At 42.0% G+C, this 57671-nt stretch carries 58 protein-coding genes, 1 other RNA gene, 1 pseudogene and 1 other annotated feature; of the genes and pseudogenes, 54 read left to right on the forward strand and 6 right to left on the reverse strand.

The features are described from left to right. From ACTHRG_RS13570 to yajC, 11 genes and pseudogenes are all read left to right on the forward strand, one after another. A pseudogene (locus ACTHRG_RS13570) lies at nt 1-531 on the forward strand (hypothetical protein); the annotation flags it as partial. After that, nucleotides 515-1507: a phosphotransferase gene (locus ACTHRG_RS13575; RefSeq protein ID WP_440231343.1), complete on the forward strand. Its 993-nt coding sequence runs from the start codon at nt 515-517 to the stop codon at nt 1505-1507. The pseudogene ACTHRG_RS13570 and the gene ACTHRG_RS13575, both read left to right, overlap by 17 nt. Nucleotides 1508-1621: 114 nt before the next feature. Beyond that, on the forward strand, nt 1622-2365 hold the full coding sequence (locus tag ACTHRG_RS13580) for a YhcN/YlaJ family sporulation lipoprotein (protein ID WP_440231345.1): 744 nt from the start codon (nt 1622-1624) through the stop codon (nt 2363-2365). Between the two features lie 164 nt (nt 2366-2529). Beyond that, nucleotides 2530-3078, forward strand: a complete 549-nt coding sequence (locus ACTHRG_RS13585; protein ID WP_076257378.1) for an intercompartmental signaling factor BofC — start codon at nt 2530-2532, stop codon at nt 3076-3078. Nucleotides 3079-3313: 235 nt separating this feature from the next. Continuing rightward, on the forward strand, nt 3314-3877 hold the full coding sequence (locus ACTHRG_RS13590; protein ID WP_076257379.1) for a tyrosine-type recombinase/integrase: 564 nt from the start codon (nt 3314-3316) through the stop codon (nt 3875-3877). Nucleotides 3878-4038: 161 nt separating this feature from the next. Next, on the forward strand, nt 4039-4650 hold the full coding sequence (ruvA, locus tag ACTHRG_RS13595) for a Holliday junction branch migration protein RuvA (protein WP_076257380.1): 612 nt from the start codon (nt 4039-4041) through the stop codon (nt 4648-4650). Nucleotides 4651-4702: 52 nt separating this feature from the next. Then, complete coding sequence (ruvB, locus tag ACTHRG_RS13600; protein WP_335689675.1) at nt 4703-5704, forward strand: Holliday junction branch migration DNA helicase RuvB; 1002 nt, start codon at nt 4703-4705, stop codon at nt 5702-5704. Further along, complete coding sequence (locus tag ACTHRG_RS13605; protein ID WP_048011596.1) at nt 5701-5907, forward strand: DUF2905 domain-containing protein; 207 nt, start codon at nt 5701-5703, stop codon at nt 5905-5907. Before ruvB ends, ACTHRG_RS13605 begins: the two co-directional genes overlap by 4 nt. A gap of 28 nt (nt 5908-5935) precedes the next feature. Continuing rightward, the gene (gene queA, locus ACTHRG_RS13610; protein WP_440231347.1) at nt 5936-6964 is read left to right on the forward strand and encodes a tRNA preQ1(34) S-adenosylmethionine ribosyltransferase-isomerase QueA; all 1029 of its coding nucleotides are present in this window, start codon (nt 5936-5938) and stop codon (nt 6962-6964) included. 60 nt (nt 6965-7024) lie between these two features. Further along, a complete protein-coding gene (gene tgt / locus ACTHRG_RS13615; RefSeq protein ID WP_048011594.1) occupies nt 7025-8164 on the forward strand; it encodes a tRNA guanosine(34) transglycosylase Tgt in 1140 nt (379 codons plus the stop codon). Nucleotides 8165-8226: 62 nt separating this feature from the next. Next, the gene (gene yajC / locus ACTHRG_RS13620) at nt 8227-8511 is read left to right on the forward strand and encodes a preprotein translocase subunit YajC (protein ID WP_009333093.1); all 285 of its coding nucleotides are present in this window, start codon (nt 8227-8229) and stop codon (nt 8509-8511) included. Nucleotides 8512-8550: 39 nt separating this feature from the next. On the opposite strand, the gene ACTHRG_RS13625 is transcribed toward yajC, so the two are convergent. Continuing rightward, nucleotides 8551-8937 (reverse strand): TIGR04086 family membrane protein, encoded by a 387-nt coding sequence (locus ACTHRG_RS13625; protein WP_076257463.1) that lies wholly within the window; start codon nt 8935-8937, stop codon nt 8551-8553. Between the two features lie 198 nt (nt 8938-9135). Here ACTHRG_RS13625 and ACTHRG_RS13630 point away from each other — a divergent pair, with 198 nt between their 5' ends. Beyond that, nucleotides 9136-9786: a DUF421 domain-containing protein gene (locus ACTHRG_RS13630; protein ID WP_076257383.1), complete on the forward strand. Its 651-nt coding sequence runs from the start codon at nt 9136-9138 to the stop codon at nt 9784-9786. A 32-nt stretch (nt 9787-9818) separates the two neighbouring features. On the opposite strand, the gene spoVB is transcribed toward ACTHRG_RS13630, so the two are convergent. Beyond that, nucleotides 9819-11384 (reverse strand): stage V sporulation protein B, encoded by a 1566-nt coding sequence (gene spoVB, locus ACTHRG_RS13635; protein WP_440231349.1) that lies wholly within the window; start codon nt 11382-11384, stop codon nt 9819-9821. Between the two features lie 122 nt (nt 11385-11506). On the opposite strand from spoVB, the gene ACTHRG_RS13640 reads away from it, so the two are divergent. From ACTHRG_RS13640 to dtd, 8 genes are all read left to right on the forward strand, one after another. Beyond that, the gene (locus ACTHRG_RS13640; protein ID WP_440231351.1) at nt 11507-11803 is read left to right on the forward strand and encodes a post-transcriptional regulator; all 297 of its coding nucleotides are present in this window, start codon (nt 11507-11509) and stop codon (nt 11801-11803) included. A 300-nt stretch (nt 11804-12103) separates the two neighbouring features. Then, nucleotides 12104-14368, forward strand: a complete 2265-nt coding sequence (gene secDF, locus ACTHRG_RS13645; RefSeq protein WP_440231352.1) for a protein translocase subunit SecDF — start codon at nt 12104-12106, stop codon at nt 14366-14368. 134 nt (nt 14369-14502) lie between these two features. After that, a complete protein-coding gene (locus tag ACTHRG_RS13650; protein WP_440231353.1) occupies nt 14503-15405 on the forward strand; it encodes a cation diffusion facilitator family transporter in 903 nt (300 codons plus the stop codon). Nucleotides 15406-15429: 24 nt separating this feature from the next. After that, complete coding sequence (locus ACTHRG_RS13655) at nt 15430-15747, forward strand: LapA family protein (protein ID WP_440231354.1); 318 nt, start codon at nt 15430-15432, stop codon at nt 15745-15747. A gap of 160 nt (nt 15748-15907) precedes the next feature. Continuing rightward, nucleotides 15908-18268, forward strand: a complete 2361-nt coding sequence (recJ, locus tag ACTHRG_RS13660) for a single-stranded-DNA-specific exonuclease RecJ (protein WP_440231355.1) — start codon at nt 15908-15910, stop codon at nt 18266-18268. Beyond that, on the forward strand, nt 18268-18780 hold the full coding sequence (locus tag ACTHRG_RS13665; protein WP_076257390.1) for an adenine phosphoribosyltransferase: 513 nt from the start codon (nt 18268-18270) through the stop codon (nt 18778-18780). The genes recJ and ACTHRG_RS13665 overlap by 1 nt, the downstream gene beginning before the upstream one ends. 292 nt (nt 18781-19072) lie before the next feature. Further along, complete coding sequence (locus ACTHRG_RS13670; RefSeq protein ID WP_061791146.1) at nt 19073-21268, forward strand: RelA/SpoT family protein; 2196 nt, start codon at nt 19073-19075, stop codon at nt 21266-21268. 14 nt (nt 21269-21282) lie between these two features. After that, nucleotides 21283-21723 carry a D-aminoacyl-tRNA deacylase gene (gene dtd, locus ACTHRG_RS13675; RefSeq protein ID WP_076257392.1) on the forward strand — a complete coding sequence of 147 codons (441 nt, stop codon included), beginning with the start codon at nt 21283-21285 and terminating at the stop codon, nt 21721-21723. Nucleotides 21724-21772: 49 nt separating this feature from the next. Here dtd and ACTHRG_RS13680 read toward each other — a convergent pair whose 3' ends face one another. Further along, nucleotides 21773-23518 carry an SH3 domain-containing protein gene (locus ACTHRG_RS13680; protein ID WP_440231356.1) on the reverse strand — a complete coding sequence of 582 codons (1746 nt, stop codon included), beginning with the start codon at nt 23516-23518 and terminating at the stop codon, nt 21773-21775. 228 nt (nt 23519-23746) lie between these two features. Here ACTHRG_RS13680 and ACTHRG_RS13685 point away from each other — a divergent pair, with 228 nt between their 5' ends. The 5 genes from ACTHRG_RS13685 to ACTHRG_RS13705 all read left to right on the forward strand — a co-directional run bounded on the left by ACTHRG_RS13685 (nt 23747) and on the right by ACTHRG_RS13705 (nt 28846). Beyond that, nucleotides 23747-23923 (forward strand): hypothetical protein, encoded by a 177-nt coding sequence (locus tag ACTHRG_RS13685; protein ID WP_048010351.1) that lies wholly within the window; start codon nt 23747-23749, stop codon nt 23921-23923. Between the two features lie 114 nt (nt 23924-24037). Further along, nucleotides 24038-24277, forward strand: a binding site (T-box leader). Between the two features lie 96 nt (nt 24278-24373). Next, complete coding sequence (hisS, locus tag ACTHRG_RS13690) at nt 24374-25648, forward strand: histidine--tRNA ligase (protein WP_440231357.1); 1275 nt, start codon at nt 24374-24376, stop codon at nt 25646-25648. A 25-nt stretch (nt 25649-25673) separates the two neighbouring features. Continuing rightward, nucleotides 25674-27449 carry an aspartate--tRNA ligase gene (aspS, locus tag ACTHRG_RS13695; RefSeq protein ID WP_440231358.1) on the forward strand — a complete coding sequence of 592 codons (1776 nt, stop codon included), beginning with the start codon at nt 25674-25676 and terminating at the stop codon, nt 27447-27449. Between the two features lie 187 nt (nt 27450-27636). Further along, nucleotides 27637-27823, forward strand: a non-coding RNA gene (gene ssrS, locus ACTHRG_RS13700) — 6S RNA. Nucleotides 27824-28084: 261 nt separating this feature from the next. Further along, entirely contained in the window at nt 28085-28846 is a 762-nt protein-coding gene (locus ACTHRG_RS13705; protein ID WP_440231359.1) for a tRNA threonylcarbamoyladenosine dehydratase, read from the forward strand. Nucleotides 28847-28907: 61 nt separating this feature from the next. Here the strand turns inward: ACTHRG_RS13705 and ACTHRG_RS13710 are convergent, their stop codons facing one another. Continuing rightward, nucleotides 28908-29426, reverse strand: coding sequence for a hypothetical protein (locus ACTHRG_RS13710; protein WP_440231360.1), 519 nt, complete (start codon nt 29424-29426; stop codon nt 28908-28910). Nucleotides 29427-29603: 177 nt separating this feature from the next. On the opposite strand from ACTHRG_RS13710, the gene ACTHRG_RS13715 reads away from it, so the two are divergent. Both ACTHRG_RS13715 and ACTHRG_RS13720 read left to right on the forward strand, forming a co-directional pair. Next, complete coding sequence (locus ACTHRG_RS13715) at nt 29604-30545, forward strand: ABC transporter ATP-binding protein (RefSeq protein ID WP_440231361.1); 942 nt, start codon at nt 29604-29606, stop codon at nt 30543-30545. Next, a complete protein-coding gene (locus ACTHRG_RS13720; protein WP_440231362.1) occupies nt 30523-31482 on the forward strand; it encodes an ABC transporter permease in 960 nt (319 codons plus the stop codon). The genes ACTHRG_RS13715 and ACTHRG_RS13720 overlap by 23 nt, the downstream gene beginning before the upstream one ends. 42 nt (nt 31483-31524) lie before the next feature. Here ACTHRG_RS13720 and ACTHRG_RS13725 read toward each other — a convergent pair whose 3' ends face one another. Then, the gene (locus ACTHRG_RS13725; RefSeq protein ID WP_440231363.1) at nt 31525-32790 is read right to left on the reverse strand and encodes a replication-associated recombination protein A; all 1266 of its coding nucleotides are present in this window, start codon (nt 32788-32790) and stop codon (nt 31525-31527) included. A 252-nt stretch (nt 32791-33042) separates the two neighbouring features. Here ACTHRG_RS13725 and ACTHRG_RS13730 point away from each other — a divergent pair, with 252 nt between their 5' ends. The 24 genes from ACTHRG_RS13730 (at nt 33043) to ACTHRG_RS13845 (ending at nt 55097) form a co-directional block, all read left to right on the forward strand. After that, nucleotides 33043-33729, forward strand: a complete 687-nt coding sequence (locus ACTHRG_RS13730) for a YczE/YyaS/YitT family protein (protein WP_076257399.1) — start codon at nt 33043-33045, stop codon at nt 33727-33729. Then, complete coding sequence (gene cymR, locus ACTHRG_RS13735; RefSeq protein ID WP_076257400.1) at nt 33729-34148, forward strand: cysteine metabolism transcriptional regulator CymR; 420 nt, start codon at nt 33729-33731, stop codon at nt 34146-34148. The genes ACTHRG_RS13730 and cymR overlap by 1 nt, the downstream gene beginning before the upstream one ends. Nucleotides 34149-34216: 68 nt before the next feature. After that, nucleotides 34217-35359, forward strand: a complete 1143-nt coding sequence (locus tag ACTHRG_RS13740) for a cysteine desulfurase family protein (protein ID WP_440231364.1) — start codon at nt 34217-34219, stop codon at nt 35357-35359. A 60-nt stretch (nt 35360-35419) separates the two neighbouring features. Further along, a complete protein-coding gene (gene mnmA, locus ACTHRG_RS13745) occupies nt 35420-36535 on the forward strand; it encodes a tRNA 2-thiouridine(34) synthase MnmA (protein WP_440231365.1) in 1116 nt (371 codons plus the stop codon). A gap of 115 nt (nt 36536-36650) precedes the next feature. Then, complete coding sequence (locus tag ACTHRG_RS13750) at nt 36651-37316, forward strand: tetratricopeptide repeat protein (RefSeq protein WP_440231366.1); 666 nt, start codon at nt 36651-36653, stop codon at nt 37314-37316. A 25-nt stretch (nt 37317-37341) separates the two neighbouring features. Beyond that, entirely contained in the window at nt 37342-39768 is a 2427-nt protein-coding gene (gene recD2 / locus ACTHRG_RS13755; protein ID WP_440231367.1) for an SF1B family DNA helicase RecD2, read from the forward strand. A 98-nt stretch (nt 39769-39866) separates the two neighbouring features. After that, on the forward strand, nt 39867-40016 hold the full coding sequence (locus ACTHRG_RS13760) for a hypothetical protein (protein WP_175609063.1): 150 nt from the start codon (nt 39867-39869) through the stop codon (nt 40014-40016). 121 nt (nt 40017-40137) lie between these two features. Continuing rightward, nucleotides 40138-40608 carry a PRC-barrel domain-containing protein gene (locus ACTHRG_RS13765; protein ID WP_076257405.1) on the forward strand — a complete coding sequence of 157 codons (471 nt, stop codon included), beginning with the start codon at nt 40138-40140 and terminating at the stop codon, nt 40606-40608. A 15-nt stretch (nt 40609-40623) separates the two neighbouring features. Continuing rightward, entirely contained in the window at nt 40624-40815 is a 192-nt protein-coding gene (locus ACTHRG_RS13770) for a hypothetical protein (RefSeq protein ID WP_035331236.1), read from the forward strand. A gap of 26 nt (nt 40816-40841) precedes the next feature. Then, the gene (locus ACTHRG_RS13775; protein WP_076257406.1) at nt 40842-40976 is read left to right on the forward strand and encodes a YrzQ family protein; all 135 of its coding nucleotides are present in this window, start codon (nt 40842-40844) and stop codon (nt 40974-40976) included. A gap of 121 nt (nt 40977-41097) precedes the next feature. Beyond that, nucleotides 41098-42186, forward strand: a complete 1089-nt coding sequence (locus ACTHRG_RS13780; protein ID WP_440231368.1) for an AI-2E family transporter — start codon at nt 41098-41100, stop codon at nt 42184-42186. A 367-nt stretch (nt 42187-42553) separates the two neighbouring features. After that, on the forward strand, nt 42554-45187 hold the full coding sequence (gene alaS, locus ACTHRG_RS13785; RefSeq protein ID WP_440231369.1) for an alanine--tRNA ligase: 2634 nt from the start codon (nt 42554-42556) through the stop codon (nt 45185-45187). 42 nt (nt 45188-45229) lie between these two features. Further along, nucleotides 45230-45373 (forward strand): hypothetical protein, encoded by a 144-nt coding sequence (locus tag ACTHRG_RS13790; protein ID WP_175609064.1) that lies wholly within the window; start codon nt 45230-45232, stop codon nt 45371-45373. 53 nt (nt 45374-45426) lie between these two features. Next, nucleotides 45427-45693 carry an IreB family regulatory phosphoprotein gene (locus ACTHRG_RS13795; RefSeq protein WP_009333061.1) on the forward strand — a complete coding sequence of 89 codons (267 nt, stop codon included), beginning with the start codon at nt 45427-45429 and terminating at the stop codon, nt 45691-45693. Between the two features lie 2 nt (nt 45694-45695). Then, complete coding sequence (ruvX, locus tag ACTHRG_RS13800; RefSeq protein ID WP_048010335.1) at nt 45696-46112, forward strand: Holliday junction resolvase RuvX; 417 nt, start codon at nt 45696-45698, stop codon at nt 46110-46112. Nucleotides 46113-46126: 14 nt separating this feature from the next. Beyond that, complete coding sequence (locus tag ACTHRG_RS13805; protein ID WP_076257409.1) at nt 46127-46411, forward strand: DUF1292 domain-containing protein; 285 nt, start codon at nt 46127-46129, stop codon at nt 46409-46411. 261 nt (nt 46412-46672) lie between these two features. Then, the gene (gene mltG, locus ACTHRG_RS13810) at nt 46673-47806 is read left to right on the forward strand and encodes an endolytic transglycosylase MltG (RefSeq protein WP_440231370.1); all 1134 of its coding nucleotides are present in this window, start codon (nt 46673-46675) and stop codon (nt 47804-47806) included. A 317-nt stretch (nt 47807-48123) separates the two neighbouring features. Next, nucleotides 48124-48759 (forward strand): O-methyltransferase, encoded by a 636-nt coding sequence (locus ACTHRG_RS13815; RefSeq protein ID WP_440231391.1) that lies wholly within the window; start codon nt 48124-48126, stop codon nt 48757-48759. Nucleotides 48760-48764: 5 nt separating this feature from the next. After that, the gene (locus ACTHRG_RS13820; protein WP_440231371.1) at nt 48765-49694 is read left to right on the forward strand and encodes a peptidase U32 family protein; all 930 of its coding nucleotides are present in this window, start codon (nt 48765-48767) and stop codon (nt 49692-49694) included. A gap of 35 nt (nt 49695-49729) precedes the next feature. Continuing rightward, nucleotides 49730-50998, forward strand: coding sequence for a peptidase U32 family protein (locus ACTHRG_RS13825; RefSeq protein WP_440231372.1), 1269 nt, complete (start codon nt 49730-49732; stop codon nt 50996-50998). 3 nt (nt 50999-51001) lie between these two features. Then, a complete protein-coding gene (gene udk, locus ACTHRG_RS13830) occupies nt 51002-51637 on the forward strand; it encodes a uridine kinase (protein ID WP_048010331.1) in 636 nt (211 codons plus the stop codon). A gap of 251 nt (nt 51638-51888) precedes the next feature. Beyond that, nucleotides 51889-52365, forward strand: coding sequence for a transcription elongation factor GreA (gene greA, locus ACTHRG_RS13835; protein WP_009333053.1), 477 nt, complete (start codon nt 51889-51891; stop codon nt 52363-52365). 57 nt (nt 52366-52422) lie between these two features. After that, nucleotides 52423-54216 (forward strand): peptidoglycan D,D-transpeptidase FtsI family protein, encoded by a 1794-nt coding sequence (locus ACTHRG_RS13840; protein ID WP_440231373.1) that lies wholly within the window; start codon nt 52423-52425, stop codon nt 54214-54216. 224 nt (nt 54217-54440) lie between these two features. Continuing rightward, the gene (locus ACTHRG_RS13845) at nt 54441-55097 is read left to right on the forward strand and encodes a YrrS family protein (protein ID WP_440231374.1); all 657 of its coding nucleotides are present in this window, start codon (nt 54441-54443) and stop codon (nt 55095-55097) included. A 23-nt stretch (nt 55098-55120) separates the two neighbouring features. Here the strand turns inward: ACTHRG_RS13845 and ACTHRG_RS13850 are convergent, their stop codons facing one another. Beyond that, nucleotides 55121-55327, reverse strand: a complete 207-nt coding sequence (locus tag ACTHRG_RS13850; protein ID WP_440231376.1) for a YrzA family protein — start codon at nt 55325-55327, stop codon at nt 55121-55123. Between the two features lie 214 nt (nt 55328-55541). On the opposite strand from ACTHRG_RS13850, the gene mtnN reads away from it, so the two are divergent. The 3 genes from mtnN to ACTHRG_RS13865 all read left to right on the forward strand — a co-directional run bounded on the left by mtnN (nt 55542) and on the right by ACTHRG_RS13865 (nt 57137). Continuing rightward, the gene (gene mtnN / locus ACTHRG_RS13855; protein ID WP_440231377.1) at nt 55542-56246 is read left to right on the forward strand and encodes a 5'-methylthioadenosine/S-adenosylhomocysteine nucleosidase; all 705 of its coding nucleotides are present in this window, start codon (nt 55542-55544) and stop codon (nt 56244-56246) included. A 116-nt stretch (nt 56247-56362) separates the two neighbouring features. Next, nucleotides 56363-56623, forward strand: a complete 261-nt coding sequence (locus ACTHRG_RS13860) for a YrhC family protein (RefSeq protein ID WP_335689643.1) — start codon at nt 56363-56365, stop codon at nt 56621-56623. Between the two features lie 319 nt (nt 56624-56942). After that, nucleotides 56943-57137, forward strand: a complete 195-nt coding sequence (locus tag ACTHRG_RS13865) for a YrzI family small protein (RefSeq protein WP_286148028.1) — start codon at nt 56943-56945, stop codon at nt 57135-57137. Nucleotides 57138-57671: the final 534 nt, after the last annotated feature.

Raw genomic sequence — 57671 nt, forward strand, 5'->3', positions numbered from 1 at the left:
CCGCAGATGCCGCACCAGATGCCGCAGGTACAGGGAGCAATGATGCCGCAGATGCCGCACCAGATGCCGCAGGTACAAGGGGCGATGATGCCGCAGATGCCGCACCAAATGCCGCAGGTACAGGGGGCAATGATGCCGCAGATGCCGCACCAGATGCCGCAGGTACAAGGGGGAATGATGCCGCAAATGCCGCACCAGATGCCACCGGGTGTGATGGGAGCAGAAGATATGGGAATGCAAATGCCGCATCAGATGCCACAGGTGCAGGGAATGGAAGAATCCCCAGGCATGTCTCAAAAGCCATTGATGCCTGGCTCGGTGATGGGAGCTTCCGATGATTGCGGGTGTGGAGGACCTCAATTTGCTCCTGGAGGCTACGGACCAGGACCAGGATTTGGTCCAGGGCAGGGATATGGTCCGGGATTCGGCTATGGTCCGGGACCAGGTTTCGGTCAGGGTTTTGGCCCAATGGGCGGAGCGGCTTTCGGAATGCCAAGAAACATAGACGAAAGCAGTGAATACGACGGTTAATAATGGAGGAGACGATTTAGTTCAAAATCGTCTCCTCTCCTATTTGCAGGATCAGCTGCCATTTAAAATTGTAGAATTAAAGCCAATTCGAAAGAAGGTTTATTTGCTTAGGACGCAGGAAAGGTCCTTTATACTAAAAGGGTTTTCATCCTATCACCGTTTAAAGCTTCAGGAAGCATTCACCTCTTCATTAATGAAAGAAGGATTTTCAAAAACATATATTTTTTACGAAGTTGCCAAAGAACCGCCTTTGTTTTTTGATAGGACTTATTATGGCTGTATGGAGTATTTACCGCCTTCGAAAGAAGTTTTTACTTATTACCTGAAGAAAGATCGTTTAGAAGGGCTGGAGCTGCTGAAGAAATTCCATGTTACTACAGAGAAGCTGGTCAGCCGCTATCAAACGGTTGTGCCGGCATACAGGCAGGCTGACAAGTGGAGAGAAAGAGCAACCCTTTTCCTTAATAATCTCCCTGTAGTAAGATATTTTGTCCAAAAAGAAATTATTAATGAGCTATTAGCCTGGGCAGATTGGTCCTTAAAAGGCTTGGAAGACGAAGCCTGGCTTTTTCAGTCGGGGAAGCAGGTCATTCTGCACGGTGATGTAGCACATCATAATTTTCTCAGAGCAAAAGATCGATCATTATATTTGCTCGATTTTGACCTGGTAGCAATAGGGGCTCCTCATTCCGATTATCTGCAGTATGCAAATCGCATCCTTCCTTATATGAATTGGTCCTTTGAAGATTTGAGAAAATATCCAATCTTAAAATCCAATCTTGAAGAAAAGGGCTTTCTTCATGCTTTGGCATTTCCAACTGATATATTCAGGGAATGGAATCGTGTAATTAGGGATAGATCGTATCTTGATTCTGTGAAAATTCGCCCTGTTCTGGACTTAACTGTAGGGCAGTTTGCTGAAAGACAGCGTTTTATTAAAGCTCTTAAATATGCTGCCAATGACAAAAACAAATAATGCTCATTAAAAAAATGGACGTAAATGGACAGAATGAAAGCCTCTCTCCGCTCACAAGCTAAATAAGAGCAGAAATGCTCAGGGCTTGTAATATTAGCGAGGGGGGTTTTTCGCTTGCACAAGAAACTGCTTGCAGTGCCGATGGCTGCCATCTTATCAATGGGATTGACAGGATGCGGAACGAACGAAGATGCAGGTGTTGAACGGAACAATGAAATTGGTCAGCCCATGGGATATTACTCGAATGAGAATCATGGAAACCGCGGCGGCAATGCCCGGGTGGAAGATGGAACAGATAATGATGGGCCTCTGACAGAAATGATGGATCATACGCTTGGAGGCGAGGTGAAAAGTACCCGCTATAACCAGGTGGACAATAATGGCCGGAGAGTCCGGAACGAAAATACCGGAAACCCTACTATTCCTATTGCAGACAGAGATCGCAGCTTTTTCATGAAAGATAATCGTTTTAGCCATAGCGATGCAAATTATCACGGGCATCTGGATGATAATACGCGCCAAGCTAAAAATTCCTATTATCAGGCTTATGAAGGTGAGCTTGCTGAAAAAATCGGCGACGTTGCAGCATCTGTTCCAAATGTTGAAGACGTCAGGTCAGTTACCTATGGAAGCAATGTTTTGATTGCTGTAGATCTGACTGATTACGATAAGGAAGAAGAAACGAAAGAAGCGATTCATGAAGCTGTCGAGCCATATCTGCGAGGAAGATCTGCAAAGGTTGTAACAGACGAAGGAACATTCAGCCGTTTAAGAAACATTGATAATAATCTTCGTGATGGGGGCCCAAGAGAGCAAATTGATTGGGATTTAAAAAACTTATTTCGCAGGGAAAAATAACGAATTAGCATTAGGGGCAAAGGCAGCTGAGCTTTGCCCCTTTTTACATATAAAATTATTTCAGGATAAACATGAAAATTTTGGCCACACTAATCATAAAGATCTGGGAAAAACAGGCTCAGGCAGATAGTGAAGAAGTTACTATTTAATCGAGGTGATCGATCATGAGAACCGTATGGGGCTTGCTGGCAGTAGGAGCTGCTTCCTTTTATCTCTTCTTCCAGATGGACGCATTCATTTTTTTATCTAACGGTACTTCTTTATATGCTAAGGCAGCAGAAGAACAAATTGAAGGTCCGCTTAAGATGGAGGTCATTTTGGAAAGGGAGTATCTGGATGGGGAAGTGAGTCAGGAAACGATAGAGGAAACCATATGGACCCTTGAAGATTTCTGGGCTAAATATGATCAATGGCAGCTTGTTGATATGGATATAGATTATATAGTATTCCGAAGAAAAGTGGATGATATATCACCATTATTAAAAGCAAATGGGTACTTCGGTGTAACAGAGGATGGAACCCTGACCATTTTCAATGGAAAGCCGCAAAAAACGAATATTATTCAGTCATTCTTTCAAATTGATTTAGGAAAATTAGAAAGCACAAAATGTGAAGAATTAAAAAAAGGCATACCTATTGTTTCAAAAGATCGATATGTGGAAGTTCTGGAAACCTTTAAAAGCTATACTGCCGGTGAAAAGCAGGCGAATTGAAAAAGCGGTGAAACATGCAAGGGAACATACTTCTCTTGCATGTTTCTGTTTTTAAAACGGTAAGATAATCTTCTTTTAAACGTTGAAAATTGTCTGGCTCAGCCCCTTCCCCCTCAAGGAATCAAGGGTAAATAAAGCGCCTTTTTATTTCGTATAAACGTCATCCGATCATTGTAATGTTACTTATTTTTTGATAGCTTATACTTATGTAACATTAGTTGCAGGAGGGAATCTTGTGGAATATGTTGATCCTATTAAGGACATCAAAAGCATAAATAAAATTAAAGAGATATTAAGGCAGCAGTCACAGCGTGATCTTTTGCTTTTTGTATTAGGGATTAATACGGGCATAAGGGTCAGTGATTTGCTATCTCTGAAAATCAGTGATGTTTGGGATGGGACCGAGATAAAAGAGTTTATTTATTTAACCAATATAAATAACGATGAAAATAAAGCATTTTACTTAAATAACAGCGTGAAAAAAGAACTGAAAAAGTATTTTACTCAGCATGATTTCTCTGAATGTGATTATCTCTTTAAATCGAAAAAGAATAATCAGCCCATCACCCGCCAGCAAGCCTACCGGATCATTAATAATGCTGCAAAGGAAGCTGGAATTCCTGGAAAGATCGGCACACATACACTTCGAAAAACATTTGGCTATCATGCATATAGAAAAGGGATTGCCATTTCAATTATTATGTCCATCTATAATCACCATTCTTCCGCTGAAACTTTGCGTTATCTCGGTATTGAAAGAGGCGGGAAGCAATTGATAAAAGTCGATGTTAATTTATAGAATGAGTTTAATGCATTAGGTGAAACAAAGTATCTTGTGTATATTAAGGATTTTTGTCAACAGGCAATATATCTATCCCCAGCCTGTTCAGCATTTTATTCTTCGTGCCAAAATAGTTTATGGTACAATGAGGTACAGTTGAATCAGAGGAGAGAAAGGCATTGTTTGAATTTGTAAGAGGCAGGCTCGATTTTATCGGACCTGAATATGTAGTTGTTGAAAACAATGGAATTGGATACCAGATATTAACGCCTAATCCATTTAGCTATACACCGGAGTACGGCCAGGAAGTCAGGATATTTACATATCATTATGTACGGGAAGATATCATGGCATTGTACGGCTTTCAGACTCGTGAGGAGAAGACGCTGTTTACCAGACTTCTCAATGTTACCGGCATTGGGCCGAAGGGAGCTCTTGCAATTCTTGCTTCTGGTGAACCTGAACAGGTGGTGCAGGCGATTGAAAATGAAGATGAAGCATTTCTCGTTAAGTTTCCTGGAGTCGGAAAGAAAACAGCCAGACAAATGATTCTTGATCTGAAAGGGAAGCTTCCGGACATTGTACCTGACTTTTTCCCTAATCTGTTTTCAGCGGAAAAACTTCAGGCTGAAAGCGGGCCTGCGGGAGATTTGGAAGAAGCCTTGCTTGCATTAAAAGCACTGGGATATTCGGATAAGGAACTGAAAAAGATTACACCGGAATTGAAAAAGGAAAAGCTTACAACGGACCAATACATAAAGAAGGCTCTGCAAAAGCTTTTAAAACTATAATTTATTGGAAAAGGCCGTTTCGTTTTATGCTGAATTAAGAAGGTGATTAAGTATGGAAGAGCGGATAATATCCGGTGAAGCTGATCTTCAGGATCTTTCATTTGAACAGAGTCTGCGCCCGCAGACATTAAAGCAGTATATTGGTCAGGATAAAGTAAAGGAGAACCTCGAGATCTTTATTAAAGCTGCAAGAATTCGCGAGGAGACCTTGGATCATGTCCTTCTATATGGGCCGCCGGGTTTGGGTAAGACCACTCTGGCTGCTATTATTGCCAATGAAATGGGTGTAAATATCAGAACTACTGCAGGCCCTGCAATTGAAAGACCAGGTGATTTGGCTGCGATCCTGACTGCATTGGAACCGGGGGACGTCCTGTTTATTGATGAAATTCATCGCTTGCCGCGGTCTATAGAAGAAGTTCTTTATCCGGCAATGGAAGACTTCTGTCTGGATATTGTTATCGGCAAAGGGCCAAGTGCCAGATCAGTAAGGCTGGATTTGCCGCCTTTTACACTGGTTGGCGCGACAACGAGGGCAGGGTCGCTATCGGCTCCGTTAAGAGACCGGTTTGGCGTGCTAAGCAGGCTTGAATACTATACAGAAGAGCAGCTGACGAATATTGTTGTCCGTACAGCTGAGGTGCTGGATACAGGCATAGATCAAAAAGCAGCCATTGAAGTGGCGAGAAGGTCAAGAGGCACGCCCAGAATTGCAAACAGGCTCCTCCGGAGAGTCAGGGATTTCGCCCAGGTCAAAGCAGATGGCCAAATTGATGAAACACTGGCCAAGGAGGCTCTTGAGCTTTTGCAGGTTGACCGTTTAGGCCTTGATCATATTGACCATAAATTATTAAGAGGGATAATCGAAAAATTCCGCGGCGGACCTGTAGGTCTTGAAACCATTGCAGCGACCATTGGGGAAGAAGCGCATACGATTGAAGATGTTTATGAACCCTATTTATTGCAGATTGGGTTTCTTCAGCGGACACCAAGAGGAAGAATTGTAACAGACCTGGTGTACCGCCATTTTCAAATGGAGGTGCCTGCTGATTGAGCGGCATATCAAAGTGGCTGATGGTCATTGGTGCGATCATTTTTGCCATAGGATTTATAAGCCAGTTTATTAATATTGGCAAGCTGCCTGGAGATATAGTGATCAGGAAAGGCAATACGACTTTTTATTTTCCAGTCGTTACGTCGATTTTGCTGAGCATTATTCTATCTGCCATCTTTTATTTTATTGGCAGGTTCCGGTAGTCTATATGAATAACAGAAGGGTGACATCATGAAAGTAGATTGGTTTGATTTTCATTTGCCTGAAGAATTAATTGCACAGACGCCTTTGGCTGATCGGACAAGCAGCAGGCTGATGGTCCTTGATAAGAAAACCGGGGATATTCAGCATAGTGTTTTTAAAAATATTAAGAATTACCTTCAAGCGGGAGATTGTCTTGTATTAAATGACACAAAGGTGCTTCCTGCGAGGCTGTTTGGAGAAAAGACGGGCACTGGTGCGAAAATAGAGGTGCTTCTTCTCAAACAGCTTGAAGGGGACTCCTGGGAAACACTGGTTAAACCAGCCAAAAGAGTAAAAGAAGGAACTGTGATAACTTTCGGAGACGGCAAATTGACTGCTGTCTGCACTGGAACCTCAGATCATGGCGGCAGAGTACTTGAGTTCAGGTACGACGGGATATTCTATGAGGTGCTTGAACAATTGGGAGAAATGCCTTTGCCTCCTTATATTAAAGAGCAGCTTGATGATCGGGACCGTTATCAGACTGTGTTTGCCCGTGAGCGCGGTTCTGCTGCAGCTCCGACAGCAGGCCTGCATTTTACTGAACAGCTTCTTGAAGAAATAAAAGAAATGGGTGTGCATATTGCTTTTATTACTCTGCATGTCGGTCTTGGAACCTTCAGGCCTGTTAGTGTGGAGGATTTAAATGAGCATGAAATGCATGCTGAATTTTACCAGGTAACTGAAGGAACTGCACGGCTTTTAAATGAAGTGCGTGAACAGGGAGGAAGAATCATCAGTGTGGGGACTACTTCCACGAGGACTTTAGAAACCATTGCTTCTGCGCATAACGGCCGTTTTGAGGAAGCAAGCGGCTGGACTGATATTTTCATTTACCCTGGCTATGATTTTAAAGCGATTGATGGCATGATTTCGAATTTTCACCTGCCTAAATCAACTTTAATTATGCTTGTGAGTGCACTGGCAGGCCGTGAGAATGTTCTGAATGCCTATAATCAGGCAGTTGAAGAGCGCTACCGGTTCTTCAGCTTTGGAGATGCTATGCTCATTTTGTAATATTATTCTGCCTTTCCCTGGCAGGAATAATGTGCTTTTAAATGGAAGGAGAACTGCAACTTGACTGCAATTCGTTATGAATTAATTAAAACATGTAAGCAAACAGGTGCCCGTCTGGGACGGGTGCATACGCCGCATGGTTCTTTTGAAACCCCTGTGTTCATGCCCGTTGGAACACTCGCTACAGTAAAAACCATGTCCCCGGAAGAATTGGTGGAAATGGGAGCGGGCATCATTCTGAGCAATACTTATCATCTCTGGCTCCGGCCGGGTCAGGAAATCGTGGAAGAAGCAGGCGGCCTTCATAAATTTATGAATTGGGACAGGGCCATTCTGACCGATTCCGGCGGGTTTCAGGTGTTCAGCCTGAGTGAATTCCGCAAAATTGAAGAAGAAGGCGTGCATTTCAGGAACCACTTGAATGGTGACAAACTGTTTTTGTCTCCTGAAAAAGCAATGGATATTCAAAATTCACTTGGATCTGATATTATGATGGCTTTTGACGAGTGCCCGCCTTATCCAGCTTCTTTTGAATATATGAAGAAGTCAGTTGAAAGGACTTCCCGATGGGCTGAGCGCTGCTTAAAAGCTCACAAGCGCCCGAATGACCAGGGACTCTTTGGTATTATACAGGGCGGGGAATATGAGGAGCTGCGCAAACAGAGTGCGAGAGACTTAACATCTCTTGATTTCCCGGGGTATGCTGTGGGCGGATTATCGGTAGGCGAGCCTAAGGATGTTATGAATCGTGTGCTTGAATTCACAACACCGCTAATGCCGTCTGATAAGCCAAGATATCTTATGGGAGTGGGATCCCCGGATTCTTTGATTGATGGTTCGATTAGAGGAATCGATATGTTTGACTGTGTTCTTCCTACCAGGATTGCGAGGAACGGAACATTGATGACAAGTAATGGCCGGCTGGTTGTTAAAAATGCAAAATTTGCAAGAGATTTTGGCCCTATAGATGAAAATTGCGATTGCTACACATGCCGAAACTACAGCCGTGCTTATATCAGGCATTTGATCCGCTGTGATGAAACCTTTGGAATCAGGCTTACAACTTACCATAATCTTTATTTTCTGTTAAAATTAATGGAGCAGGTAAGACAGGCTATCAGGGAAGATCGTTTGGGAGACTTTAGAGAAGAGTTTTTCGAACGGTATGGATTTAATAAGCCTAACGCGAAGAACTTTTAATCATATAAATTAGGGGCAGCTTTTTCCTTGAATCGGGCTGATCTTTGAAAGGGGGGAAAACTATGGAGCTTTTAGGAACATTAGGACCATTATTGCTGATGTTTGTTTTATTCTATTTCCTGTTAATTCGTCCGCAGCAGAAACGCCAAAAGGCAGTTCAGCAAATGCAAAGTGATTTGAAAAAGGGAGATAAGGTTGTTACAATCGGCGGCCTTCATGGATTCGTTGATGCTATCGACGAAGACAAAGTGGTTATTAAATGTGGTGACGGAAGCCGTCTTACATACGATCGTGCAGCGATCCGCGAAGTAACGCAGGCAACTGGCGATGCATTAGCAAAATCTTAATATCAAAAAAGAAGGTCCTGATCTGCAGGACCTTCTTTTTTATGCAGTTCTTTTGGTGTTGAGATTTACACCCAATATACCGCCCATCATGGCTGTAAGTGTGAAACAGGTGTGGTATATCATTTGCTCCATATTAAATAAACTGTCATGTCCCAAATATTGAAAAAGAAAAATAACGATTGAGTAAACAAGGCCGGTTAAGCCACCGAGCAGCCAGCCTTTTTGCTTTCCTTTGCCTCCGGAAATGAACCCGCCTGCAAAAAGAGAAATGAATGAAACAGCAGTAATAATATACTGTAAGGATGACTCCTGCAGTGATGTAAATCTCAGGAGCAGTGAAAAAATAAGACTGCCGGCAACGGCAATGGCAAAAATCGCAATAATACCATAAAGTACAGCGCTTCCAAAGTTCTTTGATTCTTCTATATGGACCCTCTCCCTTCTTAATAAGTGAACAGGAACGGCTTTCGACCCTTGAGGCAACCAGCCTTTTCCTTAGTACAAGCATATTCAGACAATGAAAAAATAGAATCGAAATTGTTCAAAGAAAAAACCTCCTATACTCATAAAAGTTCAAATATGCGGAAGAATAGAAAGGATTGCATCAAAAGGAGTGCTGTTGAAGTGGAAGAATATCTAATCATCGTTGTAAGAACCTTATTTCTGTATGCAGTCATTCTTCTCATTTTTAGACTAATGGGCAAAAGGGAAATTGGTGAACTCAGCATCCTGGACCTGGTCGTCTATATCATGATTGCTGAACTTGCAGTTGTCGCGATTGAAACTCCGGATTCAAATATTTTAAAAAATGTGCTTCCTATGCTCCTTTTGATGGTTGTACAAATTGTGTTGGCCATATTCTCTCTGAAGAGCAAAACATTCAGGGACATAGTTGATGGAAAGCCGACCATCATTATTAATAAAGGAAAAATAGATGAAAATGCCATGAGGAAGCAGCGCTACAACTTTGATGACCTGCTTCTGCAGTTAAGAGAAAAAGATATTGCCAAAATCTCCGATGTGGAATTTGCTATCCTTGAATCCTCCGGTACGCTGTCAGTGTTTGAAAGAAAAGACAGTAAAGAGGGAGGGATAACGATCCCTTTAATTATAGATGGCACGATTCAGAAAACTAATCTGGAAACGATAAATAAAAGTGACTTTTGGCTGCGTCAGGAACTTCGAAAAGAGGGGTATAAAGAGATATCCAAGATTTCATTCTGCAGTTATGAAAATGGCCAATTTTATGTGGACCTGCTTGATGAAAGAAAATAAAAACAAGGCCAGCTCAGCTGACCTGTGAAGCATTATTTAAAGGCAAGCCTGGATATTATTTTGCCGATCCCCGGAATACGAATTAAGTCATTCTTTCTAATCAGCTTTAAGATTAATAAAAGGATGATATAGACAATTGTGATAACTGCGGATATCAGAATAACCCTTAAGGCTGTATTCATATCAGAGGCAAGGATGTCTCTTAGCATCCAGAACCCTAAGCCTCCTGATACAATCATTGCTATAAACGTTTTTAGATAATCCCTTACGAAAAAAGTAAAAGAAATAGCTTTCAGAACGGTTGCAAAGTGAAGCATTGTCACCAGGACTGTGCCTGTCAATATCCCCATCGCAACTCCATTAATCCCAAATGCCGGCTGGCTGGCAAGGAGAAAGATAACCGCCGTCTTTACAACAGCTCCAATCAAGCTGTTGATCATGGCAGCACGCGCAAGATTCAATGCCTGTAAAGTTGCCTGAAGAGGTCCCTGATAATAATAAAACAAGAAAAAGGGCGCCATCAGTTTAATAAAATGTGATCCGCTTGAGGAGCCATACATCACTTCCATTAATTGATCGGAAAGGACGTAGAGAACCACCACTGCAAGGCCCCCGGTAATAAATGCAAATCGAAGTGCCTGCTGAAGCCGGTATTCGATCAGACGCATATTATTTTGGGAATTTGCCTCGCTTATAGCCGGAACAAGAGAAGTTGACAGAGAATAAGTAATAAACGATGGCAGCATCAGAAGAGGCATGGCAAAGCCCGTAAGAGCCCCGTACTGCTTTGTAGCCGCCGCTGCCGCCACACCTGCAAGTGCCAGACTCTGCGCTACCACAATCGGTTCAAAAAACCACGCGACAGAACCGATCATTCTGCTTCCTGTCGTTGGAAGGGCAACGGTCATCAATTCATTAAATGTACTTTTCCCGGAAGACACATATTTAAAAAATTGCTTCCTGACTCTGAATTTCTTTTTAAGCTTAAATGTGGTCATTAAATAAAGCAGTGATGCAAGCTCCCCGATGACTGCTGCCAGCATGGCGCCCGCAGCAGCATATTCAATTCCATAGGGCAGAAATGCCTTAGTCATTAAAGCGATCAGACTGATTCGGACTATCTGCTCAATCATCTGGGAATAGGCAGCAGGCTTCATGTTTTGCCTGCCCTGGAAATAACCCCGAATGACAGAGGAAATGGCGATGATCGGCACAATTGGAGCGATTGCCATCAAAGGCAAATGGGTCCGGTTATCAGTAAAGAGTGTCTCTGATAATAATGGAGCGAGCAAAATTAAAGCGGGAGTGAAAACAATAGAAAGCGAGATGGTAGTTGCCAAGGACACAATTAATATTTTTTTAATTTTTGCTGTATCTCCTCTTGCCTCTGCCTCGGCCACATTTTTAGAAATAGCAACCGGCAGTCCAATCTGTGTGATGGTGACGACAAGAATCATGGTGGGAAAGGCCATCATATAAAGGCCAACACCTTCTTCTCCAATATATCGGGCGATGACAATTCTGTTAATAAAGCCAAGGACCCTGGTCACCAGGCCTGCAGCGAGCAGGATCATGGTACCTTTAAGAAATTTGGACATTCAACTCCCTGCCTTCTCAAAATGGGTAATATCATATACAATTATCTATATGCAAGATAGAGGACAAAGCATGACAAGCTATCATAATTTCCATGTTATTAATGGCGGGGAGGCGGCTGAAAATGAAAATCGGCCATGAATATGATTATTTTCGCACTACGGTAAAGCCTGCATTGGAAAGCAAACTGGATGAATTTCGGCTTCTGGGATATAAAAAGGTGTCTGAACAGGAGCTCTGGGGATATCTGACAAAGAAAAAGTGGAAAAAACCAAAAGAAAATGTCAGGCTATTTGAAATTGTGGAAGAAATAATGGAAGTAAAGGTGAGTGAATACATTCATTATGCTACCATCGGTGCTTTTAAAGAAGCTGAATTTGATTTAGATAACGAAGAAGAAAGAAAAAAACTATTAAAATAGCCAGGTGTTTCCAATTTTTTCATGGTTTAACATGATATAAGAGAAATTGACAGGTTTTACAATCTGTTTCATAATGAAAAGCGGAGTAATCGGCCTTTTTCATGTAATAGGTTATACATAGAATGAAAGCTAAGGACGAGTAGTAACAGTTTCAAACAGTAGTCTTAATTTACGGGAAGGCTTATTAGATAGTAATGCAGCCTTCACGTGCAGGAATGTGTGGTAAATAATGCATCACGCCGCTGATGCAGTGCCTGTTATATCAAGTAGCGGGCGATAGTTAAGGAGGATTTATTCAGAATGGTAAAGCGCAGCCGTATCGTTGCTTTTTTCCTGATTGTTTTATTATTGGGAAGTTTGGCTGGGGCAACGACAAACAACATCTTAAAAAATATTAAGCTTGGCCTTGATTTGCAGGGCGGATTTGAGGTTCTCTATCAGGTAACGCCAAAAGATGGGCAGAAGGTGACTAAAGAAGTCCTAGCAAGTACTGCCGAAGCGCTCGACAGGCGAATCAATGTACTTGGAGTCAGTGAGCCGAATATCCAGATTGAGGGAGATAAGCGGGTCCGTGTTCAGCTTGCCGGTGTAACAGATCAGAATAAAGCAAGGGAAATTCTGTCCACAGAAGCTAATCTCTCATTTAGAGATGTTAATGATCAGTTGATGATGGATGGTTCAGATCTTGCTGAAAATGGTGCAAAGCAGACATTTGATGAAAATGGAAAGCCAAGTGTTTCATTGAAGCTGAAAAGTGCCGGTAAATTTAAAGATGTAACCCAAAAAATTGTCAATATGGGAGCGCCAAATAACCTGCTTGTCATTTGGCTTGATTTTGAAGAAGGCCAGGATTCCTTCCAGGCTGAGTCAGCAAAAAAAGACCCAAAATACTTATCTGCTCCACAGGTAAGCCAAATCTTTAATCAGGATACCGTTTCCATTGTTGGGAACTTTACAATTGAAGAAGCACAGACGCTGGCGGATTTATTGAATGCAGGATCCCTTCCTGTACAGCTCGATGAAGTTTATTCAACATCAGTAGGTGCTAAATTCGGTGAACAGGCAATGGAAACGACTATTCTTGCCGGAATAATAGGAGTATTGATTATCTTTATCTACATGATTGCGGTATATCGTTTCCCTGGATTTATTGCAACTCTTACTTTATCGTTTTATATTTATCTGATTTTACTTGTTTTTGACTGGATGAATGGCGTATTGACGCTGCCTGGTATTGCTGCGCTCATTCTGGGGGTTGGTATGGCGGTTGATGCGAATATCATTACCTATGAGAGAATCAGGGAAGAAATGAAAGTGGGCAGAACAATCAAATCTGCTTTCCAGGCTGGGGAGAAAAATTCACTTTCCACCATCTTTGATGCAAATATCACAACTATTCTTGCAGCAGCCGTATTATTCATGTATGGGACAAGTTCTGTAAAGGGATTTGCTACCATGCTTATCATAAGCATTCTGGCCAGCTTTATTACTGCTGTATACGGTACAAGGCTGCTTATGTGGCTTTGGGTCCATAGTAAAGCACTTGATAAAAAACCAGGCTGGTTTGGAGTTAAGAAAAGTGAGATCAAAAATATTGCTGAAAACTATGATACCCTTGATTTGCCGACCAAATTTGATAAATTTGATTTTGTAGGGAACCGCAAGAAGTTTTTCATCCTTTCTGCTGTTTTAATTACTGCAGGAATAATTGTTCTTTCTATATTCCGTTTAAATCTTGGAATCGATTTTGTCAGCGGTACCCGGATCGAGCAGCAGGCAAGTGAATCCTTAACAAAAGAAAAATTCCAAGCTGAATTATCAGCTCTTGGAATCGAGACAGATGATATTGTCATCTCAGGTGATAATAAGGAAATTGGTGTTGCTAGATTTAAAGATGTTTTAACAAAAGACGAAATAGCAGAAGTTAAAACTCAATTTCATGAAAAATTCGGTCAAGATCCGAATGTCAGCACAGTTTCACCAACTGTAGGAAAAGAACTTGCTAAAAATGCACTGAAAGCTCTTGCGATAGCCTCTGTAGGCATTATCATCTATGTATCCATTCGCTTTGAGATCAAGATGGCCATTCCGGCAGTACTGGCACTTCTGCATGATGCCTTCTTTATTATCGCAGTATTCAGCTTTACACGCCTGGAAGTGGATATTACCTTCATTGCAGCAATTCTTACAGTGGTCGGTTACTCAATAAATGATACAATTGTAACGTTTGACCGGATGCGTGAGAATATGCAGAAAAAGAAAAAACTCAAGTCATTTGAAGATATTGCGGATGTTGTAAACAAGAGTCTTCGCCAAACGCTTGGCCGCTCTGTAAATACTGTTTTAACGGTTGTGTTTACAGTCGTTGCGCTGCTTGTGTTTGGAAGTGAATCAATCAGGAACTTCTCGTTTGCACTTCTTATTGGTTTAATCGCAGGTACTTATTCTTCCATTTTCCTTGCTGCACAGATTTGGGCAGTATGGAAAGGCAAGGAACTGAAAGAAAAAGGTGTTATTCATACTGTTAAAGAAAAACGCAAGGTCAGTGACGAACCACAAGTGTAATAATTACAAAAAACTCAGGCGAGTGCCTGAGTTTTTTTATTAAATCTGGATGCTGTCTATTTTACAAATTTGGTTAATGATTCCGGGAAATAGGATAAACTAATAGCAAGATTAGGGAGGAAGGAAGTATCGCTTTGGAAAATAACGATCGTTTTAAGAAAGCTGAGTTTGCAGCTATAATTGGCATCGTGGGCAATATTATTCTTGCCGCCCTTAAATGGGGAATTGGCGTTTATTCAGGAAGTAAAGCGCTGGTGGCGGATGCGGTCCATTCAGCTTCAGATGTTGCCGGATCCTTTGCTGTTTATTTGGGTCTGAGGGCTGCGAAACAGCCGCCGGATGAAGATCATCCATACGGTCATGGCAAAGCTGAATTGATAGCGGCCATAATTGTTGCCGTCCTGCTGTTCCTGGTGGGAATTGAAATCGGCAAATCATCATTTGAATCATTCTTTTCACCAATTGAACCTCCAAAAGCAATTGCAATAGCTGCAGTAGTGGTTTCCATCATTGTGAAAGAAGCTATGTTTCGGTACAAGTATAATTTGGGAAAGAAACTAAACAGTGATGCTTTAATTGTAAATGCTTATGAACACCGTTCAGATGTTTATTCATCAATTGCAGCTTTAATAGGTATTGGCTGTGCGATTATTGGCGGAAGAATGGGGATCGAATGGCTTGAGTATGCAGATCCTGTTGCTGGCCTCATTGTGTCCCTCATGATTCTCCAAATGGCTTGGCGGCTTGGGAAAGAATCCATTCACAGCACACTTGATCATGTGCTTCATGAAGAAGATACTCTTGAAATGCGCAAAACGGCTGAATCCGTCGATCATGTTAAAAGGATCGATGAATTGCATGCCAGGGAACACGGACACTATGTAATTGTTGATATAAAAGTGTCGGTGGATCCGAATATGACTGTTGAGGATGGCCACCGGGTCGGCAAAGAAGTAAAACGCAAGCTGCTCCAATTGGAAAATGTGCAAAATGTCTTTGTGCACATTAATCCTTACAGCAAAGAACATTTAAATTAGAGAATATATCAGGGAGAGGATAGCATGAAATTTCAATGGACTTTATTATTTGGTTTTTTATTTGCGCTGATCGTGGCTGTTTTTGCAGTGATCAATGTCGATAATGTAACGGTTAACTACTTGTTTGGGGAAAGTCAGTGGCCGCTGATTCTAGTGATTTTAGGATCTGTTCTTATGGGTGGGCTAATTGTAGGTTCTGTCGGCATTGTCCGCATTTACTCACTTCAAAGGCAAGTGAAATTACTAAAAAGGGAAAATGAAAAGCTTAAAGCAGGAAATTCTGTAAAAGATAATGCTGATAAGGAAGAACTTGAAAAAGAGCTGGATAGGGATATACATTGAATGAACAGGCTTGAGCTTTTGCTCAAGTTTTTTCTTTTGGTCTCAAGAAGTGACCTGCAGCATCTGCTTTTCTTTCCAGAATTGTATGGATTAACCCGATTTTAACTTATTGAAACGCACCTTCCCCTCTTGTATAATTAATAAGCTGAGGGGTGAACGTATGTTACATTCAAGAACGCGATGGATTGTTCGGCAAACAGAGGAGGATAAAGTACAGCGGCTTTCAAAGGAACTGAATATTTCTCCTCTTGCAGCATCGCTGTTAATTAATCGCGGAATGGATACCGTTGATTCAGCACGGTATTTTCTGATGGATAATGAGCAGGAATTTCATGATCCTTTTTTAATGACAGATATGGCAATTGCTGTTTCCAGAATAAAAGAAGCTATTGAAAAACAGGAACCTATTTTAATATTTGGTGATTATGATGCGGATGGTGTGACCAGCACTTCTGTCATGATGATGGCGCTTAGAGATCTCGGTGCTGATGTCCAATTCTACATACCGAATCGTTTTACGGAAGGCTATGGGCCAAATATTCCGGCATTTGAACATGCAGCCGAAATTGGCATCCGTTTAATTATTACTGTAGATACTGGAATCTCTGCTGTAAATGAAGCACAAGCTGCAAAAGAGCTTGGATTAGATTTGATCATTACAGATCACCATGAGCCCGGCCCTGAGCTTCCTGAAGCATTGGCCATTGTGCATCCTAAGCATCCGGAGAGCAGATACCCATTCCGGGAACTTGCCGGTGTTGGAGTTGCATTTAAGCTTGCACATGCGCTTTATGGTGAAATGCCTGAACACCTTTTGGAAATAGCTGCGATCGGAACAATTGCTGATCTTGTTTCTTTAACAGGAGAAAACAGACTTATTGCCAAGCGCGGGATTCAAAAGCTGAAATCAACTAAAAATACAGGCTTGAATGCTTTGTTTAAAGCCGCACGAATCGAGCTTCCATCCATTAGTGAGGAAACGATCGGCTTTACAATCGGCCCTCGCCTCAATGCAGCAGGCAGGCTTGAAAGCGCGGATCCTGCTGTGGATTTGCTTCTGACAAATGATCCTTATGAAGCACAAGCCATTGCCGAAGAAATTGAAATGCTGAATAAAGAGAGGCAATCTATAGTCAATGACATTGCAGAGCAAGCGGTTCAAGAGGTTGAAACAAATTTCCCAATCAGTGAGAATTCAGTTATTGTTGTCGGGAAAGAAGGCTGGAACGCCGGGGTAATCGGAATAGTAGCTTCGAAGCTTGTCGAAAAGTTTTACCGCCCGGCCATTGTCCTTAGTTATGACAGTGAAAAAGGGCTCGCGAAGGGCTCAGCAAGAAGTATAGAAGGTTTTGATCTGTTCAAGAATCTTTCTGAATGCCGGGATATCCTGCCTCACTTTGGAGGGCACCCCATGGCAGCGGGTATGACTTTATCCATTGATTCGGTTGATGATCTGAGAAGCAGACTGAATACTCTTGTAAATGAACAGCTGAGTGAGGAAGATTTTATTCCTGTAACCTCTATTGATGGGGTTTTCCATTTAAAAGATATCAATCTTTCTTCTATTGCAGAGATGCAGCTGCTTGCTCCATTCGGGATGGGGAATGCGAAACCGAAAGTAATGATAAAAGATGCTAATATTGCAGCTATGAGAAAGATCGGATCTGAACAGAACCATATTAAAGTCACAATCGAGAGTGATGGATCTTCACTTGATGGCATCGGTTTTGGGCTTGGGCATTTGCATGAGCATATTTCACCATACTCCAAGCTGTCCGTTATTGGTGAATTATCCATTAATGAATGGAATAATATTAAAAAACCGCAAATTTTCCTGCAGGATATGGCAGTAAACTCCTGGCAGCTCTTTGATATCCGGAGTTTAAAACGGCTTGAAAGGCTCCAAAGTGTCATTCCTGAGGCAAACACAACCTGGTTATTTTTTAATGAGGAACATATTTCAAAATATAAAACATTTGCAGGGGAAAACATGGTGAAAATAACATCTGCAGAAGACGCAGAAGCCATAAAAATAGAAGGCTCAAATGTTGTTCTGGCTGATTTGCCGCCTTCAAAGGAAATTCTTGCACATGTTTTCTCAGGGAAAAAACCTGCCAGAATATATGCTCATTTTTATAAAGAAGACAGTGACTTTTTCAGCACATTACCAACAAGAGACCATTTTAAATGGTACTTTGCCCTGATTGCTAAAAAAGGTTCTATTGATATCAGGCGTCACGGGAATGATATAGCGAAGCATAAAGGATGGAGCAGAGAGACAGTAGATTTTATGTCTCAAGTGTTTTTTGAATTGGAATTTGTTAAAATAATAAATGGTGTCATTTCGTTAAACAATACATCCACTAAACGTGATTTAGCTGATTCACGAACTTATCAGCTTAAACAGGCACAATACACTCTTGAGAGCGATTTGCTCTATTCATCCTTTCAGCAGCTCAAAGACTGGTTTGATGAAGTTATGCAAGGGGCTGTAAAACTTGAGGAGGCAAAGGAAAAATAATGGACTTAAAACAGTATATAACAATTGTAGAAGATTGGCCGAAGCCAGGCATTAAATTTAAAGATATTACAACTCTTATGGACAATGGTGAAGCATATAAATATGCTACTGACCAAATTGTTGAATATGCCCGCGAAAAGAAGATTGACCTGGTTGTCGGCCCTGAAGCCCGCGGATTCATCATCGGCTGCCCTGTGGCTTATTCTTTAGGTGTAGGCTTTGCCCCAGTCCGAAAGGAAGGTAAACTTCCACGTGAAACAGTCAAGGTTAATTATGGCCTTGAATATGGCAAAGATGTTTTAACCATTCATAGGGATGCCATCAAACCGGGGCAAAGAGTCCTGATTACTGATGACCTCCTTGCAACAGGCGGAACAATCGATGCAACTATCCAGCTGGTTGAAGAACTTGGCGGAGTGGTGGCTGGAATTGCATTCCTTATCGAGTTAACATACCTTGACGGGCGTAAAAAGCTCGACGATTACGACATTCTGACATTAATGCAATATTAATTTCCTTATACAAAGAGAGCGCCAGTCGAAATGGTGCTCTTTTTAATTGATTTAAAAATAGTATTTAAAGGGTTTCCAAATCCATTTATGGAAAAACAATAAAGGAATTAGGACAAAAAACGACAAAATTTTTGTTATTCCCATAAAAATAACAGTCTATCCCTTTACATCTTCACTTTTTTTTTCGATAATAGTAGCAATATTAATTTTTTTAATAACTTGTTATTAATGATCAATTTAAAAATTATTCATTATGCAACTGCATAAAATTCAGGGAGATAAAGGTGATTCCATGGCGAACGATCAAGTTCTGACCGCCGAGCAAGTCATCAACAGGGCAAAGGAATATTTAAACGATGAGCATGCAGAGCTTGTTAAAAAGGCATACGAGTTTGCCAAGCATGCCCACCGTGAACAATATAGAAAATCCGGTGAACCATACATCATCCATCCGATCCAGGTAGCAGGCATCCTTGCTGATCTGGAGATGGATCCATCTACGGTTGCAGCCGGCTTTCTTCACGATGTGGTTGAAGACACCGAAGTCTCATTGGAGAATATCGAAGAAGCCTTCAATTCAGAAGTGGCCATGCTTGTCGATGGTGTAACGAAGCTGGGGAAAATTAAATATAAATCTCAGGAAGAGCAGCAGGCTGAAAACCACCGGAAAATGTTTGTGGCTATGGCCCAGGACATCCGTGTAATCTTGATAAAGCTTGCTGACCGCCTTCATAATATGCGGACACTTAAGCATCTGCCGGCTGAAAAGCAGCGCCGCATTTCAAATGAAACACTTGAAATTTTTGCTCCTCTTGCCCATAGGCTTGGAATCTCCAAGATTAAGTGGGAGCTTGAAGATACAGCCTTGAGGTACCTAAATCCGCAGCAGTATTACCGGATTGTAAACCTGATGAAGAAAAAAAGGGCGGAGCGGGAAGAGTATTTAGATGATGTAATCAATGTTATGAGGAGCAGAATGTCAGAGGTCTCAATTAAATCAGAAATCTCGGGACGCCCTAAGCATATTTACAGCATCTACCGTAAAATGGCCCTTCAAAATAAGCAATTCAATGAGATATATGATTTGCTGGCTGTACGCATTGTTGTGAACAGCATTAAGGATTGCTATGCGGTTCTCGGGATTATTCATACTTGCTGGAAGCCAATGCCCGGCCGTTTCAAAGATTATATTGCCATGCCTAAACAAAATATGTACCAGTCGCTTCATACTACGGTTATCGGACCAAAGGGCGACCCTTTGGAAGTCCAGATCCGGACCATGGATATGCACAGAATTGCCGAGTTTGGTATTGCTGCACATTGGGCTTATAAAGAAGGAAAAAGAGTGAATGAAGGCTCTTCTTTCGAGGAGAAGCTGACATGGTTCCGTGAAATCCTGGAATTCCAGGATGATGCAGCCAATGCTGAAGAATTCATGGAATCATTGAAAATTGATTTGTTTTCCGATATGGTGTTTGTTTTTACTCCTAAAGGGGACGTCATCGAGCTTCCTTCCGGATCAGTCCCAATTGATTTTGCTTACCGGATACATTCTGAAATAGGAAACAAGACAATCGGCGCCAAAGTGAATGGAAAAATGGTAACCCTGGATTATAAGCTGAAAACCGGAGATATCATTGAAATTCTGACATCCAAGCATTCCTATGGGCCAAGTAAGGACTGGCTGAAGCTGGCTCAGACTTCACAGGCAAAAAATAGAATTCGGACGTTCTTCAAAAAGCAAAGAAAAGAAGAAAATGTGGAAAAAGGGAAAGAGCTTGTTGAGCGGGAAATCCGCAATATGGATTTCGAGCTGAAGGAAATCCTGACACCTGATAATGTCAAAAGGATTGCAGAGAAATTCAACTTTGCTACTGAGGAAGATATGTATGCTGCTGTTGGCTATAATGGTGTAACAGCCCTTCAGGTTGCCAACAGGCTTACAGAAAAATGGCGCAAGAAGCGCGACCTTGAACAAACCTCCGATATTACAAATGCTGTTTCGGAACTAAAGACATTTACTTCAGCTAAAAAACGCGAATCCGGTGTCCGGGTTTCCGGCATTGATAACCTGCTCATTCGCCTTTCCCGCTGCTGTAATCCTGTCCCTGGAGATGAAATCGTCGGGTTTATTACAAAGGGCAGAGGTGTCTCTGTACACCGTGATGATTGCCCTAATATCGAAACGGATGATGCAAAACAAAGACTCATCCCGGTAGAGTGGGAAACAGCATTAAATGACCGGAAAGAATATAATGTTGAAATAGAAATTACCGGTTATGACCGCAGAGGTTTATTGAACGAGGTTCTTCAGGCTGTTAATGAAACGAAAACCAACATTTCAGCCGTATCAGGCCGTTCAGACCGAAACAAATCAGCAACGATCAATATGTCCATTGCTATACACAATGTAAGCCACCTGCAAAGGGTTGTAGAGCGGATAAAGCAAATCCCTGATATTTACGCGGTAAGAAGGATTATGAACTAAAGGGAGCAGATAGAATGCGTGTTGTAGTGCAGCGAAGCAAAGAAGCCAGCGTAACGGTGGACGGAGAAACCGTTGGAAGCATCAAAAAGGGGTTTGTTTTGCTCGTTGGAGTCACCCACGAAGATAAAGAAGAGGACGCAGCTTTTCTGGCTGATAAGATTGCCAATCTTCGCGTCTTTGAAGATGATGCCGGCAAAATGAATCTATCACTGCTCGATCAGAAAGGTGAAATTCTTTCGGTTTCACAATTTACACTGTATGGAGATTGCCGAAAGGGCAGACGGCCCAATTTCATGGATGCGGCCAAGCCTGCGCATGCCGTGAAAATCTATGATGCTTTCAACCGGTTTCTGGAAGCTAAAGGCCTGAAAGTCGAAACAGGTGAATTCGGCGCCATGATGGATGTTCAGTTAACCAACGATGGACCTGTTACCTTAATCTTAGAAAGCAAATAAAAAACGCAAAAAGCCCTGGCATCTCAATTTGAGTGCCGGGGCTTTTTTGCTAATTCTTAAAATAGCGGGCAAGTCCCTGATAAATTCCTGCTGCTGCTGATTGCTGATACTGTGCAGAAGCAATCAGGGCTTCTTCTGCCGGATTGCTTAGATATCCAAGTTCAATCAGAACGGCATTGCGCTTGTTCTCCCTGATTACATGATAATCTCCGACTCTATATCCCCGATCTCTCAGGTTTGTCATCGCTGTTACATTGGAGTGGATATTGGCAGCGATTTCCTTTTGGAAAGGATGATAGTAATAGGTAGTCGCTCCTCGAGCAGTCCGGTCCGGCGTGCTGTCATAATGAATGCTGATAAAAGCATCTGCATTATGATGATGTGAAATGCCTACTCTCGAAGGCAGCGGCAAATAGGTATCCCCGCTCCTGGTCAGAATGACATTAGCACCTGCAGCCCTTAATTTTTCGGCAAGCACTTGAGCAGTCCTGATAGTAATGTCCTTTTCACGTGTCCCTCGTGCTCCCGTTGTACCATTATCACGGCCTCCATGACCGGGATCGATGACAATAGTTTTATTGTTCAGGTGCTTTTCTGCTCCCGGCTTTGTTACTGCAGGTGCAGATCCTTCAACTGAAACGATCCAGCCTGCTACAAAACCCTTTCCGCCGTTTGGCAGGCGAATTTCATACCAATCATTATTCAGGCTCCTTATTTCAAATCTGTCTCCTTTATTTCCCCTATGGACGACAGCTGACTGGGTACTCGCTTTTTTTCTAATATTTGATCCGTTATGTAAGATAATTGCAGTACTTCCGCTTACATTTTGCTGAGATGAGCCGGAATTCTTTTCGGCTGTTATGTCTATGAACCAGCTTGCCGCCCATCCATAAGAACCAGACTGAAATTCAATCTTTACCCAATTATCAGCTTCTTCAAGAATGGTAAATGCTTGGCCTTTGGCAACTGAACCAATTGGTTTTCCATTTAACGATGCTTTGTTTCTTACAGTTAAAGAGGTTGCTGTTACAGTGCCGGTTTTTCCGGATGGCGCCTGTTTTGGTTTGCTTTCTGATTGTGAGGATGGAACCGTAATATATTGGCTGCTGATCCATCCTGTATTTCCGGAGAAAGAGATTTCTGTCCAGCTGTTATTTTGAGAAAGAACCGCAACTGTCTCACCCGAATTAAGTTTGCCGATGATGTCACTTTGAAGAGAAGCCTTGTTTCTCACATTTAGAGAGTTAGCCGTGATTGTCCCGGTTTGGCTGCTGCCGGATGAACTTTTCTTTCGTGTGCTGCTGAATTTGACAAATTCACTTGCCACCCATCCATCTCCATATGGAGTTTGAATCTTAACCCAGCTTCCTTCTGTGCTCTTGATCTTATAGGCTGTTCCTTTTTTGATAGTCCCCAGAACGCCGTAACTTGTACCAGGACCCTTTCTCACCCTAAGGCCATCTGTTGTGATAACTGCTTGGGAATTTTCACCTGCTGTTTTTTCTCCTGTCTGATTTGAAGTCAAATTGGAAACAAGCCAGCTTGCGATATAGCCATTTTCTCCCTGGAAATTAATTTTAATCCATTCTCCTTCACGGGAAAGGATGTTAAATTGATCTCCATTTTGGGCTTGTCCCAGAATAGGGTAACTTAAACCTGGTCCTTGACGGACGTTAAGATTGCTGGTGGTGATTGTTACAGAACTGTTTTCAGCATTAACCTGTGTTTCCGTCTGTGTTATGCCGGCAAAAAGCATAAGGCATATCACGAGAATAAGTGGCTTTCTTTTCTTCAACAGGCCGCCTCCTTTCATAATTAAAATCCTTATTAAAAGAAAAACAGACAAGGTGCCGGCAGTCAAGAGAACTTTGGTCCTAAAATACTTCTCCATCTTGTGCAATTTCCCTTTTAATATCGGAATATAAGCTATCATTTTTAGCTGGGAAATTAATTTGTCCCTTATGAAACATTTCAACTGAAAATGGCAAGAATAGAACAGACTACATAAAAAAGGGTGAGCACAATGAGATTTGGAGAAAAAGGAATGTCTGCACAATCTGGTGAAAATCAGCTGTTTGGGGTGGATTTTCATGATTTTATACAAAAAGAACAGAACTCGAATATGATTGAACTCGCGTCAGAGTTTGGACTATCTCTCAGGGATGTAAGAAAACTGAAAAAAAGGCTGGAAAGATCATAGCATGTTTTTAGTCTTGACATTGAAGGAAATGCTCCGTATTATAATATAAATAAAATGACAAAACAATTAAATGTCTAGCTGCAGCGCCGGACCAAGGCGTTACTGCTTTTCGATAATAAACCATTGATGGAGAAGAGTAGTTAAACCCCACATGAAAAGAGAGAGAATGCCGCCCGGCTGAAAGCATTCTCACATGATGATTTAACGAAAGAACACTTCGTAGGTTTCTCTCTGAAAAGGATTCATCTTTAGTAGGAGCTGAACGTTAACAGGCGTTAACTGTAAAAGAGGAAGTCTATTTATAGGCTTCAACTAGGGTGGCACCACGGGAAAAACCAGACTCTCGTCCCTTGTATTTAATATACAAGGAGGCGGGGGTTTTTTTATTTTTGCGACTGCAAATCTAAAATTTTTTACATACTTATCATTTTGCATTAGGGGGTAATTTTCATGTCAATTCGAATACCGAGGGGAACACAGGACATCCTGCCGGGAGAAGTTGAGAAATGGCAATTGATTGAAGAAAAGGCAAGGGAACTTTGTGAGAAGTTTCAATATCGTGAAATTAGAACACCAATATTCGAACATACAGAATTATTTCTTCGCAGTGTTGGAGATACAACGGATATTGTTCAAAAAGAGATGTACACATTTGAAGACCGCGGCGGCCGCAGTCTGACCCTTCGTCCTGAAGGAACAGCTTCAACTGTAAGATCATTTGTTGAGCATAAAATGCATGGCGATGCAAGCCAGCCTGTAAAGCTTTATTATATGGGGCCTATGTTCCGTTATGAACGGCCACAGGCAGGACGTTTCCGCCAGTTTGTCCAATTCGGCGTCGAAGCGATCGGCAGTGCTGATCCGGCAATTGATGCAGAAGTAATTGCACTGGCAATGTCACTTTATAAAAGCATGGGTCTGCAAAAGCTTAAGTTGATTGTGAACAGTCTTGGAGACAAAGAAAGCCGAACTGCACACAGAGAAGCCCTGGTCAACCACTTTAAGCCGCGGATCGGTGAGTTTTGTGAGGATTGCCAGAACCGTCTTGAGAAAAATCCAATGCGCATCCTGGACTGTAAACAAGACCGTGAACATGAACTTATGAAATCTGCTCCATCCATTTTAGATTATTTAAACGATTATTCAAAAGCCTATTTCGAGAAGGTTCAAAAGTACTTAAAGAACCTGGATATTGACTTTACGGTCGATCCAAATCTTGTTCGCGGCCTGGATTACTACAATCATACAGCCTTTGAAATTATGAGTGATTCCGAAGGTTTCGGAGCTATTACTACTCTTTGCGGCGGTGGACGATACAATGGCCTCACTGAGGAAATCGGCGGTCCTGAAGCGCCGGGAATTGGGTTTGCTTTAAGTATTGAGCGATTCATTGCTGCTCTTGAAGCGGAAAAGGTCGATCTGCCTCTTGCTAAGAGCATTGATTGCTACCTTGTATCCCTTGGAGAGGAAGCAAAGGATTATACAGTCGGCCTTCTTCAAAAACTCCGGATGGCAGGATATTCTGCTGAAAGAGATTATCTTGACAGAAAAATTAAAGCGCAGTTCAAAGCGGCAGACCGGTCAAATGCGAAATTTGTTGCTGTCCTGGGCGAAGATGAACTTAAAGCGAATAAAATTAATGTGAAATCGATGGAATCAGGGGAGCAGACAGAGGTTGAACTTGATTCGTTTATAGAGAAATTCACAGCACTTTATCAATCATAAACTTGTGTTTACAGGAGGAATTAGTATGTTTGGGCGAACGTATTTTTGCGGGGAAGTAACGGAAAAAGCTATAGGAGAAAAAGTAAGCTTAAAGGGTTGGGTGCAAAAGCGCCGGGATTTGGGCGGCCTGATCTTTGTGGATCTTCGTGACCGCACTGGCATTGTCCAGGTTGTATTTAATCCGGAAGTTTCGCCGGAAGCTCTTGCAGCGGCTGAAAAAATCCGCAATGAATTTGTACTTGATATAGAGGGAGAAGTAATTGCGCGCGAAGAAGGCACCATCAATGAGAACTTGAAAACGGGGCGGATTGAGATTAAAGCAGAGAAAGTGACGATTATCAATGAAGCAAAAACACCTCCTTTTGTAATTGATGATAAAACGGATGTTTCCGAAGATGTCCGCTTAAAATACCGTTATCTGGATTTGAGACGCCCAGTTATGTTTGATACCTTTAAAATGCGTCATCAAGTAACAAAAGCAATGAGAGATTTTCTTAACAGCGAAGGGTTTCTTGATGTAGAAACACCGATCTTAACGAAGAGCACCCCGGAAGGAGCCCGTGATTATTTAGTTCCAAGCCGTGTGCATCCGGGTGAATTCTATGCTCTTCCGCAATCGCCTCAAATCTTTAAGCAGTTATTAATGGTAGGCGGATTTGAACGCTATTACCAAATTGCACGCTGCTTCCGTGATGAAGACCTGCGGGCAGACCGCCAGCCTGAATTTACTCAGGTCGACATCGAAATGAGTTTTATGAGCCAGGAAGAAATCATCGGCCTGATGGAAAACATGATGGAAAAGATCATGAAAGAAGTAAAAGGCCTGGATGTCCAGCTTCCATTCCCGCGCATGACCTATCAGGAGGCAATGGACCGTTTTGGTTCTGATAAGCCGGATACACGCTTTGCGATGGAATTAACGGATCTGTCGGAAATAGTGAAAGAGTCAAGCTTCAAGGTGTTTGCCGGAGCAGTAGCTTCCGGGGGCCAGGTTAAGGCCATTAATGTGAAAAATGGCGCAGGAAAGTATTCTCGAAAAGATATTGATGCTCTAACAGAGTTTGCAGCTGTATATGGTGCAAAAGGGCTTGCGTGGTTAAAAGCTGAAGAGGACGGCTTAAAAGGCCCGATTGCCAAGTTTGTGACTGAGGAAGAGCAAAAATCATTCTATTCCGCTTTATCGGTAGAATCAGGAGACTTGCTCCTGTTTGTTGCTGATAAGAAGAATGTTGTAGCTGATGCACTTGGCGCTCTGCGATTAAAGCTTGGAAAAGAGCTTGAGCTGATTGATCAAAGCAAATTTAATTTCCTTTGGGTTACAGACTGGCCGCTTCTGGAGTACGATGAGGAAGAAGGACGCTATTATGCAGCCCATCATCCATTTACAATGCCTGCCAGAGAAGATTTAGATCTTCTTGAAAAGGATCCTGCTGGGGTCCGTGCACAAGCATATGACCTTGTGTTAAATGGCTACGAGCTTGGCGGCGGTTCATTGCGTATTTTCGAAAGAGATGTTCAGGAGAAAATGTTCAGTGTGCTCGGATTCTCAAAAGAGGAAGCTGTAGAACAGTTTGGATTCCTGCTTGAAGCATTTGAATACGGCACTCCTCCGCATGGCGGTATTGCCCTGGGATTGGACAGACTCGTAATGCTATTGGCCGGCAGAACAAACCTGAGGGATACAATTGCATTCCCTAAAACAGCAAGTGCGAGCTGTGTGCTTACAGAAGCTCCCGGGGAAGTCAGCCAATCACAGCTTAATGATTTGCATTTAGCACTTAATTTGAAAAAAAGTGAGTAATTTCCTATTTAATGGTTAATTAGCTGAAAAAAATCATTTTTCAGAAAGTTAAACCGGGAAGTTACTCCCGACTTTTAGGGGAACTTTCTTATCTAAAGGAATAAAATGGATATATTTGTCCATATCACCTCCATTTCACCAGCTTGAAAAAGACGAAATCGTATGATATGATCATATCAATAAATAAAGAGTCCTGATGTGTTCGTTGTAAAACCTGAAATTTTGACCAACATTATTCCTTCGGGAGTCCGGAGTTTTTCAGCAGCGTAAATGCCTCTGGATGAGGACTTACAAACGCAGGAAACAGGACACCCACCTGCTGAGTGCGGGTTCAAAACGAGGGCATCAACAGCGACGGCACGATTGGGACTCTTTAGTACATACGGATATTAAAATCCATGCCAGCTGGCATGGGTTTTTTTGTTTGTCCTCTTCAATATAGTCGCTGATAATAAGGTAGGGTTTAAATAAGATAACGCAGTGAACACTATCGAAGAGAAGTTTTGATCTAAGCTTAAATGTTAATATCATTAATCCCATAGAACTACTTGCTTTAATATTCAAGTATGATATATTCATTATCGGGTATAAGATAAAACATGCTTATTAAATAACATCTGATGGAGTTGATATATATGCTTCACCAATTTTCCAGAAATGAATTGGCTATTGGCAAAGAAGGCCTCGAAAAAATGAAAAATAGTACCGTTGCAGTACTGGGCATCGGAGGAGTTGGTTCCTTTGCAGCGGAAGCATTGGCGCGTTCCGGTGTTGGCCGGCTTGTACTGGTTGATAAAGACGATGTTGATATTACAAATGTGAACAGACAGGTCATCGCTTTATTATCTACTGTCGGGAAACCAAAGGTGGATTTAATGAAAGACAGAATCAAGGATATCAATCCTGACTGTGAAGTTATTGCTTTGAAAATGTTTTATACGGAAGAAACTTATGAGCAATTCTTTGATTATGGTCTGGACTTTGTAGTTGATGCTTCCGATACAATTGCCTATAAAATTCATCTAATAAAAGAATGCTTGAATAGAGGAATTCCAATGATCTCAAGCATGGGTGCTGCAAATAAGATGGATCCAACCAGGTTCCAGATTGCTGATATCTTTAAAACTCATACTGACCCGATTGCTAAGGTTATCCGCACGCGCCTGAGAAAAGAAGGAATCAGAAAAGGTGTTCCGGTAGTATTTTCCGATGAAAGCCCGATCGTTATCCGTGAAGATGTCCGAAAAAAAGTTGGAAAAGATGATGCTGAAATCAGAAAGGCCAAAATGCCGCCATCTTCTAACGCATTTGTTCCCTCTGTTGCTGGTTTAATCATGGCCAGCTATGTAACTAGAGAACTTTTAAGCGATATAAAAATTGCACGTGTAAATGACTGAAAAGAGACCGGCCTTCTGCAGGCCGGTCTTTGCGTATTTAAATGTACTTAAATCCCTTCAGTTAATGAACAGCTCTTTTCTCTTTTATGCTGTCATTCTTCAGCAGCTGGTCTGCTTCTTTCAGGATGCTTGCCATTTCCTCATATTGCAAAAGCTGATTTTTATTTTCCGATTCTTTTTCCTGCAACCTTTTAATTAACTGCTCATTTTGAAGTTTTAAGTGCACTTGTTCTTCGTGCAGACGTTTATTTTCCTTAATTTGTTCCGGATCAGGCTGAGTTTTTGCGAAGTTTTTTAAGAAGTGTATGACTTGAGCCAAGTTGGCGGGCAGAACAGTACCAGAAGTTTCATGGGTTTGAATGCCTGCAGTATTCCTTGGGTTTTCTTCAGATACATAACTTTCCCTTTTTGTTATAACCATGTTCCAGCGATATTGGCAGGCTGAAACTGTCCGGCCCAGCTCTGTACTTGCCTTTTTAAAGGCTGATGCTTTTGAGTCGCCATTTGATGTGTATTCAAGTACTGTCTCTTCGAGTAATTGATCCTCTTCCGGCTTCCATAAGTCTTTCCGTTCATTCATTTCTTTGATCACCTCGAAAATACGATTGTTAGACTTATCGTCACCCTAATAGATGAAAATATTCCATTCTCAAGCGGAGAAAGGTAAAATAGCAAGGAGCAAATCTAATTTTGATCCCAGCCTTAAATACGTCTGCAAAACGGACAATACATTACTAGCTGGGAGGAGGATGAAAACATGGATACTCTTGTAGAGATACAGGAAGTTACAAAAGTGATAAAAGGAAGAACGATTATTGATTCTGTCAGCTTTGACGTGAAAAAGGGAGAGGTATTCGGTTTCCTTGGCCCAAACGGTGCAGGGAAAACCACCACTATCCGAATGCTGGTGGGCTTGATCGGCATTACTTCTGGAGACATAAAAATTCTTGGAAGCAGCATTAAAGCAGATTTTGAAAAGGCGGTTTCCCATATTGGAGCCATTGTAGAAAATCCTGAGATGTATAAGTTTTTGTCAGGTTATCAGAATCTTATCCATTATGCACGAATGTCAAAAGGTGTGACAAAGGAGAAGATTGATGAGACTGTCGAGCTGGTAGGCCTGACAGAACGGATTCATGATAAAGTGAGGACATACTCACTTGGAATGAGGCAGAGACTTGGTCTGGCGCAGTGTCTTTTGCATGATCCCAAAATCCTTGTTCTGGATGAGCCTACGAATGGACTTGATCCGGCAGGCATCAGGGAGATTCGGGATCATCTGAGGATGCTTGCGAGAGACAGAGAAATGGCTGTTATTGTTTCCAGCCATTTATTATCGGAAATGGAAATGATGTGCGACAGAATCGGCATTATTCAAAACGGGAAATTGATTGATGTTCAGCACATCAGTGATTTTGTACAGGGTAAAGAAAAAGTTTATGAAGTGGAAGTGGATGACCCTGACAAAGCGCAAAGAATGTTAATGGATATATACCCTGAATTGCCTATACAGGTCACTGAAAACAGCGTGCTCCTTCCGCTCGTCCGTGAAGGCATACCTGAGATGGTAAAGGAGTTTGTCCGGGCAGATATTAAAATATTCTCTGTCCGAGAAGTAACCAAAACATTGGAAGATCGCTTCCTGGAAGTTACTGAGTACAAGGGAGGTGCCGAACATGCTCGGGCTGATTCAAAATGAATGGATGAAGATTTTTAGGCGTCCGGGGACTTATGTCATGATTGGACTGCTTTTAATCATGACGACTGTTGCAGGTGCCTTTATAAAATATCAGGAAAGCGGGGGAACGGTGCCGGATAATACGGAATGGAAAAGGGGTTTGCAGACTCAAAACGAAAGCTATCAAAAACAGCTTGAAGAGATGGGAGAAACGGTTCCCAGAGATATGAAGGAACAGTATCAGAGGGAGATTGCCCTTAATGAATACCGAATTCAGCATGATATTTCACCGAATGAGGAATACTCTTTCTGGGGATTTGTATCCGATACCTCACAGCTGATTGAATTTGCCGGCCTGTTTACCATCATCATTGCCGGAGGGATTGTGGCAAGTGAGTTTAGCTGGGGAACCATCAAACTTCTTTTGATTAGGCCTATCAAAAGAGTGAAAATCCTCGGAGCAAAGTATATTACCGTGATTTTGTTCGGTCTGATGCTGCTGGCCGTCCTCTTCGGATATTCAGCACTTCTGGGCGGTCTACTCTTTGGATTCCCTGAAAAAGCAATTCCTTATTTATATTATTACAATGGTACTGTGGAAGAGCAAAGCATGGGACTTCATCTGATAGCTTATTATGGCCTTAAATCCATTAACATGCTTATGCTTGCAACCATGGCTTTTATGATTTCCGCAGTTTTCAGGAATAGCTCTCTGGCAATCGGACTTTCGCTGTTTCTGATGTTTATGGGAGGCCAAGTCACAAGGCTGATTGCCATGAAGTATGATTGGGCAAAGTACAGCCTTTTTGCCAATACAGATCTTCTTCAATATTTCGAAGGAGTGCCAATGGTTCAGGGAATGACACTTGGATTTTCGATCATGATTATTCTTATCTACTTCCTGCTTTTCCAGGTGCTTGCATTTTATGTATTTAATAAAAGAGATGTTTCTGCTTAGAAGTAAATAAGAAAAGGTCTGGCATCGCTGCCAGACCTTTTGCTATTTAAGGAGTTTTTCATAAATCGATGCTAATGCCTGTTCAAATTTGCCTGTTTTCTTAGGCTGATAGTATACCTTGTTTTTTATTCTGTCCGGCAAGTACTGCTGTTTGACCCAGCCTGTTTCATAATCGTGAGGGTACAGATAGCCGATGCCTCTGCCAAGCTCTTTTGCTCCTTTGTAGTGGGCGTCCTTCAAATGATCGGGGACTTCACCGCTTTTGCCTGCACGAATGTCTGCAATTGCAGAATCCAAAGCTTTGTATGCAGAATTGGATTTTGGAGATAAGCAAAGCTCTATGACCGCATTTGCAAGCGGTATCCTTGCTTCAGGAAATCCAATTCTCTCGGCTGTTTCGACGGCTGCGAGAGTCCTGGCTCCGGCTTGGGGTGATGCCAGGCCGATATCTTCATAGGCAATAACCAGCAGTCTTCTGCTTATACTCTGCAGATCGCCTGCTTCAATTAATCTGCCCAAATAGTGAAGTGCAGCATTTACGTCGCTTCCGCGGATAGACTTTTGAAAGCCTGATAATACATCGTAATGGGCGTCCCCGTCTTTATCGTGTGTAAAGCTTTTGCGCTGAATGCATTCCTCGGCAATGGACAAGTCAATCTTAATGATGCCTTCTTCATCCTCTTTTGTTGAAAGCACAGCCAGTTCCAAGGCATTAAGCGAGCTTCTGACATCGCCATTTGAAGCCGTGGCCAGATGAGTTAGAGCTTCATCGGTAACAGCGGTTTGTTTATTGCCGATGCCCCGTTCCTTATCCTGCAAGGCTCTTGCCAGTGCTTTTTTAATTTCATCTGCAGACAGCGGCTTCAGTTCAAAAATTTGACACCGGCTTCTGATCGCAGGGTTTATTGCATGATATGGGTTGCTGGTTGTGGCGCCAATTAAAGTGATGCTGCCATTTTCCAGATAGGGGAGCAGAAAATCCTGTTTGCCTTTATCAAGCCTATGGACTTCATCCAGCAGCAGAATGACCTTACCCGACATTTTTGCCTCTGCCGCTACCACTTCCATATCTTTTTTATTATTAGTCACTGCATTTAAAGTGCGGAAAGCATATTGGGTGCTTCCAGCAATGGCACTTGCAATCGACGTCTTGCCTATACCTGGAGGCCCATACAGAATCATCGATGAGAGCTGCTTAGCCTGCACCATGCGATAAATAATTTTTCCTTCTGAAACAAGATGTTCCTGGCCGATGATTTCATCTATCGTTCTCGGCCTCATCCGGAATGCAAGAGGTTTAATGTTCAAAGTTATCACTCCAGCCTTTTGCCGGCAGTTTGCAGTCTGCCTATCAATTTTCAGCAAAGCTTCCGCTTTCTATTTAAGATACCATAACATTTCCTGCTGTGAAATCAATTAAACCGCCATTGCCAGCGTCCGGGAGTCAATCCCTCGCGCCCCTTTTCTCCCTAAAATATGCTATAATGTCAAAAGTCTATAATCTTACTAAGGATTAAAACTTAATATATTTTTGCAGGTCATGCGGGGAGCGTTGGGGACATGTTATTGAAAAATAAAGGGCAAATCGGTCCCAGGTTTTTGGTGTATCTAACAGGACTGCTTGTCATGAGCCTGGGTATTGTTTTGTTAATAGTAGCTGATATTGGGGCAACTCCCTGGGATGTTCTGCATGTTGGGCTGTACTACCAGCTTGGACTGACAATAGGCAGCTGGTCCATCATTGTCGGGATTTTCATATTAGCTGCTGCAGCACTGATTTCAAAGGAATTTCCACAGGCCGGTGCATTCTTGAATATGATACTGATTGGTCTGTTTATTGACGCATATTTGCTTTTGCCGTTTATGCAGACACCAAATGGGCTTGCGGGGAAAATAGCCATGTTTGGTTCTGGCATAGTTGTTTATTGCTATGGGATGGGGCTATATATTTCGGCTCAGCTCGGAGCCGGGCCGAGGGATAGCCTGATGATTGCATTGACAGCAAAAACCGGCTGGAAGATTAGAAATGTCAGAGCCTTAATGGAAATTGCTGTGCTGACAGTTGGATGGCAGCTGGGAGGACCTGTTTTTTGGGGAACCATTGTGCTCAGTTTGGCAGTCGGTCCAATTGTCGGAGCAGCTTTGCCGCAGTGCCAGGCTTTAACTGACCGATTTTTGGCAAAGCTTAAAGAAAAGGATATTTATGCGAATCAAATGCTTAAAGAAAAGGATAGAGGTGCAAGCTGATGAAAATATCTACTAAAGGCCGTTATGGTTTAACTATAATGATTGAATTAGCTAAAAAGCATGGAGAAGGTCCCACTTCGTTAAAATCGATTGCCCAGACGAATGATCTGTCCGAGCACTATCTGGAGCAGCTTATTGCTCCACTTCGAAACGCCGGTCTTGTTAAAAGCATCCGCGGTGCATACGGCGGATATATCTTAGGCAAAGAGCCGACAAAAATTACCGCTGGGGATATCATCAGAGTTCTGGAAGGACCGATTAGTCCAGTGGAAGGAATTGAAGACGAGGAGCCTGCAAAGAGAGAACTGTGGATGCGAATTCGTGATGCTGTGAAAGATGTGCTTGATAACACAACGCTTGAAGATCTTGCCAGCCATACAGATAACGGAGAATCGGATGCTTATATGTTTTATATTTAGGCCTTAATCAGAGAATAATTTTTGTGGAAAATACAAGCAGCAGGACGAAATAAAGTAGGTGAACTAATTTGGAAAGAATATACCTTGATCATGCAGCGACTTCACCAATGCATCCGGTAGTGATTGATCGGATGACTGAAGTCATGAAATCTGAATATGGAAATCCCTCAAGCATCCATTATTTCGGGAGGAGTGCACGTCATATTGTCGATGAAGCAAGATCTGCTTTAGCAAACAGTATTGGTGCAAAAGCCAATGATATTATTTTTACAGGCGGAGGAACAGAAGCTGATAATCATGCGATTTTTGGAACGGCTGAATCCTGCCGCCATAGGGGCAAACACATTATCACAACTCAAATTGAACATCATGCGGTTTTGCATGCATGTGAGGAGCTTGAAAGACAGGATTTTGAGGTAACGTATTTGCCTGTTGATCCAAATGGGCGTGTTTCTGTAAAGGACGTAGAAGATGCTTTGCGGGAGGATACCATACTTGTAACGATCATGTACGGAAATAATGAAATAGGGACTCTTCAGCCGATTAAGGAAATAGGCGGGTTATTGGCAGAGCATCCTGCGAAATTCCATACCGATGCTGTTCAGGCTTATGGACTTGAAAAAATTGATGTGCAGGAATTGAGAGTGGATTTGCTATCCGTCTCCGCCCATAAAATCAATGGCCCAAAAGGGATCGGCTTTTTATATGCCCATCCTGATGTGAAGCTTTCTTCACGGCTATTTGGCGGTGAACAAGAAAGGAAGCGCCGGGCAGGAACGGAAAATGTTCCATCTATTGCAGGCTTCCAGGAGGCTGTCCGGATCACTCAGAAGGAGATGGAAGCTAAGCGGGAAGAACTGCATTCTTTTAAGATGCTGTTCATGGATAAACTGAAGCAGGAAGATGCTGTTTTTGAACTGAACGGATTGCTTGATTATTCCCTTCCTCATGTTTTAAACTTAAGCTTTCCCGGGACGAATGTTGAAGCCATGCTGGTTAATCTTGATTTGGCTGGTATAGCAGCATCAAGCGGGTCGGCCTGTACTGCAGGCTCCATCGATCCATCCCATGTACTTGTCAGCATGTTTGGAAAAGGATCAGAAAAACTGCAAAATTCCATCCGTTTCAGCTTCGGCCTTTTTAATACAAAAGAACAAGTCGAACAAGCAGCAGAACAAACAGCTAAAATCGTGAAACGGCTGGCTAAATAGATTAAGATATTGGAAACATGCAAGTCTAAGCGTGGTTTCTGAAGATTTGAGGTGAAATAGATGAATAAAGATCCAAAGGATACCCGGGTAGTGGTTGGTATGTCCGGAGGTGTTGATTCTTCTGTGGCGGCCCTGCTTTTGAAAGAACAGGGTTACGATGTAATCGGCATCTTCATGAAAAACTGGGATGATACAGACGAAAATGGTGTTTGTACCGCTACAGAGGACTACAATGATGTCATCCGAGTATGCAACCAAATCGGCATCCCATATTACGCAGTCAACTTCGAAAAGCAATATTGGGATAAAGTATTTACCTACTTTCTTGAAGAATACAAGGCAGGGCGGACGCCTAATCCTGATGTTATGTGCAATAAAGAAATTAAATTTAAGGCATTCCTTGAACATGCTATGAACCTTGGCGCCGACTATCTGGCGACAGGACACTATGCACGTGTGGAATTCAGAGATGGCGAATATAAAATGCTGAGAGGTCTTGATGATAATAAGGACCAAACCTATTTCCTGAACCAGTTGACACAGGATCAGCTTGAGAAAGTGATGTTCCCGATTGGCGATATTGAAAAATCAAAAGTTCGTGAACTGGCAAAGGAAGCCGGTCTGGCAACTGCAGCAAAGAAAGACAGTACAGGCATCTGCTTTATTGGTGAACGCAACTTCAAGGAGTTCCTTGGGAATTACCTTCCGGCGCAGCCCGGAAACATGGAAACCATGGACGGAAAAGTTGTCGGCAAGCATGATGGCCTTATGTACTATACCATCGGGCAGCGGCATGGACTTGGCATTGGCGGTGCAGGTGAACCCTGGTTTGCCATCGGTAAAGACCTGAAGAGAAATGTCTTGTATGTTGGACAAGGCTTCCACAATGAAATGCTCTATTCAGACTCCATTATTGCTGTTAATAGCAGCTGGGTAACAAATTCAGAACAGCCGCAGGAATTTGAATGTACGGCTAAGTTTCGATATCGTCAGGCTGACAGCAGGGTAAAGGTTCAAATACTTGAAGATGGCAAGGTCAAAGTTGTTTTTGAGGAGCCAATTCGGGCTGTTACCCCTGGTCAGGCGGTTGTCTTTTATAATGGAGACGAGTGCCTTGGCGGAGGAACAATTGATGAAATATTCAAGGATGGCAAAAAGCTGGATTATGTCGGTTAAGAAAAGACGGACCCCGATTCTTATCAAAGGATCGGGGTTTTATTACGGGAATAGAAGACAGCGGAAAAGGTGAATTCAATTATGCTATACTTTGATTTGAATGGAGTGATGAATTATGGATAAAAACCAAATGGGTATTCAATATATGCAAGAAGGAAAATGGGAAGAAGCAGCGAAGGTCTTTATGGAAGCAATTGAAGAGAATCCTTCAGATCCTGTTTCATATATTAACTTTGGAAATGTGCTATCTGCAGTTGGAGAAAATGAAAAAGCGCTGAAGTTATATGAGAAAGCAATAGGTCTTGATGAAAATGCCGGTGCTGCTTACTACAGTGCGGGAAATTTATATTATGAATTACAGCAGTTTGATGAGGCTAAAAAGATGTTTGAAACAGCATTGCAAAAAGGCCTGGATACCGCAGATAATTTCTTCATGCTTGGCATGTCCCTAATAGCCCTTGACCAGGGCAGACTGGCTTTGCCTTATTTGCAGCGAAGCGCGGAGTTAAATGAAAATGACGCCGAAGCACATTTCCAATATGGATTATGTCTGGCACAGCTGGATTACATTGATGAAGCGATCGGGCAAATGAAAAAGTGCATTGAAATTGAGCCGGAGCATGCAGATGCTTATTACAATCTTGGAGTAGCATATGGATTTAAGGAAGACGAAAATAGAGCACTTGCTTACTTTAATAAAGCACTGGAAATTCAGCCGGACCATATGCTTGCGGGCTATGGAAAAAAGCTGATTGAAAAGGGCGGCAGCGAATTGAATTAAGTTGTTTTCAGGGGAGGGAATAGAAATGGAAAAACAGGATTCCATGGATCTTTTTGCCGAACAGGGGAAGTTCATAAAGGGCAGACATCTGGTCACAATCTTTCATAATGAGCAAAACTTATATACGGTTGTGCGCATTAGGGTTGATGAAACGAATGACTCTTATGATGAAAAAGAAGCGGTCATCACTGGCTATCTGCCAAAGATGCATGAGCATGAAACCTATATTTTTTATGGTGAATTCAAAGACCATCCTAAGTTCGGCATCCAATTCCATGCCAGCCATTACAGGAAAGATCTTCCCCAGACGAAACAAGGAGTAGCCAATTATTTATCAAGTGAATTATTTAAAGGGATTGGCAAGAAAACAGCCGAGCAAATCGTGGAGACACTTGGAGAAGATGCGATTACTCGTATTCTAAATCAGCCGTCCCTGCTCGATAGTGTTCCCAAGCTGTCACCTGAAAAAGCTAAATTGCTTTACGATACGCTGATGGAACACCAGGGCCTTGAGCAAGCCATGATCGCTCTTAATCAATATGGGTTTGGCCCGCAGCTTTCCATGAGGATTTATCAGGTATATAAAGAAATGACAATTGAAGTCGTTCAAAATAACCCTTATAAGCTTGTTGAGGATATAGAAGGGGTCGGATTTGGCCGTGCTGACGAGCTGGGGTATCAAATTGGCATATCAGGCAATCATCCTGACCGTATAAAAGCTGCCTGCCTCTACATACTGGAAACGGAGAGTATGCAGGCAGGACATGTTTATATTGAAGCAAAGCCTCTTTTGCAAAGTGTGAAGAAGCTGCTGGAAGAAAATAAGCGTGATTCGATTGAATTCAGGGATATATCCAATGAACTGATTAAGCTTGAAGAGGAAGGGAAGATCATGGCTGAAGGCCAAAAAATTTTCCTTCCATCTCTTTATTATTCCGAAAAGGGACTAGTTACCAATATTAAGCGGATCCTAAAGCAAACCCAGTATGATGAACAGTTTCCGGAGTCAGAATTTCTTTTGGCCCTTGGAAATTTGGAGGAGCGCCTGGGTGTCCAATATGCCCCAACCCAAAAGGAAGCCATTCAAACAGCTCTTATGTCGCCTATGCTGATATTGACCGGCGGGCCGGGGACAGGAAAAACAACCGTTATTAAGGGGATTGTTGAGTTATATGCCGAGCTGCATGGCTGCTCCCTGGAAGCGAAAGATTATAAAAAGGAAGAGCCCTTTCCCTTCCTGCTGGCAGCCCCTACAGGAAGGGCTGCAAAACGGATGGCAGAATCAACAGGGCTGCCCGCTGTAACGATTCACCGTCTTCTTGGCTGGAATGGGTCTGAAGGATTTGACCGGCACGAGGAGAGTCCGTTAGAAGGCAGGATTTTAATTGTAGATGAGACATCAATGGTTGATGTTTGGCTTGCAAATCAGCTTTTCAAGGCTCTTCCTGAAAATATGCAAGTGATACTGGTTGGTGATGAAGACCAGCTGCCTTCAGTGGGTCCCGGCCAGGTTTTGAAGGATCTTTTGCGCTCAGAACGCATTCCAACTGTCCGTTTAACAGATATATACAGGCAGGCTGAAGGGTCTTCAATTATTGAACTGGCACATGAAATGAAAAAAGGCAAGCTTCCTGCGAACATCACTGCGCAGCAATCGGACCGTTCATTTATCAAATGCCAGCCGGGCCAAATTGCTGATGTTGTTGAAAAGGTTGTCCTTAATGCCAAAAAGAAAGGTTATTCATCAAAAGATATTCAGGTGCTTGCCCCAATGTACCGCGGACCTGCAGGCATCGACAGACTAAACGAAATACTGCAGGAAATACTGAATCCAAATCCCGATGGATCGAGGAAAGAGCTGTCCTTTGGTGATGTGAAATACAGAATTGGCGATAAGGTCCTTCAACTTGTCAACCAGCCTGAGAACAATGTTTTTAACGGGGATATGGGTGAAATTATATCTATTTTTTACGCAAAGGAAAATACGGAAAAACAGGATATGATTGTCGTATCCTTCGATGGTGCGGAAGCTACATATACAAGACAGGATTTGAACCAGATCACTCATGCCTACTGCTGCTCTGTCCATAAATCGCAGGGAAGTGAATTTCCGATTGTCATTATGCCTGTTGTTAAAAGCTATTACAGGATGCTGAGAAGAAATCTCCTTTATACCGCCATTACCCGCAGCAGACAATTTTTGATATTGTGCGGCGAAGAAGATGCATTAAAAATAGGTGTGGAACGTGCGGATGAACAGGCCCGCCTGACCACTCTTTCTGAAAAGCTGAGAGATGCAATCCTATTTAATGATGAAACAGGGCTTGAGGATACAGCTGAGTCTTCACTTACGGAAACACTTTCTCTCGAAGAAAGGCTTCTCCAAGCCGATCCAATGATTGGAATGGGAAATATAACACCGTATGATTTTTTGGAAAAGGAATATAGCTAAGAAGAGCAGTCTACAATAAAAGACTGTTCTTTTTGTATATCTAAACAGTAGACATGCAATTTGGCGGTTTAATCTAAATATATAAAGGAGAGATAAGTGTGGAAAAGAAAAGCAGAACTTCTCTTCTCAATCTCCATGGAGTAAAACGCCGCAAACAGCCGCGGCAGGACTATGAGTTTTCAGAGGAACTGTCAGACGGCGGGGAGCGCAGCGAGCGTTTTAATAAGCCAAGGTACAGCAGAAAGTAGGCTTATGCAGGCTTTCTAATCCGTTCTTAACAATACTTTTTGGCACCCATGGCAATGGTTTTCCGTTATGTTTTTTTCGGGACAGTGAAAACTATAAATGTTCGGGAAGGCGGGATTCTCTTTGCGGACATTTTCTTTATTAAAAGGCCTGCCGGTGTTTGAGTTGAAAACCGGCAATAAAGCAGGCGATATCTGTGATTTATCCATTTCAGGAACCGGAAAAGTTCAGGGATTACTGCTGCGAAAGGGCGCATTTCTGAAAAAAAACTATATCATCAATATTGAAGACGTGGCATCTTTCGGGTGGGATGGAGTGATGATTGAAGATACCTCTGTTCTGCAGGCAATTCCTAAACATGAGGATTATACATGTGAGACCCATAATCGGTTAACCGGCAAAATGATTATGAGCCGGGAAGGAGAACGGCTGGGTTTGCTTGAGGATGTATACTTTAAGGAAGAATTGGGCACGATTGTAGGGTACGAACTGTCGGATGGCTTCTTTTCAGATGTGCTGGAAGGAAAACGTGTCATAAAAACCGATGACCCGCCTGCAATTGGAAAAGACGCCATAATTGTAAATGTAAAATAGTGAGGTGTCTTTTTCGTGCTGAAATGTCCAAATTGCCAGAGCAAAGATATTGGTAAAATCGGGATTAACCAATATTATTGCTGGAATTGCTTTATTGAACTTTCCTTGTCCAAAGGGATCATTAACACCCATCAAGTAGAGGAAGATGGTACGCTCAGTTCCCTTGATGATTTATTTGAAGAAGAAGAGCGCCGGTTTCTTTCGTAAGAATTAACGGAAGAGGTGAGCCAGTTTTGAACAAAATATTAACCTCTGCAATGATGCTTGGGGCAGGCATGGCTGCTTATAATTATGCCCAAAAGAATAATATGATATCAGGCCGAAAAATGAAACGCATCCAGAAAAGAATAACCAAATCTTTATTTTAAATGATCAAGGCTGGTTCTTAAAAAAGGGCCAGCTTTTTTTCGCACCTCCATGCTATTCATAATGAGTAAGATGCATAATTCCCATGGAAGCTATCACAATAAATACAAGGAGGGGGCCATATTGAATATTCATATGAAATGGTACTACCGGCTTGGATTTCTGCTTCTCTTGTTTATTGTGATTTTAGTTTTCCTAAAGCTCCAGGCATTATGGATGCCCGTTCTGGAAATTGTATTTGCCGTATTCATTCCTTTTGTCATTGGGGCATTTATTACTTATCTTCTTCACCCGATCGTGGAAAAATTGCATGAAACGGGCCTTCACAGGGGGCTTGCCGTTTTTATTATATATTTTTTGTTCTTCGGGGGAATTGGCCTTATCTTTTATAAAGGGATTCCGGCTTTTATTCATCAATTGCGTGATCTGGCGGAAAATGCACCTCATTTTGCAAATCAGTACCGCGGGTGGATCGATACGATTCAGAGTAAAACATCAACATGGCCAGATGGCCTGCAGACCAGGATTGATGAGGTTATTGCAGCTATAGAGCAGCGGTTAAATAATCTTTTATCAAAAGTAATCACATTTTTTCTGAATGTACTGAACTATGCTTTGATTATCGCAGTTATTCCCTTCATCTCTTTTTATCTTCTTAAAGATTTTTCGATTATGAAAAGAGCTGCCTGGTACTTGACTCCAAGAAAATGGAGGAAGGAAGGCGTGTTAATCTTAAGAGATGTAGACAAGTCACTCGGAAGCTATATCAGGGGGCAGCTTCTGGTATGTGCAGCCATTGGGGCCATTTCTTCTCTGCTATTTTGGGTTTTTGATATGCGTTATCCTCTTTTGCTGGGTACTATAATAGGTGTTACCAATGTAATTCCTTATTTTGGCCCAATTATCGGAGCGATTCCGGCTGTCATCATTGCTTCAGCTTTATCGGTTAAAATGGTCGTAATAACAATTGGGATTATTATTGTTCTTCAATTCCTTGAGGGGAATATCCTATCACCCCTGATTGTTGGAAAAAGTCTTCATATGCACCCTCTTCTCATTATGCTCGCACTGCTGGCCGGCGGAGAAGCTGGAGGGATATTGGGCTTGATTATTGCAGTTCCGATTTTAGCTGTCATTAAAGTAAGTATCATACATGCAAAAAAACACTTTTCAAAAAATAAACAGCCAAAAATCAGCGGAACCTCATCATGATGTTGACAACAATAAAGGAAAATCGCTATAATTCGTCTATAAAGTATATATTAAACATTTTGACGGAATGAGTATGTTATAGACCATCTGCGTGAATGCATTGCTGCATTCATAAAAGAGAGGGAGTTCCATGGCTGAAAGAACTTCCAGATGAAGGATAACAGAAAGCTAATCCTGAGTGCAGCTAATCCCTGCCGTATTTACGCGTTAAGGATCTGAGAGATGGGAGATTGCCTATGAACCGGCATTATTCATTTAACTTCCATAATCAGGGTGGTACCGCGAGTAAGCTCTCGTCCCTGTCCAGGGATGAGGGCTTTTTTTGTTGTTTTTAAAAGTTTTTACATATTTTAGGAGGTTGGTTAGAATGAAACAATTATCAGGTGCTGAAATACGCCGAATGTTCCTGGATTTCTTTAAAGAGAAAGGGCACGCTGTTGAACCGAGCGCATCCCTCGTTCCTCACGAGGATCCTTCCCTGCTCTGGATTAACAGTGGTGTCGCCACTCTGAAAAAATATTTTGACGGCCGTGTCATCCCAGAGAACCCAAGGATTACAAATGCCCAAAAATCCATCCGTACCAACGATATCGAAAATGTCGGCAAAACAGCAAGACACCATACTTTTTTTGAGATGCTGGGCAATTTCTCAATTGGTGATTACTTTAAAGAAGAAGCCATCGTCTGGGCTTGGGAGTTTTTGACTGATAAAAAATGGATTGGCTTTGCTGAAGAAAAGCTTTCTGTTACGATTCATCCTGAAGATGATGAAGCTTTTAACATCTGGCGGGAAAAAGTAGGAGTGCCGGAAGAGAGGATTATCCGCCTGGAAGGAAACTTCTGGGACATCGGAGAAGGCCCAAGTGGTCCCAATACAGAGATCTTCTATGACCGCGGTCCTGAATATGGAAATGACCCAGAAGATCCTGAACTATATCCCGGCGGTGAAAACGATCGCTATTTAGAAGTCTGGAATCTTGTGTTTTCTGAATTCAACCATAATCCTGATGGCACTTATACGCCGCTGCCTAAGAAAAATATTGATACCGGGATGGGGCTTGAGCGGATGGCGTCTGTCGTTCAAAATGTTCCTACCAACTTTGATACAGACTTATTTATGCCAATTATCCGGGGAACAGAAGAAATTTCAGGCCGGAAATATGGAGCATCAAAGGAAACGGATGTTGCATTTAAAGTTATTGCAGACCATATCCGCACAGTGGCATTTGCAGTGGGTGACGGTGCGCTGCCTTCTAATGAAGGACGGGGCTATGTATTGAGAAGATTGCTTCGCCGTGCTGTCAGATATGCTAAACAAATTAATATAAACGAGCCATTCATGTATGAATTGGTGCCAGTGGCAGGAGAAATTATGCATGACTTTTACCCGGAAGTAAAAGAAAAAACAGAATTTATCCAAAAGGTCATCAAAAACGAAGAAGAACGTTTCCATGAAACACTTCATGAAGGTCTTGCCATTCTTTCATCTGTTATCAAGAAAGAAAAGGAAAAAGACAGCGATACGATTCAGGGTGAAGACGTTTTCCGTCTTTATGATACGTACGGATTCCCGGTTGAGTTAACAGAGGAATATGCTGAAGAAGAAGGTATGAAAGTGGATCATGCCGGATTTGAAAAGGAAATGGAAGGACAGCGTGAGCGTGCACGTTCAGCACGTCAGGATGTAGATTCCATGCAGGTCCAGGGCGGTGTATTAGGAGAGCTGAAAACCGAAAGCAAGTTTGTCGGATATGATAAGCTTCAGACAGAAGCCAGAATAGCTGCAATTGTGAAGGATGGGCAATTAATTGAAGAAGCTCATGCTGGTGATGAGATTCAGCTGATCTTGAATGAGACACCATTTTACGCAGAGAGCGGCGGACAGATTGCTGACCAGGGAACTCTTGAAGCAGAAGGATTAAAGGTTTCAATTAAGGATGTTCAAAAAGCTCCGAATGGACAAAACCTTCATAGAGCTGTCATTGAAAAAGGAACGCTGAAGGCTGAAGCATCTGTACTGGCTGCGGTAAATGAGCAAATCCGTTCAAAGGTAATTAAAAATCATACTGCAACTCACTTGCTTCATCAAGCTTTAAAGGATGTTTTGGGAGGACATGTTAACCAGGCTGGTTCTTTAGTAGGGCCGGATCGCCTGCGTTTTGACTTCTCTCATTTTGGGCAAATTACTTCTGAAGAGCTTGAGAAAATTGAAGCGATTGTCAACGAACAAATTTGGCAAAGCCTTGAAGTTGAAATCAACTACAAGGACATTGAAGAGGCAAAGGCAATGGGGGCTATGGCTTTATTTGGTGAGAAATATGGCAAGATTGTCCGGGTTGTTCAGGTTGGTGATTACAGTCTTGAGCTTTGCGGCGGATGCCATGTTTCGAATACTGCTTCCATCGGATTGTTCAAGATCCAATCGGAAAGCGGAATTGGCGCTGGAACTCGCAGAATAGAAGCAGTAACTGGCGAATCTGCATACAAGCTAATGAATGACCAGATTACTGTATTAAAAGAAGCTTCAGGCAAATTAAAGACCAATCCAAAAGATTTGTCTTCAAGAATTGATGTGCTGCTTGGAGAAATGAAGCAGCTGCAGCGTGAAAACGAATCTTTAGCAGCAAAATTGGGCAATATTGAAGCAGGGAGCCTGGTATCAAAGGCAAAAGAAGTCAATGGCATTACCGTTCTTGCTGAGAAGGTCCAGGCATCAGACATGAATAACCTGCGCAATATGGCTGACGATTTAAAACAAAAACTCGGATCTGCAGTTGTTGTATTAGGCAGTGTAAACGAGGGAAAAGTGAATATTATTGCCGGGGTGACAGATGATCTGATCAAAAAAGGCTTCCATGCGGGCAAAGCGGTCAAAGAAGTTGCTGCAAAATGCGGCGGCGGAGGCGGAGGCCGTCCGGACATGGCTCAGGCTGGCGGAAAAGACCCGGAAAAACTTGAAAGTGCTCTGCAATTTGTAGAAGAATGGGTTAAATCCGTTTGATATCCCAGTAAAGTAGTGTAAAATGGAGGTAACCAAGAGAGATTGTTCATCATCAGGAAGAAACAGCTTGTTCTTCACCATGTTTTCCTGTCAGGAACAAGATCATTTATTGATCGCTCTGTTTATTCAGGCGGCAGGCCAAACAGTTATGAAGAGGGGGACAAGCTGGTAATGATCCGGATTTAATCCGGCAAATATAAGCTATCCTATCCTTCATACAGAAAAGCGAGGTGTAAGATATGAGCTCATTTGACAAAACAATGAGGTTTAACTTTCCTGAAGAACCAATCGAACAGGATGTGAATGAAGTTCTGTTTCAAGTTTATGGTGCCCTCCAGGAAAAAGGGTATAATCCTATAAATCAAATTGTCGGTTATCTGCTGTCCGGGGATCCGGCTTACATTCCCCGCCATAAGGATGCACGCAATATCATCCGTAAACTTGAACGGGATGAGATCATCGAAGAATTGGTTAAATCATACTTAAAACAGCAGCGTGAGGGGTAAACATGCGGACTATGGGACTGGATGTCGGCTCTAAGACAGTCGGCGTCGCTCTAAGCGATGCGTTCGGATGGACAGCGCAGGGCTTGGAAACCATCAAAATCAACGAGGAAGAAAAAGAGTTTGGTTTTGAAAGAATTGGTGAAATAATAAAAGAGCATGAAGTCAGTAAGATTGTTGTCGGCTTGCCTAAAAATATGAATGGAACCATTGGCCCACGCGGTGAAGCCAGCCAGTTCTTTGCTTCAGAGCTGGAGAAGCTTTTTGGCCTTCCGGTCGTATTATGGGACGAGCGTCTCTCAACAATGGCAGCTGAAAGAGTTTTGCTTGAAGCAGATGTCAGCCGCAAGAAACGGAAAAAAGTCATTGATAAAATGGCAGCCGTCATGATTTTACAAGGCTTTTTAAATAGCCAAATTTAATGAGGTGAACAGAAATGAACCATGGAGATAACAACATTACTGTAATTGACGAAGAAGGCAACGAGCAGCTTTGCGAAGTATTGTTCACGTTTGATTCGGAAGAATTCGGCAAGTCATATGTCCTTTATTATCCAATTGGGGCAGATGAAAATGATGATGAAGAAATTGAAATTCACGCTTCAGCATTCAGCCCAAGCGAAGACAGCAAGGACGGCGAACTGCAGCCGATCGAGACAGAAGAGGAATGGGATTTAATTGAAGAAATGCTAAACACATTCCTTGAAGAGCAGGAAGATTAATAAAACTGGCCCCCGGGCCAGTTTTTTATTTGCTTCTTTTTTCGGCTGGATCGGAATAAACCGAAGGTGCAATATGTGGGAAAAAATGGCGAATCTTTTTGGTTTTTGTAATATCCTGCGACTTACAAAAGAAAATATAGTATAATAAGCCCGTGATGTCTCAGAAACAAAAAGAAAATACGATTTTTTAGGCCAGTTGGCAAGAAAACATGCTAGTTCATTTCCAAAGAAGCCAACGTCTTTTTAACGGGGGGATATGTGATGTCGGCAGACGATCATAAAGAGAAAAAAGAAATAATGCGCGAAAAAATGATTGAGCGGCAAGGCGAAGCAAAAGTAGTCCGTAAAATTGTACTGATAGTTGCAATCATATTATTAATCTCAGCTGCTGCAGTGCTCGGCGGGGGATATTTTTATATTAATTCAGCTTTAAAGCCTGTTGATCCCGATAATAATAAGCCGAGAAAAGTAGAGATACCAATCGGGTCATCTGTGACGGGAATCGGCACTGTTCTTGAAGAAAATGGAATTATCAGGGATGCACGTGTTTTTAAATATTATGTGAAATTTAAAAATGAAGCTGGATTTATGGCAGGAGAATATGAGTTGAAGCCTTCCATGAATATGGAGGAGATTCTGGATAGCTTGAAAACAGGTAAGGTAATGGAAGAAGTTGCATTCAAGATCACCATTCCAGAGGGAAAACAGCTTGAGCAGATTGCAGGGATCATTGCAGAAAAAACTGATAAAAAACCAGAAGATGTGTTGAAAAAACTTAATGAAAAAGCTTTTATTAAATCTTTAATGGCAGAATATCCTGAATTGCTGACAAATGAAATCCTGGCTGAAAATATTAAATATCCTCTTGAGGGTTACTTATTCCCGGCAACCTATCCTTTTTACAAAGAAGATCAGACTATAGAGGAAATTGTTAAAGTTATGCTTGATAAAACGGCTTCAGTTATTAAAAAGTATAGCGGTGATATGGAGAAGCAGGAATACACTCCGCACAAATTATTGACAATGGCATCGCTCATAGAGGAAGAAGCAACGGCGAAAGTAGACCGTAATCAGATTGCGAGTGTTTTCTACAACCGGATAGACACAGGAATGCCTTTGCAGACAGATCCAACTGTCCTGTATGCACATGGTGAACATAAATCAAGGGTCCTATATAAAGACTTAGAGATCGACTCACCATACAACACATATAAGTACCCTGGACTGACGCCCGGACCGATTGCAAATGCCGGGGTTTCCTCAATTGAAGCAGCATTGGTGCCTGCAGAAACAGATTACCTTTATTTCCTGGCCACATCAACGGGAGAAGTGCTTTTCTCAAAGACACTGGATGAGCATAATCAAAAAAAAGCACAGCATATATCGAATAATTAAATTAGTGAAAGGGGAATGTGCAGATATAGCATTCCCCTTTTACTTATGGTAAAATAGATCAGGTGTTTTATATAAGCTTCGCGATAGCGTAAATCACGGACAAGCATGGATATTGGCTCACATAAGCCGGAATGCCGCATAGCGCATCTCCACATCCTTTCTGTGAACGCTATTTTTTCATGTCTAAATAGCAAAGCTGAGGCGATTGCTTTTCAGGGAATGCAGACTAAGCCATGGCAGTGTCTGCATGACTGCGAGGGCATCTGAAGCCGCAGCTTGACAATAAAATTCCATCTGATCGAGGTGATGCCAGCTTGATGAACGATAAGCTGCATGCATATATAGAGGAAATAATACCTGAAAGATCCCAGTTGCTGGACAAAATGGAGCAGTACGCCAAGGAGCACAATGTTCCAATTATGGAGCTGGCAGGAATCGAAGCGATGCTTCAGCTTTTGCGCATTCAAAAACCGAAAATGATACTTGAAGTAGGCACGGCAATCGGCTATTCAGCACTCAGAATGGCGTTCGCAGTTCCTGAATCGAAAATTGTTACGATTGAACGCGATGCTGAACGTTACCAGCTTGCCGAAAAGTATATAGAAGAAGCCGGGAAAAAGGAGCAAATCATCATCATTAAGGGAGATGCCCTGGAAGTCGTGGAAGACGTTGAAAAGCACGGACCCTATGATGCTATATTTATTGATGCAGCAAAAGGCCAATATCAGCGGTTCTTTGAAATCTATTCACGATTTCTCTCAGATGGCGGCGTGATTATTACAGACAATGTCCTTTTCAAAGGCCTTGTATGTGAAGCAGATATTGAAAATAAACGTATCCGGAATATGGTAAGAAAAATTGATGTGTTTAATAAATGGTTAATGAGTCATCCTGAATATCATACAGTTATTTTGCCTGTTGGGGATGGCGTGGCAATTAGTAAAATGAGGTGATTATAATGAAAAAACCTGAACTGTTGGCAACGCCAACAAGTGTTGAAGATATCGGGCCCCTTGTGTCTGCAGGTGCAGATGCCTTTGTTGTAGGAGAACAGCGATATGGACTGAGACTTGCAGGGGAATTCACGAGGGAAGATGTGAAAGAAGCGGTTGAACTTGCACACAAGCATGGGAAAAAAGTGTATGTGGCGATGAACGCTTTATTTCATAATGATAAAGTGCCTGAACTTGAAGGTTACATCAGTTTCCTGAAAGAAATAAATGCTGATGCAATTATATTTGGAGATCCTGCTGTATTAATGGCCGCCCGCTCGGCTGCGCCGGACATGAAGCTCCATTGGAATACAGAAACTACTGCAACAAACTGGTATACATGCAACTACTGGGGCAGAAAAGGTGCAAAACGCGCAGTCCTTGCAAGAGAGATTAATATGGATGCCATCATTGAAATAAAAGAGAATGCCGAGGTGGAAATTGAAGTGCAGGTTCATGGCATGACTGCCATGTTCCAATCAAAGCGCTCCCTGCTGGGCAATTATTATGAATACCAGGGGAAAGCCCTGGAAGTTGAAAACCGCAAACAGGAAAAAAATATGTTCCTTCACGATAAGGAACGGGAAAATAAATACCCGATTTTTGAAGATGACAATGGCACTCATATCATGAGTCCTAATGACATCTGCATTATAGATGAACTGCAGGAAATGATTGAAGCAGGCATTGATTCATTTAAAATTGACGGGATATTAAAAACTCCTGAGTATATTGTTGAAGTGACTAAACTCTATAGAAAAGCTATTGATCTATGTGTCGAAGATCCGGACCAATACGATGACATAAAAGACGGTCTTCTCACTGAAGTTGAAGAAATTCAGCCGGCGAATCGTCCGCTTGATACCGGATTCTTCTTTAAGGAAACTGTCTACTAAATTGACTATATTAAAAAGAAAGAGGAGGAAGCTCTATGGCAGCGGTAAAAGAAAAAATTTCCGAAATTGTCAACGGCAAACGGGTTATTGTAAAAAAGCCTGAATTGCTTGCTCCGGCTGGAAACCTTGAAAAGCTGAAGATTGCCGTTCACTATGGTGCCGACGCTGTGTTTATCGGCGGTCAGGAATACGGCCTTCGTTCAAACGCAGGCAACTTCACTTTTGAAGAGATGAAAGAAGGCGTCGAATTCGCCAAAAAATACGGAGCGAAGATTTATGTTACAACCAATATTTTTGCTCATAACGAAAATATTGAGGGTCTTGAGGATTATTTGCTGGGACTTAAAGAAGCAGGAGTTGCAGGAATCATTGTGGCAGATCCGCTCATCATTGAAACCTGCCGCCGTGTTGCACCGGAGATAGAAGTTCATTTAAGCACACAGCAATCCCTCTCCAACTGGAAGGCAGTCGAGTTCTGGAAGGAAGAAGGATTGGAACGTGTGGTCCTTGCGCGTGAAACAAGTGCGGAGGAAATCAAAGAAATGAAGGAGAAGGTTGATATTGAAATTGAAACCTTCATTCATGGGGCGATGTGTATAGCATACTCCGGGCGCTGCACACTCAGCAACCATATGACTGCACGTGATTCCAACAGGGGTGGCTGCTGCCAGTCCTGCCGCTGGGATTATGATTTATATCAGCTTGAAGGAGAAAATGAAGTTCCTTTATACACCGAAGGAGATGCTCCATTTGCGATGAGTCCTAAAGATCTTAAGCTGATTGAATCCATTCCGCGTATGATTGAATTGGGAATTGACAGTTTAAAAATTGAAGGACGCATGAAATCCATCCATTACATTGCAACAGTAGTAAGCGTGTACCGCAAAGTGATTGATGCCTATTGTGCAGATCCGGACAACTTCCAGATTAAGCAGGAATGGCTTGAAGAGCTTGATAAATGTGCAAACCGCGAAACAGCGACCGCTTTCTTTGAAGGGGTTCCTGGGTATAAAGAGCAAATGTTTGGAAATCATAGCAAAAAGACGAATATCGATTTCGTCGGGCTTGTGCTGGATTACAATCCGGAAACACAAATTGTTACCCTTCAGCAGAGAAACAAATTTATGCCTGGAGAGGAAGTAGAATTCTTCGGCCCTGAAATTGAAAACTTTACACAAGTCATCGATAAAATATGGGATGAAAAAGGCAATGAGCTGGATGCAGCGCGCCATCCGCTTCAAATTGTTCAATTTAAAGTTGATAAGCCGGTATACCCTGACAACATGATGCGAAAGGAGCTCTAATCAATGAAACGCAAACCCGTTGTAATTGGGGTGGCCGGCGGTTCCGGCTCAGGAAAAACGAGCGTAACTAAAGCGATTTATGACCGATTCAAAGGGCACTCAATCCTTATGATCGAACAGGATTATTATTATAAGGATCAGACTCATCTCCCCTTCGAGGAAAGACTGAAGACAAATTATGACCATCCGCTTGCATTTGACAACGACCTGCTTATTGAACATATTGAAAGCCTGCTGAAATATGAGCCGATAAAAAAGCCTGTATATGATTATGCCATGCATACAAGGTCTGAAGAAGTAATTGAAGTCGAACCAAAGGATGTTATCATCTTAGAGGGCATTCTGATTCTTGAGGATGAAAGGCTCCGTAATCTGATGGACATGAAATTATATGTAGATACAGATGCAGACCTTCGGATCATCCGCCGCTTATTCAGGGATATAAAAGAGCGGGGACGCACCATGGATTCAGTCATTGAACAATATGTAAATGTTGTACGGCCAATGCATAATCAATTTATTGAGCCGACGAAAAGATATGCTGACATCATTATTCCCGAAGGCGGGCATAATTACGTTGCCATTGATTTAATGGTCACAAAAATTCAAACAATTCTTGAACAAAAGTCATTTTTATGAAACAATAGCATTGAAAATGTTCTATAGGACTTATCCTTTTACCGAGTGGCTTTTTTAGATCTATTGCTTGTCCCGGTTCAATATAACCGTCAGCTAAATCTTTCAGAGCCGGTCAATATAAAAAGATGATCTGCGCGCCCTTTAACAAAGGACGCGCTCCTGTTCATTTTCTTGATAATATGATAAAAAGAAGTACATACATTATAGAACACATCCTTTAAAAGGATGTGTAATTCGAAGGAGTGAAGGTTTTGGCTACAGAAAAGGTTTTCCCAATGACACAGGCAGGTAAAGAAAAACTTGAGCAGGAACTTGAATACTTAAAATCGGTTAAACGCAAAGAAGTAGTTGAACGTATAAAAATCGCAAGAAGCTTCGGAGATCTTTCCGAGAACTCGGAATATGATTCAGCAAAAGAAGAGCAGGCATTTGTTGAGGGCCGGATTACCACTCTTGAAAATATGATCCGCAATGCAAAAATCATTCAAGAAGAAGAAATGGCTGGAGATATCGTTGGACTTGGCCGTTCCGTTACGTTCGTGGAGCTTCCGGATGGAGACGAAGAAACTTACACTATTGTAGGAAGTGCCGAGGCGGATCCTTTTGAAGGTAAAATCTCAAACGATTCACCAATTGCCAAGAGCCTGATTGGACGTACAGTCGGAGACGAAGTTACCGTTCAGACTCCTGGAGGAGAAATGAACGTTCGCATTGTTTCCATTAAATAAGAATAGCTGGTTTGAAATCAGAAAACCTCGTCAAGACTTTTGACGAGGTGTTTTTTTATGTGGAGAAAAAGAGCAGTTGGCTGGCTAATCGTTAGTTTCATAATTCTTTGTTTTTTAATGGGAAGGCTTATACAGCTGCAGCTTGTTTCAACAGAGCATTTTACAGGCAGGGAAATCAATCTTTTGGAAGCAAGTGTCCGTCAGCGCTCCCAGGAAATGATTATCGATGCCGGGAGAGGGGATTTTCTTGATCGCAGCGGTAATCCCATGACATTTGAAAACAAATCTGTTCTTATATTATTCCCCTTCCTCGCAAGAATGGATTGGGATATAAAAAAGATATCTGAAATTACGGGTGCTTCAGAGTATTCTTTGCGTCATTCTGTTGAGAATGCTAAAGAACCTTTTGCATTTGGAAGCCCGCAGCCCATTCAGCTATCTTACGATCAAATGGAGAAAATCAATGATTTGAAAATTCCGGGTGTCTTTGCTGTTGAAAAGAAATACAGCCGTTCCGAAAAACCCGCATCCCAGCTAATTGGAATTACCGGCCAAAATCAGGACGTCCTTAATGAAAGGTACCCGGACAAAGATCTGTCTCCTGACACAATGATAGGCATTACTGGCCTGGAAAAGAGCTTTGATGAATTTCTGCTTCCTGAAGGGGCATCAAAACTTGTTTATCATGTAGATGGAACAGGAGGACCCCTGTTTGGCATCGATGTAAAATATGTTGAACCGGCAAATCCCTTTTATCCGGTTAATATTAGGACAACTTTGGACTACGACTTGCAGATGATGGCGGAAAAATTGGCGGATCAGCATGGGATTAAAAAAGGCGGTATTGTCCTGCTTGATATAGAGACTAATTCAATTTTGGCAATGGTGTCGCGTCCTTCCCTTAATAAACATAATCCATTTGATGAAGAAAGCAAAGGGACGATTAACCATATGATTAAACAGCAGATCATGGGATCGGTGTTTAAGACGGTAGTGGCAGCAGCCGCAATTGATCATGGTCTGGACGATCCTAAGAGGCAATTTGACTGCAGCAGGAAAATAAATGGGGAACCGGATCTTAAATATCAGCATGGCATGCTGAATTTCGATGAGAGCTTTGCCAGGAGCTGTAATAATACATTTGCATCCATTGCTAAGGAGTTAAAAGATATTAACCCGGATCTCCTTGAGGAGTATGCAGACAAACTGTCATTAATAGGTCCTGTAAGCTGGGAGGGAGATATTTATCACTTCAGCGATTTTAAACAGCTTCAGGACGAAGAAAAAGGACGGGTGTTTCTGTCTGAAGATGCTAAGAAAGACAGTAATTTTGCGGGCCTGACAGGAATTGGACAGCATGAAGTGAGAGCTACTCCAATAGCTGTTGCTAACATGATGGCAACTATAGCCAGAGGAGGAGAGAAAGAAATGGTCCGGGTTGCTTCAGAAATAGAATATAAAAACAGTACATCCCTAATAGAATTCGAGAAACAGAAGCTGCAGGGAGAAATAATTGCCCCGTTTACCGCTATGAAGCTTCAAAGGCTGCTAAGGGAAGTGGTAATCAATGAAGAAGGGACCGGCCGCTGGTTTAAAGAACTTCCTTACGAAGTTGCAGGGAAATCCGGCACTGCCGAAACGGGTATAATGGCAGATGGAAAGCAGCTTCACAATAAATGGTTCGCGGGTTATTTTCCATATAAAAATCCAAAATATGCCCTTGTAACTGTAAATCTGGAGGTTACTGAAGACACTGGAGGCGTGAATCCGCTCTTTGCTGATATCGTCAAAGAAGTCTATAACTATAATCATAAACAAAAAACTCCTCCATTGGGCTCTGCAGACCAGTAAACAAATATGGTATAGTGTAACTTTCCATATGCTGCTGTCGTCCATTTAATTGCCGGTAGTACATGTGACAATAGGTTATTTCTTTTAAGATAACCTGATTCCATGTTAGAATGTTGACAGCCGCTGTTTGGGATATAGCCCGCGGGCAGACGGCTGGGGTAATAATTTCTACTCATTTTTTATTATGCCTATAAGTCTGATAACAGATTGGGGAGGAGAAAGTCTTGAAAGGGAATAACAGAGAATCCCGTTTTGGAAAACGGGAAAAAAGAAAAAAAACCAATATTATCTTAAATAGCCTTATTGCACTTGTCATCATCCTTATTATTGTTGTATCAGCCAAAATATTCTTTGGCGGTAATAATAATGACCAGGCACTTCCTGCCGAGGAACAGACGGCATCGGAATCGAAGCAAAATGAGAAAAACAAGGAAGATAAGGGCAATGATATAGAGCAAAACAAGGATAAAGACGAAGAGAAAGCAGATAACGAGTCTGAAGAAGAAGAAAAAGAACCAGAAGAGAATGCTGAAGAAGATAAAGAACAAGTCGTAACAGAAGGCGGAAGCGGGCCTGACGTTGAAAAAACGATTGAAAATCCAGCATGGAAACCAGTGGGAACCTCTCAAACCGGAGAGCATACTGCTGTCTACGATCAAAATCATGCAGATTGGCAGGAAATGCTCAGTGCCATTTCTTATGCTACAGGTGTTGATCAGGGGAATATGACTGTTTGGTTCCTTGGAAATAATGGGCCCAACAGCTCTGTTGGGACAATTTCCACAAAAGATCAAAGTGAAAAGTACCGTGTCTATATAGACTGGGTTGACGGAGAAGGATGGAAGCCATCCAGGGTAGAGGTCTTAAATGAAATAAATTAGTTAATAAGGACGCCGAGGCGTCCTTATTTTTTTGCTTTATAGTGGACCGCTGCCGAGAAGTAAGTCCTTCCATTCTCATCAAGATGCATTTGATGCGATACGTGGTGGACAGATAAAAGGATGGCTTTATTATGCTCAATCTGTAAATTTATCTTCTTTTCAAGCTCCTTTAAAGTAGGAGCCTCATAAAACTCAACCTTATCTTCTATCAAATCAAACTGGAAATTCATCATAATTCCCCCTTTCCTTCGATACTATCTTTTATTCTATGGGGTGAGTTTTAGTCTGGCAACTTTCAAAACCTGAGAGGTTAATGCTTGAATTATTTACGAAAATGGCAAACATCCCGTCTATGATGGTAGAATAGAGTTTGCATAAATCATATGGGCATGCTAATACCATGAATGTAATCAAAGCATAGAAAAATCAGAAAGAGGTTTTAAAATGAAAATAGCTATTATTGGAGCAATGGAAGAGGAAGTTACTTTACTTAGAGATAAAATAGAAGATAAGCAACAGGATACTATTGCCGGATGCGAGTTTACAGCAGGAAAAATGAATGGTGCGGATGTTGTGCTGCTCCGTTCTGGAATAGGCAAAGTGAATGCAGCCATGTCGACTGCCATTCTTTTGGAGCGGTACAAGCCGGATTATGTCATTAACACCGGTTCAGCTGGAGGATTTAATCCTGAACTGAATGTGGGAGATACGGTAATTTCGACTGAGGTTAGACATCATGATGTAGACGTTACCGCTTTTGGCTACGAATATGGCCAGGTACCTCAATTGCCGGCAGCATTCGAAGCCGATCACAGCCTCGTGCAGGTTGCTGAAGCATGCGCCAGGGAAATCGGGGATATCCAGGTTGTAAGAGGGTTAATTGCAACAGGTGACTCCTTTATGAGTGATCCTGCAAGAGTGGATTATATCCGTGATAAATTTACAGACCTTCAGGCAGTAGAAATGGAAGCTGCAGCGGTAGCTCAGGTTGCTCATCAGTTTGAGACTCCTTTTGTTGTCATCCGTGCCCTGTCAGACATTGCAGGAAAAGAATCCGATGTTTCATTTGAACAATTTTTGGAGAAGGCAGCACTTCATTCTGCTACACTCGTAATGAAGATAGTAGATGCCCTTAAGAATAACAAATAACTTTAAAAAGGGATAATCTTTTCCCTTTTTTTCCTATCTTACATTATTTACATCACCTTCAAACTTGCTAAGTATGTTAAAGTAGAAATATAGTCTTTCTTAGAAGGTGATAATACATGATGAACGAAGCAAAGCACTTATATCAAAAAATGGTTGATTTCAAGCGGTTTGCAATTTCATTGCTCGCTGTCGGATCGTTTTTTTACATTGGTTTAATTATCCCTGACACTGCCAATACAGTTTCTGATTTATATATAATGGCTGGATCTTCTTCAGCTTTCCTTATAGGCTCAATCCTTTTCTTTATCCTTTCCAAACGATGCAGAACGAAATTGAATGAAACAGATGAAGGCCAGGAATACCTCATGAGAAAATAAGTAAAATCAACGCCCGGATTTCCGGGCGTTTTTTTCATAAATTAAAATTTTTAATAAAAGTGAATAAAAAAGGTTTACAAACTGCATAATCGTGGATATAATTACCAGTGTAAGTGAAAATTCTAAAAAGGAGGTCGAATGAAATGATGTTAACTGCAATTGTATTAGAAACACAGCTAAATAAATATTGTACAAATTCGACCTACATGGAATGGATCGCTTAGATTTGCTTTATTGACATTACATATCCATGCCGCAGGGAGAATTGTGCCCTGCGGTTTTTTATGCCTAAATGGCAGGCCGCTGGGAGTATATCTCTTTGCGGCTTTTTTATGCCTTTTGGCAGGATATGAAAGAGGAGGTGGAATATCTAATGACATTAAATATCTTATTTTTGACAGTCACGATTAAAAAACGTCACGTATCAGCAGAAGATGTTGTTCGTGAACAAATGGCTAAAAAAATTATTGAACAAAACCGTGATCGTCAATTCTCAATTTACCGTCCATTTTAATTTCAGTGACAAAAAAACAAGAAAGGTGGTTTGTTAAATGATTTACATTTTACAAGGACGTCAGGCAATTTTCTGGGTGGAGAAAGATTCCACCTAACAAAGCTGTAACCGGTTAGGAGGTAAGGAGCATGTCTTTGCATATTTTAATTTTAACTTTGAAATTCCGAAAGAAAAGGAACTGATCCACTTGATGCGGATTAACAGAATGTTCACATTCCTCCCATATTCTGAAGCAGAAACCATGTTACATTAAAGAAAATAAGGAATTAAAAAAGGGGTGTGGAAGATGTTCTGGATCGTAATGGGATTAGTTGTGTGCGGTACTGTCGGCTGCATCATTTCTGCTGAGGTAAGCGTAATAGAGTAATATGAAATATAAAAAAAAGGACTGACTACCGGATTGAGAAGTCAGTCCTTTTTGTTAGGGTAAATCCAGAGAAATAGGACAATTCCAGAAACTGCGAGCAATATCAGCAAGGTCTTTAAAGAAAAACCTTCAAAAATAAACTTTGCAAGGCTGTCAAGAAAAACAAT

The organism is Cytobacillus sp. SAFR-174 (assembly GCF_051964675.1).
In the GTDB taxonomy this organism is placed as follows: Bacteria; Bacillota; Bacilli; order Bacillales; family Cytobacillaceae; genus Cytobacillus.

Excerpts from the sequence above, each read along its gene's own strand:
- ACTHRG_RS13750 (WP_440231366.1), top strand. The coding sequence starts at position 36,651 with ATGGATAAAAACCAAATGGGTATTCAATATATGCAAGAAGGAAAATGG.
- ACTHRG_RS13685 (WP_048010351.1), top strand. The coding sequence starts at position 23,747 with ATGAGATTTGGAGAAAAAGGAATGTCTGCACAATCTGGTGAAAATCAG.
- ACTHRG_RS13640 (WP_440231351.1), top strand. The coding sequence starts at position 11,507 with ATGAAAATCGGCCATGAATATGATTATTTTCGCACTACGGTAAAGCCT.
- ACTHRG_RS13840 (WP_440231373.1), top strand. The coding sequence starts at position 52,423 with ATGTGGAGAAAAAGAGCAGTTGGCTGGCTAATCGTTAGTTTCATAATT.
- secDF (WP_440231352.1), top strand. The coding sequence starts at position 12,104 with ATGGTAAAGCGCAGCCGTATCGTTGCTTTTTTCCTGATTGTTTTATTA.
- ACTHRG_RS13720 (WP_440231362.1), top strand. The coding sequence starts at position 30,523 with ATGCTCGGGCTGATTCAAAATGAATGGATGAAGATTTTTAGGCGTCCG.
- ACTHRG_RS13710 (WP_440231360.1), bottom strand. The coding sequence starts at position 29,426 with ATGAATGAACGGAAAGACTTATGGAAGCCGGAAGAGGATCAATTACTC.
- hisS (WP_440231357.1), top strand. The coding sequence starts at position 24,374 with ATGTCAATTCGAATACCGAGGGGAACACAGGACATCCTGCCGGGAGAA.
- mnmA (WP_440231365.1), top strand. The coding sequence starts at position 35,420 with ATGAATAAAGATCCAAAGGATACCCGGGTAGTGGTTGGTATGTCCGGA.
- udk (WP_048010331.1), top strand. The coding sequence starts at position 51,002 with ATGAAACGCAAACCCGTTGTAATTGGGGTGGCCGGCGGTTCCGGCTCA.
- ruvB (WP_335689675.1), top strand. The coding sequence starts at position 4,703 with ATGGAAGAGCGGATAATATCCGGTGAAGCTGATCTTCAGGATCTTTCA.
- ACTHRG_RS13850 (WP_440231376.1), bottom strand. The coding sequence starts at position 55,327 with ATGAATTTCCAGTTTGATTTGATAGAAGATAAGGTTGAGTTTTATGAG.
- ACTHRG_RS13815 (WP_440231391.1), top strand. The coding sequence starts at position 48,124 with ATGAACGATAAGCTGCATGCATATATAGAGGAAATAATACCTGAAAGA.
- ACTHRG_RS13665 (WP_076257390.1), top strand. The coding sequence starts at position 18,268 with ATGGACTTAAAACAGTATATAACAATTGTAGAAGATTGGCCGAAGCCA.
- recJ (WP_440231355.1), top strand. The coding sequence starts at position 15,908 with ATGTTACATTCAAGAACGCGATGGATTGTTCGGCAAACAGAGGAGGAT.
- ACTHRG_RS13715 (WP_440231361.1), top strand. The coding sequence starts at position 29,604 with ATGGATACTCTTGTAGAGATACAGGAAGTTACAAAAGTGATAAAAGGA.
- ACTHRG_RS13585 (WP_076257378.1), top strand. The coding sequence starts at position 2,530 with ATGAGAACCGTATGGGGCTTGCTGGCAGTAGGAGCTGCTTCCTTTTAT.
- ACTHRG_RS13805 (WP_076257409.1), top strand. The coding sequence starts at position 46,127 with ATGAACCATGGAGATAACAACATTACTGTAATTGACGAAGAAGGCAAC.
- yajC (WP_009333093.1), top strand. The coding sequence starts at position 8,227 with ATGGAGCTTTTAGGAACATTAGGACCATTATTGCTGATGTTTGTTTTA.
- spoVB (WP_440231349.1), bottom strand. The coding sequence starts at position 11,384 with ATGTCCAAATTTCTTAAAGGTACCATGATCCTGCTCGCTGCAGGCCTG.
- aspS (WP_440231358.1), top strand. The coding sequence starts at position 25,674 with ATGTTTGGGCGAACGTATTTTTGCGGGGAAGTAACGGAAAAAGCTATA.
- ACTHRG_RS13795 (WP_009333061.1), top strand. The coding sequence starts at position 45,427 with ATGAGCTCATTTGACAAAACAATGAGGTTTAACTTTCCTGAAGAACCA.
- dtd (WP_076257392.1), top strand. The coding sequence starts at position 21,283 with ATGCGTGTTGTAGTGCAGCGAAGCAAAGAAGCCAGCGTAACGGTGGAC.
- mtnN (WP_440231377.1), top strand. The coding sequence starts at position 55,542 with ATGAAAATAGCTATTATTGGAGCAATGGAAGAGGAAGTTACTTTACTT.
- recD2 (WP_440231367.1), top strand. The coding sequence starts at position 37,342 with ATGGAAAAACAGGATTCCATGGATCTTTTTGCCGAACAGGGGAAGTTC.
- alaS (WP_440231369.1), top strand. The coding sequence starts at position 42,554 with ATGAAACAATTATCAGGTGCTGAAATACGCCGAATGTTCCTGGATTTC.
- ruvX (WP_048010335.1), top strand. The coding sequence starts at position 45,696 with ATGCGGACTATGGGACTGGATGTCGGCTCTAAGACAGTCGGCGTCGCT.
- cymR (WP_076257400.1), top strand. The coding sequence starts at position 33,729 with ATGAAAATATCTACTAAAGGCCGTTATGGTTTAACTATAATGATTGAA.
- ACTHRG_RS13670 (WP_061791146.1), top strand. The coding sequence starts at position 19,073 with ATGGCGAACGATCAAGTTCTGACCGCCGAGCAAGTCATCAACAGGGCA.
- ACTHRG_RS13820 (WP_440231371.1), top strand. The coding sequence starts at position 48,765 with ATGAAAAAACCTGAACTGTTGGCAACGCCAACAAGTGTTGAAGATATC.
- ACTHRG_RS13655 (WP_440231354.1), top strand. The coding sequence starts at position 15,430 with ATGAAATTTCAATGGACTTTATTATTTGGTTTTTTATTTGCGCTGATC.
- ACTHRG_RS13705 (WP_440231359.1), top strand. The coding sequence starts at position 28,085 with ATGCTTCACCAATTTTCCAGAAATGAATTGGCTATTGGCAAAGAAGGC.
- queA (WP_440231347.1), top strand. The coding sequence starts at position 5,936 with ATGAAAGTAGATTGGTTTGATTTTCATTTGCCTGAAGAATTAATTGCA.
- ACTHRG_RS13730 (WP_076257399.1), top strand. The coding sequence starts at position 33,043 with ATGTTATTGAAAAATAAAGGGCAAATCGGTCCCAGGTTTTTGGTGTAT.
- mltG (WP_440231370.1), top strand. The coding sequence starts at position 46,673 with ATGTCGGCAGACGATCATAAAGAGAAAAAAGAAATAATGCGCGAAAAA.
- ACTHRG_RS13825 (WP_440231372.1), top strand. The coding sequence starts at position 49,730 with ATGGCAGCGGTAAAAGAAAAAATTTCCGAAATTGTCAACGGCAAACGG.
- ACTHRG_RS13860 (WP_335689643.1), top strand. The coding sequence starts at position 56,363 with ATGATGAACGAAGCAAAGCACTTATATCAAAAAATGGTTGATTTCAAG.